47 protein-coding genes, 1 other RNA gene and 1 pseudogene (2 of these 49 running past the window's edge) are annotated in these 57,671 nt (G+C 34.9%); 15 read left to right on the top strand and 34 right to left on the bottom strand.

Annotation, left to right across the window (positions count from 1 at the left end; all coding sequences use genetic code 11):
- The 3 genes from parC to ACFQ32_RS02015 all read left to right on the top strand — a co-directional run.
- Positions 1–2,432: the 3' portion of a DNA topoisomerase IV subunit A gene (gene parC, locus ACFQ32_RS02025; RefSeq protein ID WP_046324817.1), read on the top strand. The gene continues 22 nt to the left of window position 1, outside the view; the window shows 2,432 of its 2,454 coding nt (coding positions 23–2,454); the start codon falls outside the window, past its left edge; its stop codon occupies positions 2,430–2,432.
- A 139-nt stretch (positions 2,433–2,571) separates the two neighbouring features.
- Complete coding sequence (locus ACFQ32_RS02020) at positions 2,572–3,507, top strand: LysR family transcriptional regulator (RefSeq protein ID WP_046324818.1); 936 nt, start codon at positions 2,572–2,574, stop codon at positions 3,505–3,507.
- 128 nt (positions 3,508–3,635) lie between these two features.
- Entirely contained in the window at positions 3,636–4,565 is a 930-nt protein-coding gene (locus ACFQ32_RS02015; RefSeq protein ID WP_046324819.1) for a manganese-dependent inorganic pyrophosphatase, read from the top strand.
- A 41-nt stretch (positions 4,566–4,606) separates the two neighbouring features.
- On the opposite strand, the gene ACFQ32_RS02010 is transcribed toward ACFQ32_RS02015, so the two are convergent.
- Entirely contained in the window at positions 4,607–4,966 is a 360-nt protein-coding gene (locus ACFQ32_RS02010) for a helix-turn-helix domain-containing protein (RefSeq protein WP_034979176.1), read from the bottom strand.
- A 1,523-nt stretch (positions 4,967–6,489) separates the two neighbouring features.
- Between ACFQ32_RS02010 and xerS the strand changes: the two genes are divergently transcribed.
- A complete protein-coding gene (xerS, locus tag ACFQ32_RS02005; protein WP_046324820.1) occupies positions 6,490–7,575 on the top strand; it encodes a tyrosine recombinase XerS in 1,086 nt (361 codons plus the stop codon).
- Between the two features lie 18 nt (positions 7,576–7,593).
- Here xerS and ACFQ32_RS02000 read toward each other — a convergent pair whose 3' ends face one another.
- From ACFQ32_RS02000 to ACFQ32_RS01990, 3 genes are all read right to left on the bottom strand, one after another.
- A complete protein-coding gene (locus ACFQ32_RS02000) occupies positions 7,594–8,229 on the bottom strand; it encodes an NUDIX hydrolase (protein WP_046324821.1) in 636 nt (211 codons plus the stop codon).
- Positions 8,230–8,277: 48 nt separating this feature from the next.
- Positions 8,278–9,156, bottom strand: coding sequence for a DegV family protein (locus tag ACFQ32_RS01995; RefSeq protein WP_046324822.1), 879 nt, complete (start codon positions 9,154–9,156; stop codon positions 8,278–8,280).
- A gap of 88 nt (positions 9,157–9,244) precedes the next feature.
- Entirely contained in the window at positions 9,245–9,646 is a 402-nt protein-coding gene (locus ACFQ32_RS01990) for a MarR family winged helix-turn-helix transcriptional regulator (RefSeq protein ID WP_046324823.1), read from the bottom strand.
- A gap of 338 nt (positions 9,647–9,984) precedes the next feature.
- On the opposite strand from ACFQ32_RS01990, the gene ACFQ32_RS01985 reads away from it, so the two are divergent.
- Entirely contained in the window at positions 9,985–11,673 is a 1,689-nt protein-coding gene (locus ACFQ32_RS01985; protein ID WP_046324824.1) for an Rqc2 family fibronectin-binding protein, read from the top strand.
- A gap of 31 nt (positions 11,674–11,704) precedes the next feature.
- Here ACFQ32_RS01985 and ACFQ32_RS01980 read toward each other — a convergent pair whose 3' ends face one another.
- The 10 genes from ACFQ32_RS01980 to ACFQ32_RS01935 all read right to left on the bottom strand — a co-directional run bounded on the left by ACFQ32_RS01980 (position 11,705) and on the right by ACFQ32_RS01935 (position 23,474).
- The gene (locus ACFQ32_RS01980) at positions 11,705–14,881 is read right to left on the bottom strand and encodes a carbamoyl phosphate synthase large subunit (protein WP_379906815.1); all 3,177 of its coding nucleotides are present in this window, start codon (positions 14,879–14,881) and stop codon (positions 11,705–11,707) included.
- Positions 14,882–14,883: 2 nt separating this feature from the next.
- A complete protein-coding gene (locus ACFQ32_RS01975) occupies positions 14,884–15,939 on the bottom strand; it encodes a carbamoyl phosphate synthase small subunit (protein ID WP_046324826.1) in 1,056 nt (351 codons plus the stop codon).
- Positions 15,940–16,851, bottom strand: a complete 912-nt coding sequence (locus ACFQ32_RS01970) for an RluA family pseudouridine synthase (RefSeq protein ID WP_046324827.1) — start codon at positions 16,849–16,851, stop codon at positions 15,940–15,942. It lies immediately after the preceding gene.
- On the bottom strand, positions 16,841–17,308 hold the full coding sequence (lspA, locus tag ACFQ32_RS01965) for a signal peptidase II (RefSeq protein WP_046324828.1): 468 nt from the start codon (positions 17,306–17,308) through the stop codon (positions 16,841–16,843). The genes ACFQ32_RS01970 and lspA overlap by 11 nt, the downstream gene beginning before the upstream one ends.
- 9 nt (positions 17,309–17,317) lie before the next feature.
- The gene (locus ACFQ32_RS01960) at positions 17,318–18,994 is read right to left on the bottom strand and encodes a formate--tetrahydrofolate ligase (protein ID WP_046324829.1); all 1,677 of its coding nucleotides are present in this window, start codon (positions 18,992–18,994) and stop codon (positions 17,318–17,320) included.
- Between the two features lie 568 nt (positions 18,995–19,562).
- A complete protein-coding gene (locus tag ACFQ32_RS01955; protein ID WP_046324832.1) occupies positions 19,563–20,792 on the bottom strand; it encodes a metallophosphoesterase in 1,230 nt (409 codons plus the stop codon).
- A complete protein-coding gene (locus tag ACFQ32_RS01950) occupies positions 20,779–21,912 on the bottom strand; it encodes a THUMP domain-containing class I SAM-dependent RNA methyltransferase (protein ID WP_046324833.1) in 1,134 nt (377 codons plus the stop codon). The genes ACFQ32_RS01955 and ACFQ32_RS01950 overlap by 14 nt, the downstream gene beginning before the upstream one ends.
- A gap of 66 nt (positions 21,913–21,978) precedes the next feature.
- Positions 21,979–22,348, bottom strand: an RNA gene (gene rnpB, locus ACFQ32_RS01945) — RNase P RNA component class B.
- Positions 22,349–22,374: 26 nt separating this feature from the next.
- Complete coding sequence (locus ACFQ32_RS01940; RefSeq protein WP_046324834.1) at positions 22,375–22,815, bottom strand: DivIVA domain-containing protein; 441 nt, start codon at positions 22,813–22,815, stop codon at positions 22,375–22,377.
- Between the two features lie 92 nt (positions 22,816–22,907).
- Positions 22,908–23,474, bottom strand: a complete 567-nt coding sequence (locus tag ACFQ32_RS01935; RefSeq protein WP_046324835.1) for a DUF1273 domain-containing protein — start codon at positions 23,472–23,474, stop codon at positions 22,908–22,910.
- A gap of 69 nt (positions 23,475–23,543) precedes the next feature.
- Between ACFQ32_RS01935 and recU the strand changes: the two genes are divergently transcribed.
- Together recU and ACFQ32_RS01925 are read left to right on the top strand one after the other, a co-directional pair.
- Entirely contained in the window at positions 23,544–24,176 is a 633-nt protein-coding gene (gene recU / locus ACFQ32_RS01930; protein WP_046324836.1) for a Holliday junction resolvase RecU, read from the top strand.
- Positions 24,166–26,532 (top strand): transglycosylase domain-containing protein, encoded by a 2,367-nt coding sequence (locus ACFQ32_RS01925; protein WP_046324837.1) that lies wholly within the window; start codon positions 24,166–24,168, stop codon positions 26,530–26,532. The genes recU and ACFQ32_RS01925 overlap by 11 nt, the downstream gene beginning before the upstream one ends.
- A 38-nt stretch (positions 26,533–26,570) precedes the next feature.
- Here the strand turns inward: ACFQ32_RS01925 and ACFQ32_RS01920 are convergent, their stop codons facing one another.
- The 8 genes from ACFQ32_RS01920 to ACFQ32_RS01885 all read right to left on the bottom strand — a co-directional run bounded on the left by ACFQ32_RS01920 (position 26,571) and on the right by ACFQ32_RS01885 (position 39,945).
- Positions 26,571–26,771, bottom strand: coding sequence for a DUF3923 family protein (locus ACFQ32_RS01920; RefSeq protein WP_046324838.1), 201 nt, complete (start codon positions 26,769–26,771; stop codon positions 26,571–26,573).
- A gap of 65 nt (positions 26,772–26,836) precedes the next feature.
- A complete protein-coding gene (gene nth / locus ACFQ32_RS01915; protein ID WP_046324839.1) occupies positions 26,837–27,466 on the bottom strand; it encodes an endonuclease III in 630 nt (209 codons plus the stop codon).
- Positions 27,467–28,108, bottom strand: a complete 642-nt coding sequence (locus ACFQ32_RS01910; RefSeq protein ID WP_046324840.1) for a DnaD domain protein — start codon at positions 28,106–28,108, stop codon at positions 27,467–27,469.
- A gap of 73 nt (positions 28,109–28,181) precedes the next feature.
- The gene (asnS, locus tag ACFQ32_RS01905) at positions 28,182–29,480 is read right to left on the bottom strand and encodes an asparagine--tRNA ligase (RefSeq protein WP_046324841.1); all 1,299 of its coding nucleotides are present in this window, start codon (positions 29,478–29,480) and stop codon (positions 28,182–28,184) included.
- Positions 29,481–29,547: 67 nt separating this feature from the next.
- A complete protein-coding gene (locus ACFQ32_RS01900; RefSeq protein ID WP_046324842.1) occupies positions 29,548–30,030 on the bottom strand; it encodes a hypothetical protein in 483 nt (160 codons plus the stop codon).
- Entirely contained in the window at positions 30,017–32,806 is a 2,790-nt protein-coding gene (locus ACFQ32_RS01895) for a helicase C-terminal domain-containing protein (protein ID WP_046324843.1), read from the bottom strand. The genes ACFQ32_RS01900 and ACFQ32_RS01895 overlap by 14 nt, the downstream gene beginning before the upstream one ends.
- Positions 32,807–32,827: 21 nt before the next feature.
- Positions 32,828–36,469: a helicase-exonuclease AddAB subunit AddA gene (gene addA, locus ACFQ32_RS01890; RefSeq protein WP_046324844.1), complete on the bottom strand. Its 3,642-nt coding sequence runs from the start codon at positions 36,467–36,469 to the stop codon at positions 32,828–32,830.
- 2 nt (positions 36,470–36,471) lie between these two features.
- Positions 36,472–39,945: a PD-(D/E)XK nuclease family protein gene (locus ACFQ32_RS01885; RefSeq protein ID WP_046324845.1), complete on the bottom strand. Its 3,474-nt coding sequence runs from the start codon at positions 39,943–39,945 to the stop codon at positions 36,472–36,474.
- 75 nt (positions 39,946–40,020) lie between these two features.
- On the opposite strand from ACFQ32_RS01885, the gene mvk reads away from it, so the two are divergent.
- Genes mvk through fni form a run of 4 tightly spaced genes read left to right on the top strand, consistent with a single transcriptional unit; the run spans position 40,021 to position 44,037 of the window.
- Positions 40,021–40,929, top strand: coding sequence for a mevalonate kinase (gene mvk, locus ACFQ32_RS01880; RefSeq protein WP_046324846.1), 909 nt, complete (start codon positions 40,021–40,023; stop codon positions 40,927–40,929).
- A 3-nt stretch (positions 40,930–40,932) separates the two neighbouring features.
- Positions 40,933–41,892, top strand: a complete 960-nt coding sequence (gene mvaD / locus ACFQ32_RS01875; protein ID WP_046324847.1) for a diphosphomevalonate decarboxylase — start codon at positions 40,933–40,935, stop codon at positions 41,890–41,892.
- Positions 41,893–41,928: 36 nt separating this feature from the next.
- The gene (locus ACFQ32_RS01870; protein WP_046324848.1) at positions 41,929–43,011 is read left to right on the top strand and encodes a phosphomevalonate kinase; all 1,083 of its coding nucleotides are present in this window, start codon (positions 41,929–41,931) and stop codon (positions 43,009–43,011) included.
- A 9-nt stretch (positions 43,012–43,020) separates the two neighbouring features.
- Entirely contained in the window at positions 43,021–44,037 is a 1,017-nt protein-coding gene (fni, locus tag ACFQ32_RS01865; protein WP_046324849.1) for a type 2 isopentenyl-diphosphate Delta-isomerase, read from the top strand.
- 84 nt (positions 44,038–44,121) lie between these two features.
- Here fni and ACFQ32_RS01860 read toward each other — a convergent pair whose 3' ends face one another.
- A complete protein-coding gene (locus ACFQ32_RS01860; protein ID WP_046325205.1) occupies positions 44,122–44,880 on the bottom strand; it encodes an IclR family transcriptional regulator in 759 nt (252 codons plus the stop codon).
- Positions 44,881–45,038: 158 nt separating this feature from the next.
- On the opposite strand from ACFQ32_RS01860, the gene ACFQ32_RS01855 reads away from it, so the two are divergent.
- Positions 45,039–46,103 carry a PTS sugar transporter subunit IIC gene (locus ACFQ32_RS01855; protein ID WP_046324850.1) on the top strand — a complete coding sequence of 355 codons (1,065 nt, stop codon included), beginning with the start codon at positions 45,039–45,041 and terminating at the stop codon, positions 46,101–46,103.
- A gap of 10 nt (positions 46,104–46,113) precedes the next feature.
- Complete coding sequence (locus ACFQ32_RS01850; RefSeq protein WP_046324851.1) at positions 46,114–47,109, top strand: D-2-hydroxyacid dehydrogenase; 996 nt, start codon at positions 46,114–46,116, stop codon at positions 47,107–47,109.
- Between the two features lie 123 nt (positions 47,110–47,232).
- Here the strand turns inward: ACFQ32_RS01850 and ACFQ32_RS01845 are convergent, their stop codons facing one another.
- From ACFQ32_RS01845 to ACFQ32_RS01830, 4 genes are read right to left on the bottom strand one after another with little or no spacing between them, the layout of a single operon-like run.
- On the bottom strand, positions 47,233–48,018 hold the full coding sequence (locus ACFQ32_RS01845; RefSeq protein WP_046324852.1) for a Cof-type HAD-IIB family hydrolase: 786 nt from the start codon (positions 48,016–48,018) through the stop codon (positions 47,233–47,235).
- Positions 48,019–48,033: 15 nt separating this feature from the next.
- The gene (locus ACFQ32_RS01840; protein ID WP_046324853.1) at positions 48,034–49,419 is read right to left on the bottom strand and encodes an RsmB/NOP family class I SAM-dependent RNA methyltransferase; all 1,386 of its coding nucleotides are present in this window, start codon (positions 49,417–49,419) and stop codon (positions 48,034–48,036) included.
- Positions 49,412–50,377 carry a hypothetical protein gene (locus ACFQ32_RS01835; protein WP_046324854.1) on the bottom strand — a complete coding sequence of 322 codons (966 nt, stop codon included), beginning with the start codon at positions 50,375–50,377 and terminating at the stop codon, positions 49,412–49,414. The genes ACFQ32_RS01840 and ACFQ32_RS01835 overlap by 8 nt, the downstream gene beginning before the upstream one ends.
- Positions 50,367–51,122: a hypothetical protein gene (locus tag ACFQ32_RS01830; protein WP_046324855.1), complete on the bottom strand. Its 756-nt coding sequence runs from the start codon at positions 51,120–51,122 to the stop codon at positions 50,367–50,369. The genes ACFQ32_RS01835 and ACFQ32_RS01830 overlap by 11 nt, the downstream gene beginning before the upstream one ends.
- 84 nt (positions 51,123–51,206) lie before the next feature.
- Between ACFQ32_RS01830 and lepB the strand changes: the two genes are divergently transcribed.
- Positions 51,207–51,785, top strand: a complete 579-nt coding sequence (gene lepB / locus ACFQ32_RS01825) for a signal peptidase I (protein ID WP_046324856.1) — start codon at positions 51,207–51,209, stop codon at positions 51,783–51,785.
- 62 nt (positions 51,786–51,847) lie between these two features.
- Positions 51,848–52,039 carry an LBP_cg2779 family protein gene (locus ACFQ32_RS01820; protein WP_046324857.1) on the top strand — a complete coding sequence of 64 codons (192 nt, stop codon included), beginning with the start codon at positions 51,848–51,850 and terminating at the stop codon, positions 52,037–52,039.
- 268 nt (positions 52,040–52,307) lie between these two features.
- Here the strand turns inward: ACFQ32_RS01820 and ACFQ32_RS01815 are convergent, their stop codons facing one another.
- From ACFQ32_RS01815 to ACFQ32_RS01785, 7 genes and pseudogenes are all read right to left on the bottom strand, one after another.
- Positions 52,308–53,144: a hypothetical protein gene (locus ACFQ32_RS01815; protein ID WP_046324858.1), complete on the bottom strand. Its 837-nt coding sequence runs from the start codon at positions 53,142–53,144 to the stop codon at positions 52,308–52,310.
- Complete coding sequence (locus ACFQ32_RS01810) at positions 53,144–53,851, bottom strand: ABC transporter ATP-binding protein (protein WP_046324859.1); 708 nt, start codon at positions 53,849–53,851, stop codon at positions 53,144–53,146. Before ACFQ32_RS01810 ends, ACFQ32_RS01815 begins: the two co-directional genes overlap by 1 nt.
- A complete protein-coding gene (locus ACFQ32_RS01805) occupies positions 53,851–54,216 on the bottom strand; it encodes a GntR family transcriptional regulator (protein ID WP_046324860.1) in 366 nt (121 codons plus the stop codon). Before ACFQ32_RS01805 ends, ACFQ32_RS01810 begins: the two co-directional genes overlap by 1 nt.
- A 140-nt stretch (positions 54,217–54,356) precedes the next feature.
- Entirely contained in the window at positions 54,357–55,196 is an 840-nt protein-coding gene (locus tag ACFQ32_RS01800) for a hypothetical protein (RefSeq protein WP_046324861.1), read from the bottom strand.
- 78 nt (positions 55,197–55,274) lie between these two features.
- A complete protein-coding gene (locus ACFQ32_RS01795) occupies positions 55,275–56,102 on the bottom strand; it encodes a hypothetical protein (RefSeq protein WP_046324862.1) in 828 nt (275 codons plus the stop codon).
- 57 nt (positions 56,103–56,159) lie between these two features.
- A complete protein-coding gene (locus tag ACFQ32_RS01790; protein ID WP_046324863.1) occupies positions 56,160–56,969 on the bottom strand; it encodes a hypothetical protein in 810 nt (269 codons plus the stop codon).
- A pseudogene (locus tag ACFQ32_RS01785) lies at positions 56,969–57,671 on the bottom strand (ABC transporter ATP-binding protein) (it continues 1 nt past the right edge of the window). The gene ACFQ32_RS01790 and the pseudogene ACFQ32_RS01785 overlap by 1 nt, the downstream one beginning before the upstream one ends.

Below are 57,671 nucleotides of genomic sequence, written 5' to 3'. Positions count from 1 at the left end.
GTGAAATGCCGCTTGAGCAGGTCATGGGTGAACGTTTTGGAAGATATTCCAAATACATTATTCAGGAACGGGCCTTACCGGATATTCGTGACGGGTTAAAACCCGTGCAAAGAAGAATCCTTTATGCCATGTTCCAGGATAACAATACTTACGACAAACCATTTAAAAAAGCAGCTAAAGCTGTGGGTAATATTATGGGTAATTTTCACCCTCATGGTGACAGTTCAATTTATGGAGCTTTAGTCCACCTCTCACAAGATTGGAAAATGCGTGAGCCATTAATTGAAATGCATGGTAATAACGGCTCAATGGACGGGGATGGCCCCGCAGCTATGCGTTATACTGAATCTCGTTTGAGTAAAATATCTAACATGTTACTGCAGGATATTGATAAAAATACAGTCAATATGGTCCTGAATTTTGACGATACCGAGTATGAGCCCACCGTTTTACCGGTACGTTTTCCCAATTTACTAGTTAATGGTTCTACCGGTATTTCAGCAGGTTACGCCACGGAAATACCACCACATAATTTAACCGAAGTAATTGATGCCACTATCTATTTGTTAAAAAATCCTAATGCTACTCTTGCCGATCTGATGCAATTTGTCAAAGGTCCTGATTTTCCAACTGGTGCCATCGTTCTGGGTGAAAAGGGCTTGCATGAAGCTTATGAAACAGGACGTGGCCGTATTCAGGTAAGAGCTAAATCTTCTATTCAAGAAATAAGAGGGCACCGTGAGGAAATTGTAATTACGGAAATTCCTTTTGCTGTTAATAAAGCCCTGTTAGTTAAAAAAATGGATGAGATTCGGCTTAACAGAGAAATTGATGGTATAGCTGAGGTTCGGGATGAAACTGACCGTCATGGTTTGTCAATTGTAGTCGAATTGAAAAAGGGCGCCGATGCACAAAATATTTTAAATTATCTCTTTAAAAATACTGAACTGCAGGTTTCCTATAATTTCAATATGGTTGCGATTGATCACATGACGCCAATGCAGGTTGGTTTAAAGCATATCTTGTCTTCATACTTAGAACATGAAAAAGAAGTAGTTACCAAAAGAACTAAGTATGATTTAAATAAAGCTGAAGAACGTCTGGAAATTATCCAGGGCTTGATTCATGCCATGGACATTTTAGATCAAGTTATCAAAGTCATTCGGGCATCAAAGAATAAGACCGAAGCTAAGAAAAATTTGTCTAATGAATTTGAATTTTCAGCTCGACAAGCAGAAGCAATTGTTTCTTTGCAATTATATAGACTTACTAATACCGATGTAGATGCTTTAGTTAAAGAGCAAACGGAATTAAGCGAAAAGATAGCCCGTTTTAAGGAGCTTTTATCTAATAACAAAACTTTGGAAAAGGAAATAGTTAAAGAACTATCACTTGTTAAAAAAGAATTTGGTAATCCAAGAAGGACCGAAATTTCTTCTGCAAATGCTAAGATCCAAATTGATGAAAAAGCTCTAGTAGCCGATGAACAGGTACGTGTGTTGATAAGTCGCGATGGCTACTTGAAAAGATCTTCTATTCGTTCCTGGCAGTCAAGTGATGATGAGGATAACGGCTTGCCAAGCGGGGATGATGTAGTATTTGAAAAAACAGTATCTACTTTAACCAATTTATATCTTTTTACCAGTCGGGGAAATGTCATTTACCGCCCGGTAAATGAACTAGTTGAGGCAAAGTGGAAGGAAACTGGCCAACATTTGTCTCAAGAAATTGGTTTAAATGAGGATGAAAACATTATTCGTGTATTTGACTTTGACAATTTAAAGCAAAATGTCAACTTTTTACTTGCTACCAACGATGGCTATATCAAACAATTACAATTAAGTAATTTGCAACCTACAAGAACTTATCGTTCACGAGCAATCACAGCGCTGAAAATGAAAAAACCAGACAGTAGGGTCGTCCGCGTTGATTTAGTTAAGAGTAACAGTAATGACGAAATAATTTTATTTACTCATAACGCATATGCTATTCGCTATAATTTGGCAGAAATTCCAGAATCTGGCGCCAAATCGTTTGGAGTAAAGTCTGTCAATCTGAAGCCTGCGGACTATGTCATTTCATATATCTTAATAAATCCTGACTATCTTGACCTGGTTCATGTTGGAATAATTACACAAAGGGGGGCATTTAAACAATTTAAAGCTGATTTAGTAAATAAAGTATCACGGGCTAAACGAGGAGTACTTGTATTAAGAGAACTTAAAACTAAACCTCACCGCATTGTTGCGGTTACGTCTTATGGGCAAGACCATACTCTGATTGTAACTACTAAGAGTAAGAGGCACATAAAGATCTTAACTAGTGCTTATCCGTTAGGTGATAGATATTCAAATGGTTCATTTGTGATTGATACTACTAGTGACGGGGAGCCAGTTAATATAAAACTAAGTAGGCCATTAAGCAATAATTAATTTTAGTTTATTTAATGATATCAATAAATTGTGAAAGTGCTTTATTGAATTACAATAATACTTTGACACAAAGGGGTTTTTGATTGATAATAGCATATATATAGAGCCATATTCTTGTTAAGATAGAAGGAATAATTTTATGCCTAAAACAGATACAATACTCTCAACCAAGTCCTTACATTATTTTTTGCAATTAATTGATACTATGAATTATACCCAGGCAGCCCAGATCCTGGGCATTACTCAACCGGCTTTAACTCAACAAATTAAGAAAATCGAGCATGCAATTGGAACACCGTTATTTGGGCAGATGGGCAAAAAGCTTTACCTAACGGAAGCGGGTAAGCAATTGCAAACTGGAGCGATTCAATTGCTTGGAACCATTAATTCTGTGGTTAGTGATATTCAAGAATTTACTCAGGCTGATAAGGGTAATATTGCAATCGGTGTTTTAGAAAGTGTTGATTCTGATCTTCTCAGACGGTTTTTGATTGAGTTTAACCAAAAGTTTCCGAATATAACTATTAGTGTCTCTTATTTTAACCGGAAAGATCTTTGGTATAATCTTGATAATAATTTAATTGATTTAGGGTTGCTTTATGTTCCTGAAACTGCTAAGAAAAGTCAATCCAATATTCAGAATCAGTATGAACAAATGAAAGTCACACAAGAGAGATTGACAATTTTGACACACAATTCTAAATTTAAGGCAAAAAAGGCATACCCAGTTTCCAAATTCTTAGGAAAAAATTGGGTACTTTATCCGGATAGTTTTTACTTAACTCAATTGTTAAAAGATAAATTAGGCTCTAAATTAAATGCTAAAAACGGGTTAAATGTTCCTTTAACCTTTACTTCAACCAAGCAAATGGTTGATACAGCGCAGGAAACTGATTATGAGACAGTTGTAGGTGAATCATATTATCAGCTCCACCAAGACGAAATTGATTTAACACCAGTATTTTTAAAAGGTGTTCCCAAATTTACAACCTCAATTATTTATCGCAAGGGCAAGAAAGAAGTTCCTCGGATTGAAAACTTTTTAGCCGAATTTAAAAAGTTTTTGCAAGCATAATTCTTCATACATGTGCTAAGACATAATAAATTATTTAAACTAAAATTTACATTTTACTGGGAAGAAAAGGTTTTATTAGGTAAACTAGAAGATAAGTAAAAAATTTAAAAGAAACAGGGGAAAGTTAAATGGAAAAAGAATTAGTTTTTGGCCATCAAAATCCAGATACAGATGCCATAGGAACTGCAATTGCTTATTCATATTTGCAAAATAAATTAGGCTATAATACAGAAGCGGTTGCTTTAGGTGAGCCTAACGATGAGACAGCCTTTGCGTTAAAGAAATTTGGTTTTGAAGCACCAAGGGTTATTAAAACAGCTGCTAATGAAGTGCAGAAGGTAATGCTAGTCGATCATAATGAACCGCAGCAAAGCGTTTCCGATATTGATAAAGTAACTGTAACTCATGTGGTTGACCATCATAGAATTATGAATTTTAATACAAGTATGCCTCTGTTTTATCTTGCAGAACCTGTAGGTTGCACCAGTACGATTATGTTTGGACTGTACAAGCATTTTAAGGTGGAAATTCCCCAAAATATTGCTGGAATTATGCTCTCTGCAATAATATCAGACACATTATTGCTAAAATCACCCACTACTACTGAGAGAGATAAAAAGGCCGTTCAAGAACTTGCAGAAATTGCTAATGTGGATTACCAAAAATATGGTTTGGAAGAATTGAAGGCTGGTACTAATATAGCAAGTAAATCGGAAGAAGAATTAATTGATTTAGATGCTAAATCATTTGATTTGAACGGTAAGAACGTTCGGGTTGCTCAAATCAATGTAGTTGACTTACCAGAAGCTTTGGAACGTAAAGAGGCTTTCTTAAAGACAATGAGCGATTCAGCCAAGTCTGAAGGCTACGATTTATTCATGCTGCTTATAACTAATGTACTTGACTCAGATTCAACTGCATTAGTTATAGGTTCAGATGAGGCTTTGGCTTCATTTGAAAAGGCATTTGGTGAGGTTAAGGATTCTGAAATTAGCTTGCCAGGTGTTGTTTCAAGAAAGAAACAGGTTGTGCCACCGTTAACTGAAGCTTTTAAGTAATTTAAAAAACACGAAATAGATTTTCTCTATTTCGTGTTTTTTTAATCTTTGTTAATTTCCTTAGCCAAAATGATGAATGATTTGCATACTCTTTCAGCTTTGTCAGGTGACATTTTTCTAAGTTCATTAAGAACCTTCTTAATAAATACTGGAGTATTATCTTGATGATTTTCAACTTTAACTTCTTTAAAGCGATAGGCATTCATAATAATATCTGGTGTAGTTGTATTTAAGGCTCTGGCAATGGAGTCAAGCTTTTGAATACTAATATTCTGATTTTTGGTACGCTCAAGACGGGAAATAAAATTGACCGATAAATCGCTTAATTCAGCGAGATCCTCCTGGGTTAATTTCTGTTCACGTCGCCTGCGACATATTTCTTTTCCTAAATTTATACTCATGGAATAAATTCAACCCTTTCAAAAAAATAAATCCATATTCTATAATAACAGATTAATTATAGAATTAAACATTAAAATAAAAAAATAATGAATAAAACACTTGCTTTTAGCAAAATTAAACTCAAACTAAATGTTTTAAACTATACCCCACATAGTATTGTAAGCTATTTTTTGAGAAAATAAAATAAAAAAGCACCAATTAATAACCTTAAAGTGAAAAAGGAAAGAGTGGCAAATATTATATCAAAGACTGCTTTCGCTTGCCAGGTCTGCGAGTAGAAAGGCGCTTGTTTAAAAAAGAGAACAACTAATTGGGTTTATATATTTATAAAACCTAGAAAGCGATTTTATTTATATTTTTCCATATTTATGCTAGTTATTTTGAATATAGAAATTAATGACGTATAGTTTAACTATATTTTAGGGTAGTATTTTATATCTGTTCGCATAATTCTTATATTGTAAATTAAAATTAAAACTGAAATTTTTATCTAAATCATAAAAATACACTGTTAGTCTTTATCAGAAAACTTTTAGCAACTTTTGAATATCAAGTAATTTTTGCTTGAGTTCAAGCGGGTGATTTAGGTTTAATATATTTCAGCATATTGCAGTAGTAAAATACAGCTTCGTATAATATATATTATGTAAAGTTATATTAAAAATTCAGGATAGAGGGTTAATCAACAAAATACATTGGTTAAAATATTTATGTTGACACAAGTATTTAGAGTCTTTTAAAATTCAAAAACCGCTTAACTGATCATTTAATAGCAATTAATTATCTCAGTAGTAATTTAAATTTTTCTTACATAGACAGATTTCCATCTTTGAATTCACAAAATTTAATATAGAAACAACTAGTTCTAAATCGTAAAAGTTTATGTATTAAGTGGCAAATCATCATAAGTGTGAATCGTTAATGTAAGTGGTAAGTTTAGTATCTTTTTAATTGGTATAAAGAAAGTGTGCGATTTACTGGAAATAGTAATTTGGTGTTACATTTATTTTATTGCTTTCATTAAAATTATAGTTTTAATGAAAGCAAATAAAGGAAGTATTGCAGTCAAAATTTTCTTTATATCAGACTCTATGGCTCACACAAAGTTAGCAATTAGCGCGTAAGTTTTTAAACGAGATATTTTAAATTGTTGCTTTAAATATGTTAATGTATAGCTTAAAAATAAAGCTGTTTCCCCTCTTTTAAGGTACGCTGCAGCTAGCTCCAACTACATGGTTTTCTCTCTCCTAATGCTCTATAATTTTGATCTGAACACTCTATTTTATTTTTAGCAATTAATTATCAGGCTTAAACTACTAAATAATATTTATCAAATCACCCTCTTAATTTCTAGCAAATTAAATCGCAGTTCAATAATCTGTGCGATAAATGTACTTGAGCGACTATCTGTTTGATTTTTCCCCTTTCTTTAAGGTAACCAAGAATAAAAAAGACAAACATACATTCTGATTTTGCTTTATAATAGAATACATAATTATTTCAGTCAGGAGAATTTTGCTACGTGGAAACAAAAAGATACTTAGATCTAATCGATGATGAATTGAAAAAAATGCCGGATTTTGTCAAAGATTATAACTTTGGTACCAGTCATTCTTTAGCTACATCCTATCAATATTTAACAGAAATCAGACGTTTCTTTGACTGGCTGCGCCAAGAAGGCATTTCACAGGCTAAAAATAATCAAAAAATTGAAACCGAAACTTTGGCCAAACTGCAGCGCAATGACATTATGCTTTATATTAACTATTTGGGTCACGTCAAAAATAAGCAGGGTAATCTTAACTCCCCCACTACTATCAATCGTTCCATAAATGCGTTAAGGTCGTTGTTTAAGTTTTTAACCATAACCGCTGATAATATTAATGGTCAGCCATATTTTGAACGAAATGTAATGCTTAAAATTGATTCCCTCAATAATACAGAAACGCTGAACTACCGTGCACATGTCCTAGAATCACACATGTATACCGGCAAATTAAAATATCAGTTTCTAGACTTTATTGCTACTAAATACGAACTTCAATGCAATAAACATGCTCTACCGGGTTTTAAAGTTAATAAAGAACGTGATATGGCAATTATTGCATTAATTTTGGGAACAGGGATAAGGGTCTCAGAATGTGCAGGAATTGATGTTTCTGACATTAATTTTAGAAAGGCTACGTTGGACGTAACACGTAAAGGTGGTCAAAGAGACAGCGTTCCAATTGCCGAATGGACAATAATTTATATCAAAGAATATAAAAAGATTCGCCAGGAACGCTATTCAGCCTCAAAAAAAGATGCAGCATTTTTTCTTACACGGTGGCACAATAAAACAAGAAGAATTACTGCCAGTGCAATTGAAAAGATGGTTAATAAATATTCAGCTGCCTTTGGACATCCACTAACCCCTCATAAACTGCGCCATACTGTGGCTTCTGAATTATATGATGTGACTAAAGACCAGGTTTTGGTTGCCCAGCAGCTGGGACAAAAAGGAACTTCAGCAACTGATTTATATACTCACGTCGATCAAAAAAAGCAAAGAGCTGCCTTGAATGAGATTACTGAAGCTGATAAAAACAATAGTAAAAAGCAAGCATAATAGTGCTTGCTTTTTTGGTTATTCGAATCTTGTCTGCCAATTTGAACTTTGATTAGCCTCAAAGCACATTTTTATTTCTGCTAAAGAGTTTCGTGGTACTGACAAAGCTGGCAGATTATCAAAGTCAAAGAACGAGCATTTTTCAGTTTCAGTATTATTGACAAACTTTCCTCCTAAATCTCTGCAGAGAAAAATAACATTGCATACATTAATAGCGCGTTCAACTCGTTTATTATCATAAATGTTAGTTGAATGGTTATTTACGGCAATAATTTGCTCAACCGCGATCTTATGACCAGACTCCTCTTCTGCCTCCTTTATACAATTTGCTTTAACCGTCATATTTGGTTCACACCACCCGCCTGGCATTGACCATAAATTGTCGGTAGACTCTTTCACCAGCAAAATTTTTTGGTTATTAAAAATTGCTGCTCTGGTAGATACTTTAGGTGTCTGATAACCGTCATCACTACTAAATAACCCCTTAATCACATCAATCGGCTCACCAGTTTTAGCAGCCATCATCTTTGTGGCAATTTCTCTTATCTGCTGGTATCTTTCTCTATCAAAACGATCGTGGCCGTATTCAATGCCATCTTGAGCAATACTTTGTAGTTCTATTGCCCACCTTGAAAGTTGGTCTAATTTTTTCATAAAAAGCCCCAATTTCTTAGCAAAAGAGCAACCTTTCAAAGGTTGCCCTTACTTTGTTAAATCAATTTTATCAATATCTATCATCCAGCCAATAGCAAAAGATTTTTCTCCCAAATGTGTCGCAATAACGGGACTAAACTTCGTTACAGAAATATTTTGTTTAGGAAACTTTTCCTTTAAAAAGTCCTCTGCTTCTTCAACTTGACTTTTATCATTAGAATCAATGATAAAAAGTTTAATTTTGTCTTTATAAGGCAACTTATCAATCTTTTCCACTGTTAAACTTTTAATTTTGATAAAAGCCCGTTTCATTGATCGAATCTTATCAAATGCCACAATATCGCCATCTTTAAAAGTAAGCAGTGGCTTGATGTTCAGCATGGATCCAATAAAAGCAGTGGCATTGCTCAAACGACCACCACGACTCAGATTTTTTAAATCGTTGACGACAAAAATCTCATCTATGGTTGATTTGATTTTATCTAATTTTGCCAGAATGGTATCAAGGTCAAGACCATTCTTTATCATTCTGGCTGCAGCTAAAACCAAATTTCCCTGCAGACGAACTGTCATCCTTGAATCTATAGCATGTAGATTATATTTGGGATTGTTTTCCGATATATTACAAAGTGTCTGATAAAAACCTGAAATTCCGCTTGAAAGTGTAATTGCGATAATAGCTTCATACCCTTCGTCATGTAAGCGATCAAAAAGACGAATTAAATCACCACTACTTGGTTGAGAAGTCTTAGGAAAATCAGCTCCCTCTCTTTGCATTTTAAAAAGCTGATCAGAAGTAATATCAACATTTTCTAAGTACTCTTTTTGACCTATGATTATGGGAATAGATATAACAATAATATTGTTTTTTTCCGCCTCTTGTTTTGTTATGGCGCTAGTACTATCAGTAACTAAAGCAATCTTCATCTAACTTACCTTTCGCTTTTGTCTGTACAACATACGAGAATTATAGCATAAAAAAATAAGTGTTTCGACCATCAACTAGTAGAACAAATTATTTTTCGCTTCTTTGTAATAACTCACTGAAGATGTGGTTAAAAGTTGCTACTTCTTGCTTGCTAAGACCTTGCAACAAGGATTCTTCTATCTCATTTAATACTTGTTTTAATTGGATAATTTTTTGAAGTCCTGTTTCATTTAACAAAACAATTTTGCTTGAATCTTTCTCAGATCTTTTAACTGTAATAAAACTAACTGTTTTCTTCTGCTGTAATTGTCTACTCAATGTAGATAACGAAATTTTTAAATTGTCAGCTAAATCTCCCATTTTTAAAGCTGTATTGTTATTTTGATCGAAATATAGCAAAATTCTAGTTTGTGATAAATTTAAGCCACATTTTCTATTTATTTCGTTTTTTATATTTCCCGCAATTGTGCTAAAAGATAAAACATCCATTTAACTACCTTTTCTGATAAAAACCAAAATAACTTATAAGCATGTTTTTAAAAAGTCCATATGTTTTCACAAAGAAAATTACTTTGTGAAACAATTGGGTTACCTGTATAGTAATATTATTTACTATTATTTTTTGCTTATAAATATTTATATTGATAACTTTAAATCTATATTACCAGTATATCAGTTTTTTGCAATAGCTTCTTTAATAAGTAAATTTATAATTAATATATGATTAGTAGTACTCTTTTTTAAGATTTAATCATAAAATCTGCCTAAAGCGAATACAAATTGTTTAATAATTGATATAATAGTAAGCGTGTTTTGAGGTGATAATTATGGCTTTTGACGGCTTATTCATACATAGTCTTTTAAATAGTGTTAAGCCAAAAATAATCAATGGTCGGCTTTCAAAAATATACCAACCATTTGAACAAGATTTAGTATTAACTTTTAGAAAAGAGCGCAAAAATATTCAGTTGTTACTATCGGCAAATGCGCAATACCCTCGGTTTTACATAACTAGCCAGACTATTGCCAATCCTGATAAGGCTCCTACTTTTGTCATGGTACTGCGCAAATATTTGGAAGGCTCAGTATTGCAATCAATTGAACAGCTGGGTGTGGACCGTATAGTAAATTTTAATTTTAGTAATCGTAATGAGCTGGGAGATCAAGTTCAGTTAGTTTTATCTTTAGAATTAATGGGACGACATAGTAATGTCATACTTTATGATCAAAAAAGTGGACATATAATCGATTTGCTTAAACGGATTAATCCAGATGAAAACAGAGTGCGGCTGCTTTTACCTAAAGCAAAATATGAATTACCGCCCTTAATATCTGGAATAAACGGCTTTGAAGTAACAGAAAAAGATTTTAGAGAAAAAACTATGCATTCTGATCCAGTAGATTTTGCCAGTCAAATTGGTGGCCTGGATCGTGACGATCGTCAGGAGCTCACTGGTTATTTGGAAGATGATTTTTCTTATTCGTCCTTTAAAACTTTTATGGATCAGTTTAATAAAAAAGGCGCTTTTATATTAAAAACGCCAAAAAATAAACGTAAGATTTTTCCCTATCTACCCTACCATCTTAACCTGACAAAAGAAAGTGCTGATCCGGATATTAATCATGCTTTAGATGAGTTTTACGAGTATCAGTCAAATCAAGATTGGGTGCGGCAAAAGTCAGCTCAAATTGAGCGACTAATCAAAAATGAGTACAAAAAATTAACCAAAAAAATTGTTAAGCTCAAAAAGCAGCTTGAACAGGCAGAAAATTCTGAAGGATACAGGATACAAGGAGAAATACTTAACGCAAATTTATCGCAAGTTAAGCCAGGGATGGCAGAGGTTTCTTTGCCAAATTATTATGATAATAATCGCCCACTAAAAATTAAACTTGATGTTGCCCTTTCTCCGGCCCGTAATGCGCAGAAATATTTCACTAAATATAAAAAATTACGTGATTCTATTAAACACGTTAAAGAGCAAATATCTATTGCTCAGGATAACTTAGATTATTTTGATTCTGTTCAAACCGCAATTGATAATGCTGAGCCGCAAGATATCGATCAAATTACTGAAGAGTTAATGAACCAGGGATATTTGAAGAAGCCCCAAAAACCAAAACGGAAAAAGAAAATTACCGAAAAAAATCTGAATAAATTTCGTATATCTTCGGGTAAAACTGTTTTAGTTGGCAAGAATAATTTGCAAAATGACTGGCTAACTTTAAAAAAGGCCAATAAAACTGATATTTGGTTTCATGTTAAAAATATTCCGGGCTCACACGTGATTTTGCAATCAGCTGAGGCGACAGATGAGGACATTCGAGAAACAGCTGAAATTGCCGCATATTTCTCTAAAGCTAAAAATTCTGCGCACGTACAAGTCGATTATGTTCAAGATAAACGTGTCAAAAAACCAAATGGAGCAAAACCAGGCTTTGTAATTTATACTGGTCAAAATTCAATTGAAGTAACCCCTGAAAAAACCAGGGTATTATCGAAGAGAATAAATTAGAAAACGAGGATGAAGAAATCATCCTCGCTTTTTAAATCGGCTGAGTGGTTAATGATAAAGACTCTAAAACACTTAAAATAAGTTCAGTAGTTTCGATACTTGAAAACACTGGTATGTTCTGATTCAAAGCCTCATCGCGTATTCTAGTTGCATCATCACTAGCGGAATCAGATAAATTTGTAATATTTATTACCATATCAATCTTATGCTGGCGAATCTTGTCTAATAAGCTGCGAGAGCCATAACTAATTTTTGACACTATTCCAGTTGTAATACCGGCTTCTGCCAGTTCATTAGCCGTGCCCTCGGTTGCAATTATTTTAAAGCCTAACCGATAAAATCTTTGAGCCAATTCTGTAACTTTTTTCTTATCTTCGTCGCGCACAGATATAAAAATTATTCCATAATTTGGTATTTTTAAACCACTAGCTTCATACCCTTTGTATAAGGCCTTTGCGAGTTCCGTATCCCTGCCCATAACAGAACCAGAAGACTTCATTTTAGAAACGAACGTATTTTCGCTTTGATAATTAATATAAGAAAAGACTGGCATTTTAACAAATATAAAGCTATTTGAACGCCATAATCCACTTTTGTATCCTAATTCAGGTAAAGACTTTCCGATTAAAACTTCTGTCGCACATTTGGTAATATCCTTACCAAGAGCCTTGGAAAGAAAAGCAATATTATGGCCGGCATAAGGCTTAATTTGTAATAAATATACTTTCTTATCAACAATTAAGAAATGTAAAGTAAAAATACCACGCATATTGATACGCTTAACTAGTGCAGTAGTAAATTCAGTTAATAATTTCTTGGCCGTTTTGGATAAGTTTTGTGGTTTAAAAACAGCTATTGAATCTGACGCATGTGAACCTGTTTGTTCCAAGTGCTCAATGATACCTGGAAGGGTTACATTTTTTCCATCTGAAATGGCAGTTATCTCATATTTATTTCCCTCAATAAAATGAGATAAGCTTACCTTAGAAAGCTGATTTTCTTTTAAATATTTTTTTAAGGCTGGTAAATCATAAACGACAGCCGATTTTTGCTTTACTCCCAAATTATTAAAACCACCAATTAAAATTGGAAATCCGTGTTCTTTAATGAACTTCTGAGCAGCACTTTTATTAACAGTCGTTAAGAGTTTGTTTTGACTTAAATTTTTTACTGGTTTATTTAACGCCTGTTTTATGCGATCTTTAGGATTAACATCCTTGTTACCTAAAATATTCAGACCGTTTTCGATAAGTTTCTTACGCAGAGCATTCATTTCTTTACCAGAAAACTGTATTAAAACATCTTTGATTTTTTCTTTCTTGGCAATTTGAAGAATACTTTCAACTGTAATTGGCTCAAAATAAACTTTAGCTACTCTCTTGTAGCTAATAGCAACTGATTCATCGTTATTTGAAAGTAAAATAATGTCATAATTATTATTATGTAAAGTATCAATTGCATGACTTATCATGTAGTCGAATTCACTCGTAACTGACACTTGTGATGGCAGCATTCCAATTATTAAAACCTTTTTAGAGGCAGGCAAAACTCGGCTTTCGTCTTGAACTCCAAATGAACCATAATATGCTTTAACTAATGGCTTAATGGTTCCCGCAGTGCCATCAATTTGCTGGAAGGCGGGTTTTAAATGTATTTTTACAAGTCTTTTTTCAATTGCATCCACACTGATCATAGATAAGTTAGCAATTAAAAGATTACGAAACCCCCTCTTTTTGGCTTCAATTAATAATTCATCGGTTAAGTGCTCATTTACTAATTTATGACCAATTTCAACTATATGAAACAGCTTTTGGAAATATACTGGATGAATATGAACAATTTCATGTAATTCTTGATAACTAAAACCTTTTGCAATTGCAGCGAGTAGCTTAAGTAAATGTAACTCATCAGGTTGTTTTAGATCAGAAATAATTTCTGATTTATCCTTAGCTTTTTCAGTCTGCAAAACGCTTAGTGACATTTTTATATTTACTGTTGAAGCCAGACCTTTTAAAAAAGCAGATTCAAAATTTGTACCTAAACCAATAGCTTCTCCACTCGCCTGCATTCTGCTGCCTAATTTGTAATGATTGCTACCAGATTGCGTTAATGACCAAAATGGCATCCTAATGGCTACTTTGTCTAAGGTTGGTTCGATTGCAGCATTAAGTCCTGATAACGGATCTTTAATTTCATCTAAACGATAACCGAGTGCAATTTTACAAACAATATAACCCAAACTATACAGTCCTATCCTCTTAGACCAAATAGCACTACGCGTTAGTCTGGACTTTATCGATAAAACTTTGACAGCAAATTTAGTACCTTCGTGTTTAACGGCGAAATGTATATTAAGAATTCCTACTATTTGCAGACTATCTGCTATTTTTTTGGCAATTGTCCGAATCCTTTGTACTTGGTCATTGTTAAGGGTCAAGGCTGGCATTACAGCCGCCGAATCACCGGCATTAATAGCTACAGACTCAATAGTATCTGCTAGATTAGTAAAAAGTGTATTCCCTGAGCCATCACGAATAATATTGGCAATTATTTCGTCCCAAGAAGATAAGTCTTCTGCTAAGTGATAATCGCCAAACGAAAAATTTTCCAGTCGTTTTTCTTTTTGTAAATATTCGTTTAGATCAGTAATATTATTAAAAATAATTTTTTGGTTAAGCGCTGAATCATTTTGTTTGATAAGCATCACAGGAAAGTGAACGGACTCTTCCAATTGTTTTTGCAAATTAATTGCATCGAAATCAGTTAGATTCCAATATTTGCTGGTCTCAATCTGATTTTCTGTCAGAAAAGCGTTCATTTTTTGATGATTGTCAATTGCCAAAGTGCGTTTGTTTAAAGTTAACAAGCGCACTCCCATTTGACTCAGAATACCATCTTGAACAAGTTCCCGGGTAACTTTTAAACCAGTTGTAGAGCCGTAAGCAGAGATAATGGCATTTGGTTCTTCCATGCGAATTATTCTTTTGAGAAATTCCAAGGTCATTGGCTCAAGATATACGGTTAAGCCGGGCTTTTTATCAGTAGAAATAGTTGCAGGGTTAGGATTGACTAAAACAACTTGAATATCTTCTTCAAAAAGTGCATTAATAGCGTCTTCAACTAATAAATCAGTTTCGGATACTTTACCGACTAAAGTTGGACCTGATCCGATGATTAATACTTTATCTAAATCATTATCTAAAGGCATGTTTACACCATCATCTTTACAAAGTTATCAAAAATGGGAAGAGCATCTAGACTTCCTGGTGCTCCTTCGGCATTGAAAGCTGTACCAATTACCTTATTGGTTTTATTGCTGTAACCGGCAAGTAATTCACTGTGAAGATCGTAAAATTCTCTTTCCATTTTGAATTGAACGCTGTTTGGCAGAACCAGTTGATCAATATTCATAGCTACTTGCCAAATCTTGTTTGTATTTTGATCAATTACAGGGTAATTAATACCATTATATGGTTGTGGTAAGTCGACAAGTTCAAAATTCAAAAAATCGCTTAATGTTAAAAACCCTAAGCCAATTCCCCAAATGGGAATTTGACCATAAAATGCTGAGAGAATTGGTTCTAGGTCTGGCATCAATTCATTTGGCCTGCCAGGCCCTCCCGAGATGATAATTCCTTGCGGTCGCAAATTTTCAATATCGGGCACAGCAACATTATATGGTAAAACTGTAGCATTAACCTTTCTTAAAGATAATTCTCTAAGCATGGAATGCTTTAAACCAAGATCAATTATAGCTACAGTTTTCCCTACATTAGGTACTGCATAGGCATTCTTAGTAGAAACAGCTGCAGATTTGTTTTTGGGCAATACCAAGGCTTTAATTTGGTCAAAAGCGTGTTCATCATTTGTGTCCATAATCGACGCTTTGATTGTTTTCTCCTTATTCAAAAGATGAACTAAGGCTCTGGTATCGACATTAAAAATTGCTGGTATATTTTTTTCTTTTAAAAAAGAAGCTAAATCCTGAAAGTTGCCACTTTCGGAAATATTTTGTGCAACATCATTGGCGATTATTCCTTTTACTGTCGGATTAATGCTTTCATAGTCAATAGCATTAATACCGTTGCCACCAATCATTGGGGCAGTAAATACGAGAATTTTACCTGTATTGGTTGGGTCAGTCAGTGCTTCTTGATAACCAAAATTACCCGTTTGAATTGCTAACTCACCGGTAGAAATTATTGAAGCTCCTAATCCTTCTCCTGGAAAAGATTGACCATTTTCCAGAATCAAATATCGTTTCATTTAATCACTTTTTTCTCTCAATTCAGTCAGTCTTTGCAAAAAAATTCGTGGAGGTTTTACTGCAAATTCGAGCCATTTACCAGTTGTTGGCTGTCTGAACCCTAATACTTGAGCATGCAAAAATTGACCATTTCCCTTTAAGGTATGATGCGGTCCGTATAATGGGTCCCCTGCAACAGGATGTCCAATATAAGCAAGGTGTACCCTGATTTGATGAGTTCGACCTGTTTCAAGTTGACATCTGAGTAAACTGTAATTTTGAAATTGTTCAAGAACAGTAAAATGTGTAATGGCTTCTTTGCCGTTTGCTACTACAGCCATTTTTTTACGATTATAATGATCGCGTCCAATTGGAGCTTCTATTGTTCCTTGTTTTTCAGAAAAATTGCCGTGTACTATTGCTAAATACAGTCTTTTATTAGTTTTTGTGGCCAATTGTTCTTCTAAACTTTCACGCGCCAAAGTATTTTTGGCCACCATTAATAAACCAGATGTATCCTTGTCAATGCGATGGACAATGCCCGGACGAAATCCTTCAGGACTTTTAGCCAGATTTTTCGTATGAAATAATAATGCATTAACGAGTGTGTGATCTGGGTGTCCAGCAGCTGGATGGACTACCATACCCTGTGGCTTGTTAACTACTATAACGTCTTGATCTTCATAAACTATGTCTAATGGAATATCTTCTGGGACTAAAGCCAGTGGCTTTAATTTTGGAACAATAACTGTAATTAAGTCATTTTTTTGAACCTTATAGGCCGACTTAACTATTTTTTGGTTAACCAGGATATTTTGATCATGGAGCAATTCCTGAATTCGCGAACGTGATAAAGAGGGAATTGCGTTTGCCAGAACTTTGTCTATTCTGCCCTTTTCATCATGGATAACAAGCTGGTATTTATTTAACATCGTTTTTTTCGCTTTCGTCAAAAAAGAGTAGATAAATAAATACCAATATTATGCCAATTGTAATGGCAGAGTCAGCAATATTAAAAATATTGAAGTGAATAAAGTCAACTTGAATCATATCAATAACATACTTTAAATGAATACGGTCAATTAAATTGCCAATAATTCCGCCTAAAACCAGTGCTACACCAGAATCAAAAAGCTTACTATGAAAATTGTTTCGTAACAGGTAATATAAACAAATTACGATAGCGATAATACTAATCAGGTAAAAAAGTCCCATTTGACCGGGCAAAATATTCCAAGCAGCTCCATCATTTTGTACATAAGTAAATGAAAAAACGTGGGGAATAATCTGCTGCGTTTCTCCCAGCTGGTAATTACCGGCAATAAAAAACTTTAGTCCTTGATCAAGAAGTACAATAAATAATGAAATAATTAAATATAAGAATTGCATCGATATTTTTTAAAATAAGCCACTAATTTTACCATTATTGTCAACGTCAATATCTAATGCTGCTGGGTGTTTAGGTAATCCTGGCATATCTAAAACATGTCCAGTGGTGATAACAATAAATCCAGCTCCATTTTTCAGACTGGCGCCCTTCACATGCAAAGTAAAATCTGTTGGTGCTCCTAATAGTTTTTGATTATCAGTAAATGAGTACTGTGTCTTGGCAATAATGACTGGCAGCCTATCCTTCCCCATTTTCTCAAGTTCATGAATATCATTTTCGGCTTTTTCAGTATATTCTACTTTAGCTGCATGATAAATTTTTTGTGCTATTTTAGCAATTTTAGTTTTTACCTTATCATCTTTTTGATAAGTGGGTACTAGCTTGCCTGCTGCTGAATTTGCTAAATCAAGGACAGCTTTCGCAGCTTCTATTCCGCCCTTTGAGCCCTGTTCATGATAATCAACGACAACAGAATCAATTCCTTCTTCTTTAATCAATTGCTGTAAAAGCGAAAGTTCATTTTCGCTGTCAGTTGCAAAATGATTAATTAAAACAATCACAGGAATACCATAATTACGCATATTGTTCATATGTCTCTTAAGATTTGCAAAACCGCTACGTAAAGCAGACAGATTTTCTTTACTTAAGTTTTCAGTAGTACCTTCTGCTTGATATTTTAAGGCACGTACGGTCGCCACGACCACGCTGGCATCAGGCTTTTTATCCAAATGCTCAGATACAAAGTCCATGAATTTTTGACCACCTAAGTCGCTGCCGAATCCTGCTTCAGTTAAAACATAATCACTTAAATGCAATGCTAAATTAGTTGCCATAACGGTATTGGCACCATGGGCAATATTGGCAAAAGGTCCACCGTGTACAAGAGCGGGTGTATGTTCAATTGTTTGCACTAGATTTGGCTTTAAGGCGTTAGAAAGCAAGGCTGCAATTGCACCCTCAAATCCCAAATCCTTGACATACACAGGCTTATCATTTTTAGTGTAGCCTACGAGCATTAGACCAATTCTCTTTTTTAAATCATTAATGTCGGTAGCCAAACACAAAATGGCCATTAGTTCATTGGCAACTGTGATTGCAAAACTGGATTTGTGCTCAATTCCGTTGAACTTTGAACCTTGTCCTACAGTGATATTTCTTAAACTGCGATCATTTACGTCAATTCCTCGTTTCAAGAGAATCCGGTCAGGATCTAGTCCAAGTTCATTTCCCTGATAAATGTAGTTGTCTACTAAGGCTGCCAAAGTGTCAATAGCAGCTGTCAAGGCATGCATATCTCCCGTAAAATGGAGGTTAATGTCTTCCATTGGAATTACCTGGGCTTGTCCACCACCAGTTGCTCCGCCTTTTAAGCCAAAAACTGGGCCCATTGAAGGTTCGCGCAAGGCAATCATCGTTTTCTGGTGTAATTGATTGTTAATAGCATCTCCCAGACCAATAGTCATTGTTGATTTACCTTCTCCAGCTGGAGTTGGAGAAATTGAAGTAACCAGAATCAGTTTACCAAGGTGCTTGTTCGCCAGTGTCTTTTTAATTGCCTGCCAATTGATCTTGGCCTTATCATTGCCATATGGCTCAATATCTGTACTGCTTAAGCCAACCTTAGCAGCAATTTCGTTAATGGGTAATGCGTGTGCTTCTTGTGCAATTTGAATATCTGATTTCATTGCGCATGCCTCTTTCTGTATATAAATTTAATAACTAAACATCCATCTTATGTAATATCCTTTTCATATTAGAATTTAGGTCCCACCTTTTCTTTAATCAATTGTCATTATATCAAACATTAAGCATTTTTTATGCATAACCTGCTATAAATTACGAATAAAGCTAAATTTTCTTCTATAAATAAAATAGCTACTTTTGCCAAAATTATTCTAGTTTAACTATTTTATTTTTCAAATCTTAACAAATAATAGTGGCCAAATTCGTTCAATTTAATTTCATAAATTTTAAAAAAATGCCATTGCAGTAAAATAGTTGGCTTTGATGACATTTTGGTCTTAGAACGAAATGGGAGTTTGAATATGCTCGTATCCCAATAAGAATTAAAATAAGTATAGAGCAATAAAATAAGGAAAATTAAAGCACAAATAAGTGCTGGCCAATTAAAAACTTTAGTGCTTTCATATAAAAATATCAGACTCAAGAAAAATACAATTAAGATCCAGCAAAAATATATTAATCCACTACGACCTAAAATAATAAAATGCTTTTTTTTCATAAAAATCCCTGTTAATACCAAACTTCTGCATTGAGGTTACTGTGATTAGTAGTATCGAATAAAGTTTTCATATAGTCGCTAAATCGCGGCCTTTGACTAACTAAGATGTTAAATTCTTTAGACGAGTATAAATTTTTTAGTTGCTTTTTTGCGATATGATTATGACCCGTAAAATATTGATAATTCATTTCAATAAAAAGACGGTTTACCCTTTGTAGCAATCTAGATTGATCATCGTTTAAGTGATCTTTTTTATTTGAATTACCAGTTAAATTTCTTATTTGAATGTTCTTTAAGTAGCTGTGAAAGTGAACCAGATTCGGATCTAGCCGTTCTTCTTTAGTTAAAAAAGGTTTCATATCAAATGTATGTCGCTGATATTCAATGTGATCCGGTTTTACTTTGACTATGCCATATCCTTGATCGTATGAACAAAAACTTGAAGTAACAATTTCTGTAGTGGGTGTTTTTGCCTGTGGCTCGACGATATTTTGAGCATGAATGTGGCCGGAAAAAGCTATTTTAACCTTATAATCCTGGCATAAACGGCATAATGTTTGTGCATTGTTTAAAACAAAGCCGCGATTAACCGCTGGATTATGAACATAAAGATTATGGTGCATGAATAAAAGTGGTTTAAGGTGCCTCATCTTGGCACTTTCTAACTGCTTTTCTAACCAGACAATTTGCTCTTCGCTTATTTGCCCTTCAGTAGAGGGAGCCCCACTAGCTTCATGTTCACCATAAATGTTGGAATCAAGTAATAGTAAGAGGTATTCTTTATTTAATTGTACGCTGTATGCCAATGAATTGGGATCAATACTTTGAGCACAATCATATGAGCTTTTAAAAATTCCTTGCCAATCAGTGGGACTTATTTGATGGGCATAAAGCTGATTAGGACCTTGAAAAGCTCTGGCCCACCCATCATATATGTCGTGGTTTCCTGGCAAAACCAGTAATTTAGTTTCACTTAAATTACGAAATATTTCTGCAAATTTTTGTGCCGAAATAAGCTCACCGTTAAAAGTAACGTCACCAGTAACAATAATAGCTGCCGGCTTTTTTTCATTAGCAAAAGCAGCAAAAGCCCTCAAAGCTGTTTCTTGATATACCAGGTCTTTACCCTGACTGGTATCTTGAATACGTTGAAACGCTTGACCATCATCATGCAAGCTATCTGCAATTAAATGCGTATCTGTAATCACCCAAAATTTGGTATTCGCTTTATTTGTAATCATTTTTTCTTGCCCAATATTGGTAGAAATCAACTCTTAAGTTGCCATTAAATAGTTTGCGCTTTTTGGTCGCTTTTTTACCGAAAAAATTTTCAAATGCTGGATCGCCAACCAAATAATACTGGCTGAATGTGTCATATTTTAAAAGTGACTCACCCATTTGTTTATAAATTACCTCAGCTGATTCCCGATCTTTCAGCCTTTTACCATAAGGCGGATTAGCGATTATTACCCCATTTTCTAAGTCTGTGGCAAAATCCTTTACTGCAACCTGCTTAAAGTAAATATCCTGTAAAACACCAGCATTGTTGGCGTTTAATTTGGCAATTTCTAAAATGGATTGGTCGATATCACAGGCCCATATTGGCTGGTCAAGAGGCTTAATTTCACTTTTAGCTTGCGCCACCAATTCATCATGAATAGAGCTGTCAAACCAATCAAAACCATCAAAAGCAAATTGCCGCCAAATCCCAGGGGCAACATTTTTCCCTATTAGAGCTGCTTCAATAGCTAAAGTACCTGAACCTGTCATGGGGTCAATCAAAGGATGGCTGCCATCATATGGAGTTAGTTTTAATAATCCTGCCGCAAAATTTTCTTTCAGCGGTGCTCCACCATGTTCAATCCGATAGCCTCTCTTAAATAAACTGGCACCAGTAGTGTCTAGCGATATGCGGGCAATGTCTTTATTAATATGAATATCAAGAGGATATTCATTACCATTTTCTGGTAAAAAGCCACGACGATGATACTGATCGGACATTTTATTTACAATCGCCTTTTTTACAATTGATTGAATACCAGGTTCAGAGTGCAACTTTGATCTGACTGACCGGCCTTTAACAGGAAACTTAGCGTCAACTGGTAATAGCTCAGCCCAATCAATATCATAAACCTGATTAAAAAGGGTATCAAAATCGGTCGCCTTGAACTCCTTAAGTAAAATTTTAACGCGGTCTGCTGTTCTCAACCATAGATTGGTTTTGACAATATCTTTTTGATCGCCCTCAAAAAATACTCTACCATTCTCCGTATGGGTTTGATATCCCAGCGTTTGTAGTTCTCTTGCAACAACGCTTTCAAAGCCGACACCCATAGTTGTATATAACTGATATTTTCTCATCTTTTATTCTTTCCTTTAAAAAAAAGCGTTGAGCCCTTTGAAAAGCTCAACGCTGCCAATGCAAATTTCTGTAAGCCACGTTCTGTTCAAGTATTTGTGGCATAAATACCTGTAGCAGCCATCTATCTTTGCTAAACTAGTAGCAATCCAATCTTTAGTTCATTTTCTTAGATTGAACGCCCCCACCAAGTTTGGGTTGCACGCTCGCAGGGTTTACCTCGTTCCACCAAAAGTGTTTCCACTTCTGCTTCGTCACTGTGGCACTTTTCAGAATATTTATGCATATCATTAGAATGACTTAGCACTTTCTTCGCCGTAACTTAAAATTCTTTAGCTTATTGGGCTAAATACGAACACTACAAGCATCTCAGCTCGTGCGTGCGTGGACTTTCCTCAGCCTGACCTCTTTCAGATCAAACCGCGACTGCTCAAAAATTGCACCATTAAGAATTATATCAAAGCTTACTCTTTTTGTAACCCATAAACTCGTTGTTCAAGATTATAAACTTTGCGTTCAAGAGTAGAAATTCGTTGAATAATGGCCATATTAGTGGAATTTTCAGTTTGTGTATCTGATTTATTAATTGGATTGAAGCTCTGCGTTGAACGTTCATGATTAGGGGTATATGTCTTGATACTTTCCGCAGATGTTACTGGAGTTATTCTCCTTGTTTTTTGTGAATCAAGAGCTTGCTCTTTATGATGGTCATCCATTAATTCACCTTGCAGCTTGCCAATTTGGCCGTAAAGGTCTTCAATTATTTGCTCAAAGGTGTCATAATCTGCAATTACTTTATCTAAAAAAGCGTCAACTTCATCAGGGTCTAAGCCTTTAACTTTTGTCCTAAATTGTTTTTTTAAAATATCCTGTGTGGATAGTTGAATATCATTTAAATCTGCCATGATAATATACAACTCCTTTTTTTATCACTTTTATTCTAGCAAAAACTAGCCATGCTTAAAACAAAAATGTTAATTTTAAAATAAAGTTATCCTTATTCTTTATAATTATCTTCTTGATTTTCTTGATACTCCTCAGCTTCATCTTGTAGATCATAAAAATCAATTAATTCAAGCGGATATTCTTTTGTTTCTTGATATTTCTTGATTAAATTATAATCAAACTTGGGTTTACCTGGATTTTCAGGGTCATAAAGCATTAAGGCTCTATCTGTATGTAGTAGCATAAAATTCTGGTAATTGCGCAGTTGAACTGGGTTTTGATACGGTTCTTTAGATGTAGAAGCAAAAAAGTCAACTTGACTTTTTAAATTAAGATACTTTTCTTGATTGCTTTCATTCCATCTGCCGGCAAAGTCTTCATAGGGCACAATAATAGATGTTCTTAAAGGATATTTTTCCCGCAAGGAAACGGCCACTTCACTTGCCCATTGCTCTACTCCCAGATTTGCTCCAGTTATTACCCAATCTAGCTGGTTATTCTCCAATAAATTTAACATATGTTTTTTTAAAACTAATTTTATGATTTTGATTTTGGGATCCTTATCTCCGAAGGTATTTAATTCGTAGTTACGGTACCCAGTTACCCATAGTCTTTGCATAATGAAACAAATGGCTCCTTGTTCAAAAACTTTTTCTTTATTGCTATAATGCTAGCAGGAGTGATATTTATGGTCAAATATCCAACCGGCAGTTCTGCCGCTTTTCGCAACTTAAATGATAAGCCCCAAGCTTCACATAAAAGAAGAAAACATAAAAATATTAATTTTTCCGATCGAGGGATGAACCTTGAACAGATGATTAATGAATCTAATAAATATTATCGTACTAAAGAAATAGCCGTGGTACATAAAAAACCTACGCCTGTTCAAATTGTTAAGGTAGACTACCCTAAAAGATCACGTGCAGTAATAAAAGAAGCATACTTTCGCCAGGAATCGACCACAGATTATAATGGTGTATATAAAGGTTACTATTTGGATTTCGAAGCTAAAGAAACCAAAAACAAAACTAATTTTCCCTTAAAAAATTTCCACGAACATCAAATAGTTCATTTAGCAGAATGCTTGAAGCAAAAAGGAATATGCTTTACAATAATAGGATTTACAAGCTTAAACCGCTATTTTGTTACTCCCGCAAGCGCAATTATCAAAGCTTGGTGGACAAAAAACAAAAGTTCATTAACATTAAAAGAAGTCGAGGATTGGTCAATAGAGATTAAGAACGGTTTTCAACCAACACTTCCGTATTTGAAAGCTGTAGATTCTTTTATCTCGGATAGGAAAATACACGATGACAAATAAAAATTTCAACTCAAATAATGGACGTGAATCACGTAAAAACTACCGCCAAAGTTTACCTAAACCATTGTGGCGCCGCATACTTAAGTGGACGTTTTTGGTTATTTTTCTATTTCTGGTAGCCGGCGTTGGTCTATTTGCATTTTACGCTAAGGATGCTCCCAATATTAGTCGCGCTGACCTTGAAAGTGGCGGCTCTTCAGGATTATATAATACAAATGGTAAATTTGTAATGTCTTTAGGTACCGAAAAGCGACAATACGTCAAGGACAGCAAAGATTTGCAACTGTTAAAAGATGCTATCGTGTCGGTTGAAGATAAACGCTTTTATAAGGATAAGTTAGGAATTGATCCGATTCGAATTGTAGGATCAATGTTAACTAATGCCAAGAGTAAAAGTATCTCTGCCGGCGGTTCTACCATCACCCAGCAATTAGTTAAGCTGACAAAATTTTCAACAGCTGCTTCTCAACGGACTTTACGCAGAAAGGCTCAAGAAGCCTGGCTGGCCATGAGGGTGCAGCGAGAATACAGTCATGATGAAATCTTAGAATTCTACATTAATAAAGTTTACATGAATTATGGCAATACTGGAATTGGCACCGCGGCTAATTTTTATTATGGTAAAAAAATTGGAGACTTAGACTTAGCTCAAACAGCGATGCTGGCAGGGATGCCTAACAGGCCGACTGTTTATAATCCTTATACCTACCCGCAATATGCCAAATACCGCCGTGATATCGTTTTAAAGGCGATGTTGAAGAATAAGAAAATCTCGCAAGAACAATATGATGAGGCCAGCAAGGAAAGCATTAAAAAGGGTTTAAAACCACATAATCAGCGCAAACAGTCAAACTTACGTAAAATTAATGATCCATATGTTAAAGAAGCAATTGCCGAAGTTCGGGCAAAGGGTTTTGATCCTTTCCGTGATAATTTAAAAATTACGATTAATATGGATCAGAAAGCTCAAAAGAAACTATATCAATTGGCTAATAATGGGCAGGTTCCCTTTACTAACGATAAAATGCAGATTGGTGCTTCCGTAGTTGATCCTAGCAATGGTCATGTGGTAGCTATATTGGGCGGCAGGCATCTGCCTTCTTCAGTCCAGCTAGGCTTAGATCGGGCTGTGCAAACTACTCGTTCAACTGGATCTTCAATTAAGCCTGTTCTAGATTATGGCCCTGCCATTGAATACCTTAATTGGTCCACTGCTAAAATGTTAGATGACAGCAAATACGTCTATCCGGGAACAAACGTCCAATTATACGACTGGGACAATAAATATGACGGCATGATGACTATGCGGCATGCCTTAGAACAATCACGTAACGTTCCTGCAGTAAAAACATTAAGAGAAGTCGGCATACCTCGTGCGAGAAAGTTTGCTGGCAAAATGGACATTGATATTCCGAAGGATTCCGGCCTGTCTGTAGCTATCGGCGCGAATGCTTCCAGTTTACAAATGGCAGGAGCTTTTAGTGCTTTTGCAACGATGGGTATTTACCATAAACCGCAATTTGTTTCAAAAATTGAAACTCCTGATGGATTAACCAGAAATTATGATTCTGAGGGTATTCGTGTTATGAGTAAAGCCACCGCTTACATAATTACGGATATGTTAAAAGGTGTTATAAAAAATGGCTCTGGCAGAAATGCCCAGATTAATGGTTTGTATCATGCCGGTAAAACCGGATCCGTTAAATATTCTGAACAAGATTTAGCACGTTATCCGGGGTACGCAGCTACGCCAAAGGATTCCTGGTTTGTTGGCTACACACCTCGTTATGCAATTGGTGTTTGGACCGGTTACGATAATCTAAAAGATGGTACTATTTCCGGCATCGGACAGCAGTCAGCGCAGCTTTTTTATAAAAACATGATGACCTATTTAATGAGAAATAAAGAAAATGTTGACTGGCAAAAGCCCGATTCGGTGATTAGGGCTAGAATTGCTAAAAATTCGAATCCTCCAGAGGTTTCTTCTACTGGGGAATGGCAACTGTTTGTTCGTGGACATTCTCCTGTTGGTATAGTTGATGATAGCAGCGACTATGATGAAGACGATGAAAAAACTAATACAAATAATTCATCTTCTACCAGCAATACTCAAGAAAGAAATTCAGTTCATCACGAAAATGGTTCAACGACCCAAAATAATAAAAATGAAAAGAAAGATAAGGATTTAAAAGATAAGCCGCAAACAGGTAATACTGGTAAAGACAATTCATCTGATTCTAGTCAAAATAATGATGCAAATAATTCCAATTCTGAAAATAACCCGCACCATGAACAAAAGCCGAACAAGCCTGGGGGCGAAAGTAATAACTCGGCCAATGACGAGAATCATCATTAATTAAAAGAACCGCTGAAAAAATTTCAGCGGTTTTTTTATTATTTTTTCACAAATAGATAAACTATTAGTTCTATTAGGCCAATAAAAGCAAAAAACACTATTAAAACAGCTAAGGAAATGAGTTTGACATTCATTGTATTAGCTGTACCCGTGCCATCATAGGGACGCAGCCAGAGAAATAATGCCAAACTTGCAAATAAAACCACTAAAATAATGTTGGTTATGCGCCATCTACTCATATTTTTAAACTCCTTTTAAATTAATTTGTTAAAGGAATTATACTAAAATTTTTATTTTTTAAATACTATTTTTCTTTTAAATAAGTATAGGGGTCATTTTTGTCCCGTGCTGTCATTGAGTAGCGACCAAATAAAATCATAGCGTGATGTGTATGAATCCATTCACTTTTAGGTAAAATTTCCTCTAATCTCTTTTCTACTTCCAGTGGCTTAGCATTTTGCGGTACTATATGAAAGCGCTTGGAAATTCGTGACACATGAGTATCGACTGCTATCGCAGGTATGCCAAACCCTTCAGCTAAAACAACGTTAGCCGTTTTCTCTCCGACTCCGGGTAAAGAAAGCAAGCTCTTTTTGTCATGAGGAATTTTACCATCATATTTTGATACTAGAATTTCAGCTGTTGCTTTTAAGTGCTTAGCTTTAGAATGATAAAGACCAATTTGGGAAATATGCTTTTCTATTTCCGGAATCGTTGCTGTTGCCAAATTTTTTGGTTCAGGATAGTCCTCCATAAATTTAGGCATTACTCGATTTACCATTTTATCAGTGGTTTGAGCGCTCATTAAAACCGCGCATAATAAATGAAATTTATTATCCCACACCAATTCACTTTTTGCGTCAGGGTACATTTTGTTGATACATTCTAAAACTTTTCTGGCTTCTTTAGCACTAAGAATTTTTTCCGTTTCCATTTAGCGATTCCTCCTCAAAAACTTTTGGACCTCACTCACTGTTTTTAAATTATGCCTTTGCCAATTTAACAAAATGCGATCGATGTACTTTAAACTATATGCCTGAGATAAAACAGCTTCCCGCAAAGCCAGCCTGATAATAGCAGGATCATAATGGTCAACGTTTAGCCAAGCAGCAATTTCTTCGCGTTCGATTGGGCTTAAGTAGCGGCCAAATTCAATTTCAAATTGGCGAACTAATTGATTTAGAGGACTGTTGTCAATTACAGAGGTTGAATTATCTTTGCCATTTTTATTGAGGGTACTATCAGTTTTTCCTGCCAACAATTTATCCAGTTTGTCGTACAGCTGGTTAAGGTTATATTTATTTCCAATCATGCCCTTTTGATCAGTTACCTGATCAATTACCAAAAAATTTTGTTCAATTAATTTTTGCAATAAGGATCCAATTTCTGCAACGGAAAAATTAGTGTTGGCCGCAATTTCTTCATTAGTTGGAAAAAAGTCTCCTTTTTGAGCAAACATTTCCAGTTGCAAAATGACCATCATTTCAGCGTCATCGATTTTTAGCTGGGGATAATAAGCTAGCAAACCGTTTGATAACAGAGTTACACCTAAAGCACGGTAATCATTATATTGCATGATTTTTCTCCTTTAAAAAAGTTGAACTAAAGTAATTTTAGTTCAACTTTTAATTATCTTATTGATTTTATTATTAAGGCTCAAGTCTATTAATCATTCTTGGGAATGGGATAGCTTCACGAACATGGTCTAAATTACAAATCCAAGCAATTACCCGTTCAAATCCCATGCCAAAGCCAGAATGAGGTACGCTACCATATTTACGCAAATCCAGGTACCAGCTATAATCATTTTCATTTAAGCCAGCTTCATGAATTTGTTTAAGTAAAGTATCGTAATCACTTTCACGTTCAGAACCACCCATAATCTCGCCATAACCTTCAGGTGCTAGAACGTCTGCACATAGATATTCTTTAGGGTTCTCAGGATTCTTCTTCATATAAAAAGGTTTAATAGCGGTTGGATAATTTACAATGAAGAACGGACGATCAAATTGTTCAGAAATAAAAGCTTCATCAGGTGCGCCAAAATCATCCCCCCATTTAAAGTCTCGTCCATCATCCTGCAACATTTTTACTGCATCATCATAAGACAAGCGGGTATAATTGCCCTGAGAAGCTGGCTCAAGCTTCTTAGGATCTCTTCCCAAAATTTCCAGTTCATATTGGCAATTTTGTAAAACTTGTCCAGTAACATATGACAAGAACCGTTCCTGCAAAGCAAGAGATTCAGCTTGATGCATCCAGGCCATTTCCGGCTCCATCATCCAGAACTCGGTTAAATGACGACGAGTTTTTGACTCCTCTGCTCTAAAAGTTGGGCCAAACGTAAAAATTTTTCCGAATGCTTCAGCCCCTACTTCACCATAAAGTTGACCAGATTGTGAAAGGTATGCATCCCCACCGAAATATTCAGTATGGAATAATTCCGTAGTTCCTTCGGGAGCAGAATGCATAAAGATCGGAGCATCAAATTTTATAAAACCTTCATTTTCAAAGAAGTCAACAGTTGCTTTGAAAATGACGTTTCTGATTCGCATGATCGCAAATGGGCGCTTGCTTCTTAACCACAAATGCCTGTGATCAAGAAGAAATTCAATACCGTGTTCTTTATTACCGATAGGATAGCCTTCATTATTAGTAATAAGCTTCAAATCCGAAATCTGAATTTCATAACCAAAGTGAGAACGTTCGTCTTGATGAACAGTCCCCTTGATGTAGAAACTTGCTTCTTGATGCAGTGATTTTGCTGTCTCAAAAACTTCATCTGAAACAGCATTTTTACGAACAACGCCTTGGAAAAATGCTGTACCATCACGTAATTGTAAGAAAACTATCTTGCCACTTGAACGTTTATCCGTCAGCCAAACGTGCATTTGCACTTCCTGGTCGACATGATTGCGACAATCTGCTATAGAAATTAATTCTGTCATAAACTTTTATTCCACTTTCCTTATCATAATCAAATTAATAATACCAAAGTTTGAGCAATTTAGCGACTTAACCTATTAATTTTCCATTTTTAAAATTAAAAAGTTGATAATGATATTCCCCCGCATCATTTTTAGCACTTATTTCCCAAACCGGCTTATTCTGATACCAGCCTAGATTTACCTCAGTAATTTTTGCAGTTGGCCTTTTAGCACTGTATTTGTTGCGGATAACTGCTTCATTAACACCCTTACTTGCTGGATATAGATATGCTTTTTTAGACCCTGGCAAATAAATAAAATAATAGGTCTTATGATTCTTAGTCAGACCTTTTAAAGAATAGCTGTTAATGCCACGATTCAAATGATAGGTCTTTTCGGTGTACTTGATCGGAGTCTTTTGTAGGGCAATTTTGTTAAGCTCGCGGGTTTCTGCTCTTTCAGGATTACCAGCCTTATAAAAAATTATTATAAAAGCAAAGTATAACAATACCAGTATTAAGAATACCCATGCTAAAAATTTAAATGTTTGTTTAGTATCATCTTGTATCATAGTTTTCTAGCTTTTCTTGTAAATCATTCAAAGATATTTTTTTGACTTTAACGGGAACCGCAGCCAGAAAGATAGGACCATAATCCTGAGACCAAATTCTCGAATCTAATATTAAAAATTGCCCTCTATCCTGCTCTCCACGTATTAGCCTGCCCATTCCTTGCTTAAACCGAATAACCGCCCGAGGCATCGTGTCAGAATGAAAAACGTCAATTCCTCTGTCAACGAGCTGTCTTTGGCGCAGCTTAACTTCAGGTAAATCGGGAGCTTCAAATGGCAATTTTGTTGCTATTACCAAATCTACACCACATTCGTGAAAATCAATTCCTTCCCAAAAACTATCTGCACCAAGTATCAGAGCTTTTTTAGCAATGGCGAATCTTTTAATAATACGATTATTTGACCCAGAAACACCCTGAGCCAAAATTTCAAAATCACGTAAGTTGGGCGAATTGATAATAGCACTAAATGTTTTTTTAATTTGTTCTAAATTTGTCATTAGTATTAAAACGTGATTTTTATTTGCCAAGTCATTTTCAATAATTTGTGTTAGCTTTTTTTCGTAGGTAGGATCATTGATATCTGGAAAATCAGTTACAGATAAAACCTCAAGATGTTTTGCTAATTTAAATGTGCTTGTTCCGATGTATTTTTGTGGTGCTAAGTCGGTTAAACCCAAAAGTTTAATTATAAAATCAAAACCATTTTCACTTGTCAAAGTTGCACTTACAAATGAAATGTGATCGAAGCGAGCGTATATTTTCTGCAACTCTGGCGTTGCGTCAAGCATCAGCCAGCTTAAATTGGCACTCAAAGGATCTTGAGGATTAGTTAAAGTCACAATGAAGCCTTCTGATTCAACATAAGCCTTTTTACGAAGCAAATCAGATAACTGATAGCTTTTTGTAATAAAATCATCCAGTTGATCTATTTGGCCTGAAGTTTCGCTTAAAATTGCATCCCGGTCAATATTTGAATTGTCAGTTTCATTGTACATCTTAAATAAAATTTGATTGGTATTTTGCCTGATGTCTTCCAGCTTCCGCTGCAGCTCCTTCAGTTTGACTAAAAACTGACTATTTTTGGGAAATAAATCCCTTCCTCTAAAGCTAAGTAGCAAATTACCATTAGCCAAAGTATTTTGGCTGACAGCCTTTTTCTTTTTAGAACAGAGTAAACGCTGCAAATGATTTATTACCTTAATTAATTCAAGGATTGCCGGATCCAGCTTTTCCAATAAAAAATTAAACTGAACGTCATTACCGTATTGATTAAACACACTGTCATCGGCATAATAAAGCAAATTACGCAGATGGTTGAGAGCTCCCCATAATGATTCGAACTGAAACGAATCGTTTCTAGAACTGATAACATTGTCTACAAAGCGGTGAGCCTCATCAATAACAAGATACGGATTTTGTCCCCAAATAGTATCGTTATAATGATTGGCTAAATAGGCGTGATTGGTCACTAAAATGTCAGCCTGCTCTTGCCTTTGTCTAGCCAAGTTCCAAAAATCAACGCCCGCAAAAATGCTACCAACGCGAGCATCTCCAGGATGGGCAATTTGAGTAAATAAAGGTGCACGATAGTTAGTAAGCTGCAGTTCGTCTAAATCGCCGGTCTTAGTTTCGGTTAACCATACTAAAATACGCATTTGCAAAACTAAAGTCAACTTATTAGGAGTACCTTGATATAAACTCTGATAAAAGCCATCTAGATCAAGGTAATGACTGCTGGCTTTGACTTCTTCGGCTTTTAAGTCCAACTTGGTAACGTTCAATAATTGGGGTATTTCATGATTAATAATCTGTCTTTGCAAAACTTTTGTAGGCGTAGCAATTACTAATTTTCTATTGGTATATAAATGATAGGAATAAGCAAATAAATAAGAAAAAGTCTTACCGGTGCCATTAGGAGCTTCAACTAATAGTGTCCTTTGCTTTGAGGCGCTTAAAAACTGTTCAATACGATTAATTAGGTCTACCTGTGGTTGCCGGTAATTAATTTTATTTTGAAACAGCTTCTTTTTTGCGCTATCACTTTTCGGAAAAGTAGTTGACGACTGACCTGCGGTGATTGCTACTTTTTCCTGCTTACGCAAGATTATTTGTCGTACTTGTTGGTATGCAGAAGATAAAGGACGTTTCTCTTTACGTGCATCATCAGCAATAGTCGTAAAGATCCAAGAGGTGTCACGGATTAAACCGTGCGCCAAAGAGCTTAACGTGTTAAGAGTAGCTTGGGGTAAACTTTCGAGCCGCTCAATAATTTTTATTAGTAAAACTGCAGTGCCATAGGCATCAGAGTCAGCTTTATGGGGGTTTAAATGTTTAATGTGCAATAATGCCGTTAAATCGCTCAATTTATATGATGGTTCCGTAGGAAAAGCAATTTTGGCCAGTTCCACGGTGTCAATTGCACGATTGGTTAAGGGCTCATAACCATGTTGTACTAATTCATAATTTAAAAACGGCAAATCAAAATTGACGTTATGAGCAACGAAAACAGTATCCTTTAAAATTTTTACAATCTTTGGTGCATAAAAAGAAAAATCTTTTGCATGAGCCACATCCTTATTGTGTATATGAGTCAGATTTTGAACCGCTATTGGAATTTCACGGTGGGGGTTAATCATAAACGAATATGTTTTGACAACTTTCATATTTTTAATAATAGCGCAGCCAAACTGGATAATATGATTGTTATCTTCTCGCTGTGTTCCGGTAGTTTCCAGATCAACAACTGCAAATACGGTCTGCTCAAATGATTTCATTCTGCATTAGCCCTCCTTTCTTTACTTAACTTCAACAATTTGGCATGCATCTAATAAGATTAAATATTTAGCTTTAACTTTTTGGTCGGAAAAAGAATTTAAAGCTCTTTCATATAAACGCAATTGCCCCGCATACTTTTGCTTAATTTTGGCGATAGCTAATTCTAAGTGGCTGTGATCGATATGATCAGTTTTATAATCAAACAATATTATGCCATCTTTTTCACTAAAATAACCGTCTATTGTACCATGAATTAAAATTTTTGCATCCGGGTCACTGAAATTAGCAAATAGAACGTCAGCTGGCAACAGACTTGAAAATTCAATTTCGCGCTGCAGATTTGCAGGATTTTCCCAAAATTTTTGGGCAAAATCACTATGAACAAACCAATTTATTTGTTGCAAATTTAAACTGGCAACAATTTTGCTGTTGAGCTTATTTTGTTTTACTAACTGCCGCACTTCTTCTTCAACCTGCTCTGCTTTGCCGGAGCCATGATAATCATAGTATTGCAGAAGAAGGTGCATTGCAGTCCCAATTTCCGCCCCGGTAAATTTTGTCTGATACAAAAAGTCAGGTTTAGTATCAATCGGTTGCAAATAACGGTTGGTAGAAGAAATCAGGTGTGCGTTTTCAAGTTCAGCATCAAGAGGGTCATTAAAAGCTTTTTTAATTTCAGATACAGACTGATAAGCAGTTGTGTGACTGGCGTCTTGAAAAGGATAACTGAAGTTGTATAATTTTTTGGCATATTCTGTTAACGCTGACACATTATCTTTTTCAACTTTTTCTGGAACTGCTTGCTCTTTTAAATTGATATTTTCACCTTGATATTGCAGATAAAGCAGTTTTTGACTTGTTTCTGCAGCTAAGTTTATATCTGTGATTTTTTGACTTAGAAGTTTCTGCCAGTCAATTGCAGGACCAATGAAACTCATTGGATTAGTAGCATTAAGTTTACTGCTAAGAGTTATCTGACCATGTTGATTAACTTGATCTTGCCATTTTTTAATCGTTTTGGGTAAATTCTTTAAATCCGCCACTAAAATTAGCTTTTGCTTTGCACGTGTCATTCCGACATATAGAATACGCGCTTCTTCTTCTAAAAGTTGTCTTTTTTTATTCACATTGTCAATTGCTTTGATTAGTGTATCAGCACGATACTGAGTTTCTTTGATTGTCAGACCTACTGAATTTGAATTGATAATGTAATTATTACTTAAATCCCGCATTTGAAAGCGGTGCTGCAAACCTAAATAGAACACAATGGGAAATTCTAGCCCTTTGGAACCGTGAACTGTCATTAAGCGCACTGAATTTCCTGCTTCTTTAGTTAAAAGTGGTTGAGCCAGGTCTTTCTGGCTACGCCGCATTCTTTCGATGAAATTAATGAATTGGTATAATCCCTTAAAGCCCGCACTTTCATAGGATGCAGCTCTTTCATACAAAGCTTCCAAGTTAACTCTGCGCTGCTTGCCGTTAGGTAGCGACGTCATAATTTCCAGTAAGCTGGTTCTTTCATAAATACTCCAAATCAATTCTGAAATTCTGTGCGTTGCCGCAAATTTGCGCAAATCTTCAAGCTGGTTCAAAAAATCTTTTACTCTCTGACTGAGCTCATCGCCAACAGCCACATAAGAAGTTAAAGCATTGTAAAAACTAGCTTTGGGGGTATGAATTCTAATAAGACTTAAATCAGGCTCTTTAAAATTAAATAAGGGTGATCTTAAGACGGCTACCAGTGGAATATCTTGGTCCGGATTATCAATTATGCGCAGGTAATTCATAATGATAGTTAATTCCAGAGTTTGAAAGTAATTTTTAGCATCCGTAACCATGATTGGGATATTATTCTTTGCGAATTCCTGCATGATCTCAAGGTTGTTGCTACGGCTTCTGGTTAAAATCACAATATCGCTGTATTTGAAAGGTCTTAAATGATTATCATTAGTTGAAGACTTGTCATAAACTAAGAAGTTTTCCTCTGTGAATTTTTTAATGCGGTTAATAACCATGGCGATTTCAGCTGAATCGATATCATCAGCAGTATCATCCTGAGCAGTATTTTCATCATTATCTTTTTCGTGAAAAAGTATTTCTGTTGCAGCTGGTAAGTTTTCAGGATAATAGCTCGCTCCATAGACCAGCTGACTTTCAGTTTGATAGTCAATCCCACCAAAATCTGCGGTAAGAACATTTTTAAAAACTTGATTAACAATAGCAATTACTGGCTTAGTTGAGCGGAAATTATCAGATAATAAAATTCGCTCTTCTTTTTGTTCATTTTCTTTAAGAGCTGCTTCTTGATATTTATGCAAGAACAAACTCGGTTCCGCTTGCCTAAAACCATAAATTGACTGTTTGATGTCACCCACCAAAAAAATATTATTTTGGCCGTCTTTTTTAACCAGCTGCAATATTTTTTCTTGCAGGGGATTGATATCCTGATACTCGTCAACCAATATCTCACTGTATTTATTTTGATAAAAAGACCGCGCCATTTGGGATGCAGAAGTATCCTGACTGAGGATTTGATAAGCTAATTGTTCCATGTCGCTGAAATCAAGAAGATTCTCTGCTCTTTTTAACTGAGTAAAATGATCAATCAATGCCAACTCAGCTTTTACAATTGCTGACATGATCTGCTTACCCTTTTGCATTAAAGCCAATTGTTCTTGCTCGTCCGTGGCATAAAAAGAAGTAAAAGAGGTAAAAATCTGTTCCGCTGCTGCTTCTTTTACGCTATGACATTCATCATAAAAGGCAATGACATCTTCATCCCACTTCGCAGATTTATGCATACTTCCACGAAAAATACAGTCACGTAGTTTTTCTCTTTGGTCATCATAGTCGGCATCATTTTTGAGAGCAGCCAAATAATTGGCAAGACATTTTGCAAATAAGTCAAAATTTTCTTTGACTTTATTTAACTGCTTGGTAGCCATGGTAGTACTTTGACAAAGTTGCGCAATATTGTCAGCTAAACTCTGAAAAAGATCTAATAAATACGGTTTGATTGCCTTTTGCCATAATGAAGATTTAACCACTTCAGGTCCGCATTGATATTTTTGCGGTAATTCTTTAAGCCAGTCACGATAATCAGGCTTAGTCATGGCATAATTATACAAATCTAGTAATAAATTCTGTGGCGTCTGTGCATCCCTGTCACCAGCAAAATTATCATAGAAAGCAACAAAATCAGCGTCTTTATTTTCTAAAAATTCTCCTTCTATATCTTTTAATGCTCGCTCGCGCATTAGCTCAGCTTGAGAATCATCAGTCAAAATACTGAAACTGGGATCAACGTCAATCACGTAATAAAAATGATGTATTACATCCAGGCAAAAAGCATCAACTGTCGAAATATTAGCAGAGTCGACCAAGTTAAGCTGTTGACGCAGGTATGATTTGGAGGAAGCTTTTTGTAGCTCCGATAATAATGCTGTTTTAATTCTTTTCTTCATTTCGGAAGCAGCAGCTTTAGTAAAAGTCACTACCAGTAGCTTGTCAACACTGGTTCCGGCAAGTATTTCGTTTATTAAACGCTGCACTAATACCGTTGTTTTCCCACTTCCAGCGGAAGCTGATACCAAAATATCACGGCCATGATCATTAATTGCTTTTTGCTGAACTGGTGTAAACCGTTTTTCTCCTAGGGACATTCTTATTTGTTCTCCTTTAGCCGTTTTTTGATTTTTTCAAGTAATTCTTCCTTTTTAATATTACCAATTTTATGATATTTATTTTCTTTCAGCATGGCATCAAAAAAGAAAATGTCACGGTAATCTGAATATGTTAAGGCATTGATACCATTGCCGTATTTATAAGGGTTTAATTTTATTTGCCCTGATAAAATTTGACTGGAGGCTTCTTTAATCAGTTCTTCGTCATATTTGAGCAGCAAGTCAAGTTCATCATCTTTAAAAGAACTGCCACTAAATTTTAAAGTGCCATCTTTTTTGGATCTGACCCCGGTATAAAGAGAAGATGAATAGCTTGGCTGTTTTAAATCAGGCTCAGCTTCCAGCATTAATAATTGGTCGTTATTGATCAAACCGGTATATTTAAGCTTAACTTGACCATCTAAATTGGCTTTTTTGACCTGCAAATTATTACTATATAAATCTTTACCATTTAGTCTATCCGTTTGCCTTGTGACAGTTTGGTAAAAAGCACCTAAAAGTGAAAAAGGCGTAGACCCTGCAAAAAACTTTTTATTTTGCAGCAAGACATCCAAATAGGAAACCATTTGTAAAGAGATACCATGATAAAATAATCCTAAATTAAATTTCTTAGCGGAAGACTTATAGTCAATTACTTGAGCTAGTAATTCATTCTGATCAGCAACCCGAGCTAAATCTACTCGATCCATTTTGCCCCTTAAATTGACGTAATGTCTGCCAGAGAGATTAGGAATTTTCAAGTTAAGTCCCTTGACCAGTTCACCATTACCAAAACTAAGTTCTGAATATTTAGCACGTAACGGCGTTTTGGTGACTGCCTTGTGCCAGTTAGTAGCAACTTTAGTAGTGGTTTGGTCAAGACATTTAAATAAAAATTCGTTAAAGGGATCGTTCAAAAGCTGCTTATACCGGGCTTCACTCTGCATTTTAGTGCGCGCCACTTTGAGGAGCTCATTAAGTGTTTGATCATCAATTTCTTCTAAATCGAGTGAGCGTTCATTTAATTCCTTAACTAACCTGTCAAAAGTTTCATGAAAGTAGTTTCCGGCCTGGATGGTATCAAGTTCATTTTCAAATCTTTTATGCAAATGCAAGCCATAAGTTAGAAAATATTCATATGAATTTTCATAGAATGTTTCTAGCTGAGAAACCGAAGAATTAAGGTTATTGCCGTATAATTTTTGCGCCAAGTCAGGCCCAATGTTTTGGGGTTCATTAATAAATTGGCTTGCGGCGATAACTTTAGTCGTCTTTTGTGGTAACAGATCACGAGTTAGCTTTAATAATTCTTTTACGCCAATATTTTTTTCAGCCTTATTAAGGTAACCTAAGTAGCCTAAACTTGCTTGGGCATTAGTAATAAAAGACAGTAGCTGACTCGTTTCTTCTGGCAGATTATGCTGCGAAAATTCTGCTGCACCAGCGTTCTTAAACCTTTCATAATAGATTGAAGGTTGAACTGTGTCTCCTTCATCAGAGGCTAAAGAATAAGTTAAGTAAACTTTATCCTGTGCTAAAGCCAGACAAATACCAAACTGGTAATTTTGATCCCAGTTGCTTAATTCTTGTTTGTCTTCAATATATGAGTCTTCACCAAAATCCTTTTTCAGTTCTGCTAGGTTTTCTGGACTTAAAAACCCGGGAGTGTTTTGTATCTGCGGCAGCCCATTAACCGTTGCGCCCATAATAAAAACTTGTTTATAGCCACTAACTTGAACAATCCCCATTTCAGATAAATTGACTGCATCAAGTGTGGCCGGAATTTGCGAAAAGGTAGCTTCCTTAAAACCATTGATCAGTACATCAAAAAAGCTCTTAAGGTCAAAACTGTCCGGATTAATCAGTAAATAATCATGTAAGAGGTTGATCAATAAGTCCCACACCTGCTCAGACTGACGCGCTTCTTGCAAGGCTCCACTCTCTTGAGCATCAGCACGCCACTTTTCTAAAATATTATTCACACCGTTTCGAGTTAAAAAGTCGAAAAAGGTCGTAATTGCTTTTTGGGTATTTGTCTCATCTTTTAAGCTTTGGAACAACTTGGTAATTTGTTTAACAAAAAAATCCTTTAGTTTATCTATTTTGTTAACTTCTTCTGGTACCTTGTCTAAATCAATTACCTCTGCAGCCATATATTCAGTGAAACTTCTGCGCCAAAGATTATGGTTAATGCCGTGTGCCAGAACAAAATTTTCCAGCTGATCAACATCGTATATATAAGCAGATTCATCTTGATACCACTTCGGGATAATAAGCCTAGTTTTCATGATTGCCAGCATATTTTGCGTTTGAAATGGTCTATTCAGCAACTGCGCAATATTTTCAATCAAAACAACCAGAGGGTGATATTTCATTTCCTGCTGCAAGTCATTAAAAAACGGAATTTGATTCTGCCTTAAAATTGGGGTTAAATAGGTTTCGTATTCATGTAAATTAGGTGCCAAAACCAAAAAGTCCTGGTAACGATAATGCCTTAAAGCAACCTGCTGATAAATGGTATGAGCAACGTAATAAGCTTCAGCGTATCTATTGTCAGCACGCACAAGCTGCACCTGATCTAGTTCACCAATATCACTAACCGACCCGGTCCAAAATTCATTGAGTAACTCTCTTTTGGTAGGTTTGGGATTAATAATTGTCGTTGATATTTGATGAGGCAAATTACGGGTTTGAATATACTGCAGTAGTTTATTGATGGTAGTTTGAATAACGTAATCATAATCACCCGGTTCAGGTTTAGGGTTAATTTCACCCTCTTTGGTTTTGAAGGCCAAGGTGACGCTATGAGCTTTGGCCATCAATAATTTAACGGTTAAGCATTCTTGCAGTGAAAAATGGGAAAAATCACTGAAGTAAAAGTCGGTTGTGCTTAGTCCCTTGCAGGCAGCCAGATATTCATTTAATTGCAATTGAATTTCATTTGAAGTAGAAAATTTACCTTTAATAGCCTCAATGAAAGCAGAATATAAAATATTCAAATCTGCAACTTTGTTTTTGGTTTCAAGATCAAGAGTATCCAGATCAATCTCGTTAAGGTCCAAGTTACCTTCGCGTATTTGCAAAATTGTGTCATACAGTTGTTTGAGCAAGCCGGGATTTAAATTGGTAGTTTGAAAGAGATGCAGCTGCTCTTTTTTTTGTTCAATGATTTTTGCTAAAAGCATAGCCGCTGCAGCATCATCCAGCTCTGTTGGTAAGCCCTGTTCGGCATCTTTTAAGAAGAACCAGGCCAACCTGGAAAAAGATAAAACTTGTAAATTTTTCACTGATTGCTCTGTCTGGTTTTTACTAACAGCTAGCCTGTTAATTGCCCTGACTTCTGTGGTAAACTTAATGTGATTAGGAACGATGACAAAAGTTTTATGATTAGGAAAACGCTGATAATTTTCTATTGCTTCCTGTAAAACTTTTTCCTGCATGGGATCGGTTTGCCGACCTAGTAAAATTTTAATCATCTGTTCTGCGCTCCTTTGCCATTATTTTAGCATAGGAACTAAAAATTTTTAAAAACAATAAGGATCTTAAATAAAATGAAATCAAGTTTTTTAGGACACGGAAAAGTTATTTTAATTGGTGAACATTCAGTAGTTTATGGCTATGATGCTTTGGCATTGCCAATCACTTCTTTGCATATTAAAACAACTGTAGAACCATCTGAAAAAATGTGGATGGATACGGCTCATTATCAGGGGCCTTTTTTTATGGCTCCGGATGAATATGATGGCTTAAAATATGTAGTTAAAACAATGTTGAAAAAAGCCGCAAGTCAAGCAGCTCTTAAAATAACCTATACGGGAGAGATTCCAATTGAACGCGGTTTAGGTTCTAGTGCAACCGTGGCACTGGCGACTACGCGCGCAATGAATGATTATTTCCACTTAAATTTAACTGAAACTGAAATTATTAATATAACTAACCACGCAGAAATGATCAACCATGGTAAAGCATCGGGTCTTGATGCTGCCACTGTTAATTCTGATTGCCTCATCTTTTTTAATCAAAAAGATGGTCCCAAGCCGCTAAGGTCGAAATTACAAGCTACCTTACTTATCATGGATACAGGTGATTTGGGTAGTACGAAAAAAGCTGTCACTCAAGTTCATAAGCTTCTAAATGAATCCCCGACAGCGCAAAACAACCTTGAGCAATTAGGTAGATTAGCTGATGAAACTAAAACTGCCTGGTTAAATAAAGATGCAGCGACAGTAGGCTCATATTTTAATCGGGCTCAAGAAATATTGCATTCATTTAACCTTTCAACTGGTAAGATTGATCAATTACAAAAAATAGCTCTCGCAAATGAGGCCTTGGGTTTTAAATTGTCTGGTAGTGGACTGGGCGGCATCGTGATTGCTTTGTGTCGCAATGAGGATGATGCTCTGAAAATAGCCCATAAATGTCAAAATATTGTGGCACATAGTTGGATTGAGGAAATTTAATTTATGGAAAAAACAGTTCGTGCTCATACCAATATTGCCCTAATCAAATATTGGGGAAAAGCAAACCAAAGTCTGCGTTTACCACTAATGTCCAGTTTGTCTATGACACTTGATCAATTTTATACTGATACTAAAGTTTCTGCAGGTCCTAAAAACCAGTTTTGGTTAAATGGCGTTGAACAAAGCGGACACAGTTATCAAAGGGTTTTTTCTTTTTTAAAACTGTTACAAGAAAAATTTGACGTTAAGGGTAATTTAAAGGTTGAGTCAGTTAATCACGTTCCTACAGCTGCAGGCCTGGCCTCTTCCAGTTCTGCTTTTGCGGCCTTAGCCGGAGCCTTTTGCGTGCACTATGGTATTAATCTGTCAGCAGTTGAACTTTCCCGTCTGGCTCGTTGGGGTTCAGGTTCAGCCAGCAGGTCAATATATGGCGGCTTTGCGATTTGGCAAAAAGGTACTGATAATGAATCATCCTATGCATATGCTTTAGATGAAAAACCCCAAATGGATCTACAACTATTAGTGGTTGAACTGGATAAAAACCCTAAAGAATTATCCTCTACTCAGGGCATGAAACAAGCACAAACCTCTCCTTTTTTCAGGCCGTGGCTTGAGCGTAATCAAGCTGAGTTGGCCCAGATGGTTGCTGCTATCAAAGCAAATGATTTTTCAAAACTGGGTAGTTTAGCAGAATTAAATGCGTGTGAAATGCATGCTGTTAATTTAACTGCCCAACCGGGTTTTACATATTTTGAGCCTGCAACTATTAAAGCAATCAAATTAGTAGCTGATTTGCGCAGGCTTGGTATAGAATGTTACTTCACAATAGATGCCGGACCTAATATAAAAATCTTAAGTCAATTAAAAAATGTAAAAGATATTACTAAGAGGTTTGTATCCGAATTCCATAATGTTAACATAATAAATGCAAGTTTTGGTCCAGGTATTTCATGTCTGAACTAGTTAATGTAAATTAATTGATTAGGAGATTTAATTCTTTTGATAACAGAACAAGCACCCGGAAAATTATACATAGCTGGCGAGTACGCAGTATTAGAACAAGATTGTCCTGCAATTTTAGTCGCAGTCAATCAATTTATTCGTGTTTCAATCATTAAGTCGAAATCAAAAACTGGTTTAATCCACTCTAAACAATATTCTCAAAGCTCCATTCATTGGGTTAGAAATGGCGCAAAAATGGTTATTGACAATCGTGATAATCCATTCGAATATATTTTGGCTGCAATTTCATACACGGAACGTTTCTGCTTGGAACAAAAAGTCAAGATGAAAGTCTATGACTTATATGTCAATTCAGATCTTGATTCTTCGGATGGGAAAAAATATGGTTTGGGCTCCAGTGCTGCAGTTACAGTAGCCACAGTCAAAGCAATCTTGCGTTTTTATAATGTTGCTTTTAGTAATGAATTAGTTTATAAATTATCAGCCATTTCTCATTACTCAGTTCAAGGAAACGGTTCGGCTGGTGACATTGCAGCCAGTGTTTATGGTGGCTGGATTGCCTATCAGACTTTTGATAAACAATGGCTTGCTAATGAACTGGCTCATAAAACATTATCGGAAGTGGTCAATGAAGCTTGGCCTGGTTTGAAGATACAACTTTTAACCCCTCCCGCCGGCTTAAAACTAATGATTGGCTGGAGTCAAAAGCCTGCCTCCACCTCGCGGCTTGTTGATGAAACTAATGCCAATAAGGCCGCCTTAAACGGACAATATCAAGAATTTCTCAGGCTTTCGCGTAAATGCGTACTAAAGATGATTGCCGGATTTGAACAACAAGATATTCAGTTAATAAAAAAGCAAATTCGAGTAAACCGTAAATTGTTGCAGCATTTTGCACAAATAAATCAAATTGCAATTGAAATTCCGCGACTTTCCCAACTGATCAATATCGCCGAATCATTTGGAGGAGCTGCTAAAACTTCCGGTGCCGGTAATGGCGACTGCGGTATTGTAATCGCTGATGCAAATACAGATACTGCCTATCTTGAAGATAAATGGCGCCAAAACGGTATAATGCCGCTAGACTTTCGCGTTCACCAAATTCGGATTGCAGACTAGAGGAAGAACATGTCACTTAGATCTAATCGTAAAGAAGAACATTTGGTTTTAGCAGAAAGATTTTATCAAGATAATAAACAAAATAGTTTTGATCAGATGCATTTGGTGCGGCCGGCTTTACCAGAAACTGAAGTAAGTGTCAAAGCCATACAAACGACAATGTTTGGCAAAAAAGTGGCAGCCCCCTTTTTTATTAATGCAATGACCGGTGGTTCACATAAATCCTATTTGATTAATAAGAAATTAGGACAAGTTGCCGTTAAAACCAATATTGCTCTGGCACTTGGCTCAGCCAGCATTTTGACGAAAGAGCCTTCTCTTAGTGACAGCTTTTTGATTGCACGCCAGCAAGACCCCACTGGCGTTTTAATTGCAAATGTAAATGCTAAAACTGCGGCCGAACAAGCACAAAAAATAGTCACAGAATTAAAGGCTGACGCTTTACAAGTTCACTTGAACGCAGTGCAAGAAATAGCCATGCCTGAAGGAGACCGTGATTTCTATTGGCTAAATAATTTAAAAGAATTACGTCAAAAAGTAACAGTACCAATTATTATTAAAGAAGTCGGCTTTGGTTTAGATGAAAGAACAATTCATTTGTTGAAAAATGAAGGCTTCCAATTTTTTGATGTTGCTGGCAGTGGGGGCACAAATTTTGCCCAGATAGAAAATGCTCGTAATACCAATGATGTTTCTTATCTGAAAGATATCGGCTTACCCACTGTCATTTCAAGCTTAATGGCTGCTAAACAGCAGGTTGATTTTATTGTTTCAGGTGGCGTGCGTAATCCTTTGGACGTTTTTAAGGGATTATGTTTAGGTGGAAAAGCTGTTGGTATATCAAATGTTTTTCTACAGGCTTTAATCAAACACGATGTTAATTATTTGCAAAATCTTATTTTAGAATGGCAAGAAGAACTTGCTAATCTGCTAGCTATTTATGGTCAAAAAGATTTAACAAAGTTAACTGAGATTAAAAAATATTATGATTTGCCGTTAAAAATAGCCATTGATCAGCTATTATAGGTACTTATAAAAAACCACAAATAACTATAGCCTTACACAAGTCAGTTATTTGTGGTTTTAGTTTTCAAAAATCATTTAATAAAGTTACAAATTTAAATGTTGAACATCTTTTTGAATAAGACTTGCTTCTTTTCTTAATGTAGCAATTATTAGATCCGTTCCTTTGTGATTTAGTCTACTAGTTGGTCCAGTAACACTTATACAACATAAAACCTTTTTGTTTTCTTTAAAAATTGGGATTGCATAACAAGACATTCCATATTCATACTCTTCGTTGTCGATTGATATCCCACTTTTTGAAAAATCATTTTTATATTTAATAAAGTCTTTATAGTTTGTAATTGTATTAACTGTTCTTTGTTCAACGCTTTTAAAATAATTAAGTAATTCTACTTTACTGAATTCTGTCATAAATATTTTTCCCATTGCTGAACAGTATAATTCACCTATTGGAGGAAGCATTACTTGTAATTGGTATGGTTCACCATGTATTCTTAGAGGTATATATAGTTTACCATCATATTTCATTCCCAAATTCGTGCATTCGCCTGTAATATTACGAATGTTCGTAAGATGAGGTTTAACTACATCCACTAGTTCGTCATCCAAAAATTCAACCTGATTATATTTTATTAAATGGTATCCTAAAACATAATCACTAGTTTCAGTTCTTCTGACAATGTCAATTTTTTCAAGAGTTTTTAGTATTCTAAAAGCTGTTGTCTTTGGTAATTCCAACTTAGCAACTATATTGTTAAGACCAATTTTTTTATCTTGATTTATTAAATCTAAAATTCTAAAAGCATCAAATATATTTTTTATTGTTGGATCTTTTTTAGTCAAAATTGTCATATTCCTCAACTCATTGTTTATATAAATTTTACCACACTAGTTGCTTTTTTATTTAAGATGAGTTATATTTCAATTGTGGAACGCGTTCCATTATTTTTTGGAATTATTTGTGAAAAATGTAACAAATTTTGTAATAAAAGTGTGGTTAAATGGATAAAAATAATAAAACAGATCACTCGCTTATGAACTTTATCATTAATGTCGTTAATGGAGCAACAGTCGGAATACTGGTTGCTGTTATTCCTAACGCCATTTTTAGTCAAATATTTTTAAGTTTAAGCGGATTTTGGAGTGGTTTTAAGCAACTATATCTTATCGTCCAAATTATTCAGTTCTTAATGCCAGTTCTGGTCGGGATCGGCGTAGGATTTAAATTTAAGTTAACTGCTATTCAGTTATTATCAGTTGGTGTTGCCTCATATGTTGGTAGTGGTGCATTAGTTCAAACTAGCGATATTTGGAAAGTTACTGGTATTGGTGATACAATCAATGCAATGCTGACTGCAGGAATAGCAGTATTTTTAGTATTCTTAATCCAAAATAAAGTTCAAGCACTCGCCACAATTGCATACCCAGTTATTGTTGGAATGGGCGCAGGAGCAGTTGGATTAGTGACACTTCCGTTAATTTCAAAAATTACCAGTTTTGTCGGTAAGATCGTTTATGATGCAACTAAATTAAATCCTCTTCTAATGAGTATATTAATTGCAATTTTATTTGCACTAATGATCTTAACTCCTATTTCAGTTGTGGCCGTTGCATTTGCAATTAATTTAACTGGCCTTGGTTCAGGTGCAGCTAATCTAGGATTGGTTGGTGTAGTAGTTTTCGCAACTATTGGGTCTTACAGGGCTAAAAATGATACTGGTACTACCTTAGCGCTCATGTTAGGTGGAATTAAAACTTTGATGCCAGCTTTTTTCAGAAAATTGCAGATGGCGCTTCCTATAATTTTTGTGAGTGGAATAATGGGTGCAATGGCCCAATTATTTAATATCCAAGGTACCCCTGGATCAGCTGGTCTTGGCTTTGCAGGATTAGTAGGGCCAATAGTTGCTTTTGGTTATTTAAAAAACAGTTTTATTGTAAACTTAATTATCCTTATATTAGTTTACGCGATAATACCGATTATTCTTTCATTGTTAGCACATTGGTTGAGTGTATCAGTATTTAAAATTTTAAAATATTCCGATTATAAAATAAATTTAAATTAAGGAGATTTTTATGACTCGTATTTATTGTTTTGGCGTTACTCAGGAACGTGCACCATTTGTACAAAAATGGTCAAAAAAAAATAATGTTGAAGTTACTATGACAAGTGAAAGCCTAACTATTAATAACGTTAAAAAGGTTAAGGGATATGATGGCGTATCAATAGCAGAAATTGCAAAGTTTAATTCTGATATTTATCCTAAACTAAAAGAATATGGCATTAAACAATTATCCCAAAGAACAGCTGGCTTTGATTACTTTGACTTAGAAAAAGCTAAAGAAAATGGAATAATAATTACTAATGTTCCAAGTTATTCACCAGAATCGATTGCCGAATTTACAATAATGTCTGCTTTACAACTAGTTCGTAAGCAAAAGTTATTAGCAGATCACGTCGCAAAACATGATTTTCGCTGGGTTCCAGAAGTTCGTGGGCGTGTTTTAGGTAATATGACTGTGGCAGTAATTGGAGTTGGAAGAATTGGATTACAAGCTGCCAAACTTTTTAAAAATTTTGGTTGTACTGTTGTAGGCTATGATCCCTATCCAAAAGATAATGTTTCTGATGTCATTAACTATAAAGAAAACGTTCAATCAGCAATTAAAGACGCTGATATAGTTACTCTACATATGCCAGCGACTGATGAGAACTATCATTTGTTTAATAAAGATATGTTTAATAAAATGAAAAAAGACTCGTATTTAATCAATGCAGGTCGAGGAAGTTTAATTAATATCGAAGATCTGATTAATGCGCTGGATGAAAATAAATTGGCAGCTGCAGCACTAGATGTTTATGAAAAAGAAGCAACTTATGTACCTGGCACTTATCCTAATAAAGAAATTAAAGATAATGATTTTAACAAATTATTACATCACTCAAAAATAACATATACACCTCATTGCGCATACTACACAGATGAATCTGTCAAAAATATGATTTACAGTGGACTAGATTCGACTTTAGAAGTAATTAAAACAGGTAGCTCTAAAAACCGAGTTAATTAATAATCAAATATTTGAATATTAAAAACAATATTCTTTAGCACTGCAAATATTGTTTTAAGTTGAAGTTTTACTAAAGTATAAAAATAAGCATAATTGTGAATTAATGCTTATTTTTTTGTTTTTTTAATTTAATAGACGCCATATCTCTTTCTGAACGGCGCTGTCATTGCTTGAGCCGATAATGTGAGTAGCAGCCTTCTTAGCCACGGGAAGTGCTGTTCCTGTGGCATAACTGGTACCAGCATATTTTAGCATCCCCACGTCATTGCCGCTATCACCAAAAGTTACCATTTCTTTAGGATTAATTTTGAATTTACTACTTAAAAACTGTAAGCCCTTTGCCTTATTCATACCTTTTGTTGACATATCTATCGATGAAGAAGAGCCAGAAACAAAGTCAATTTCAGGATAATTACGTCTTAATTTTTCTAAAAGATGCGGCATTTTATTTTCAGGAACATCAAACGTAACCTTGAAGATTTGATCATCAAGGTGATTAAAACTCTCAACAACTGTCAGTTTTTCATAGTACTTTTTTAGTTCTTTAGCGTACTCAGGTCCATCTTTTTTTAAAATATAAGCGCTGGCAAGTCCCGAAACCGTGACTTTTTCATTACTTTCCTGAATTATCTTCATGATTGTCCGCCAGTCCTTTTCAGAAAGACAATCAACGTGAATTACCTGCTTGCCTTGTGCTACTAGTGCCCCATTCTCCGCTATGTAGAATAGTTGATTGGCCACTTGCGGAAATCGCGAATATAAATTTTCAAACTGATTTCCGCTGGCAACAACAAACTTAATTCCTTTTTTTTGCATAATTTGAAATTCTTGCAAAAACAATTCCTGATCATATGTTTTCTGATCTGTTAACCAAGTTCCGTCCATATCTGTAGCGATTAGTTTAATCATTCTTTTTTCTTTCTATTAAACTCGTAGTCCCTTAGGATAATAATTCTTAATAATATGATTACTGATTTTACCAAAACCTAAAATAAAATTTTGGCAACTGACTAAAACAAAGCCTGTTTCGTTAGCTTGCGTTCTTAATGTTTCTCCGTGTAAATACTTTAAATAGCTTTCCCTGCTTAGTTCAACTACTCTGTTTTGTTTCTGTTCTGCTAACACCATGGCCAATTGATGTCCGGGTTCAAAACGGTTTTTCTTTAACACACCCAGTTCAACGCCATTTGCTAGTATCTGCAAATGAAGATTCGCACTATCTGATAATGCCGGTATAAAAACGTGATTATTACGTACTCGACTATTTAACCGCCAATTTTTTATTGCTGCTGGTAAATTAAATTTATCTAGTACTTCCGCTATTAATTGAATTTCAGATTTAGTTAGAGCTTCTTTTTGAGGCCTTCTTTTTTTCTTCTTTTTTTGATTTGGCGAGAATTTGGCTTGAACCACCACGTTTGGTGATAATTTTAATTTTGCAGCAAATTGCCCTTCACCTAAGTCAGCTGTAGGCCAAAATCGTACTGTCTTAATGAGATCAGGGTTATTGTCAGCCCATTCAGGGTGTCCATGAGCGATAGCGTGCGTTTTCACGGCTAGTGACATAATAGTCAAATTAAATTTTTGACTTAGCCACGAAACTATTTGTTCATTTTCCTCTGGAGAATATGTACAGGTAGAATAGACTATTTCTCCTTCTGGCTTTAACATTTGGACAGCGGCATTCAAAATTTCCTTTTGCCGTTTTTGGCAAAGCAGTACATAATTTTGTGACCAATACTTAATAGCCTGAGGGTTCTTACGAAACATACCTTCGCCACTACAAGGCGCATCAACTAAAATTTTATCAAAATAATGAGGAAAACACTGTGCTAATTTTTCTGGCTTTTCGCTGACAATTAAAGAATTTGTTGTGCCCCAACGTTCAAGATTTTCGCGCAATACTTTTGCTCTGGTGTGTGAAATTTCATTTGCAACCAAAAGTCCTTCACCCTTTAGCTGTTCGCTGATTGCAGTACTCTTGCCACCTGGTGCGGCACATAAATCAAGCACTTTTTGTCCCGGACGCGCTTCAACAAATAATGCTGGAAACATTGCCGTGGGTTCCTGTGAATAAACAGCTCCACTTACCCAGGCTGGATCTTGACCACTGATTTTACCATAATAGGCTTGGGGTATACCTGAAACTTCTTTTTTTGGATCACAAGAAAGACAGTGGTTTTCTTTTAATGAATTAACGCGAAATGCACTTTTAGGACTATCATTAATTGAATTGAAAAACTGCTGTGCTCTACTTTTTCCTAATAACCTAGTATATTTTTCCTTAAAATCCTCAGGCAGTTTAGGCATTATTTTGATCCTTTCGTGATAAATGCAAGATGCATATGCTGTATATAATAGAAATGATGATCCAGCAGCCTGTAAGGAGCCAGATTAAGTGCTGCGGCTTTGATAAAAATGTTCGCCATATCAAGAAGAAATATGCACTTATAGTTAACAATACTTCAATCAATAAAATTCTGATACCGTGATTTATTAACCAATTACGCAATAAATTGCCCTTTAAGTGAGTTGACTTAACCGTTTTCCAATCTATAAAAGCTAAAACTAAATTGCTAAATGAAGCAATTAACAAGAAGATTATGATAAATGTAATTTCCCTAATGATTGAAAACTGATGTATTTGGTGGTTTTTCACAAAAAGCGGTATTTTAGCCTTAACCCCATAATGTTTGGCAATTTGGCGAATTACTTTATTTGAACTATCTATTATAATTTGATAATCACGTAATTTGAATTTTCCAGTTGGCTGTTTGGGACTAGTACTAAGATAGTAACTATCCTGCTTCATTTGGCGATAATGTTTTAAAGTACCAACAACCGTGTAATATTTCTTATTCAAATAAACATATTCGTTTCCTTGCACCTTATATGTAGGGACTTTAGCATTTAATCCCAGTACAGCAAAAGAAACCCGGCCTTTAAAGTCATCTTTGGTAAAATATCTGCCAGATTCAGTCGGTAGGTTTAATACATCATGATTTGACCACACCAGAGTTTGATTTTTCTTAGATTTGCAAGTCATATGAACTTGAATTTTGTTACGGGGATATTTTTTTTGCAAATAAAGCAAAAAAGATCTAACATTTTGCTTATTTTTTATTTCAATGTAGCGGGTATTATTACTTAGACCATATGCCTCAAGTAGTTGATCCGCTTCTCGTGACTGAACGTTTGACAGCATACTGCCAATTCCTAGAAACGATAAAAATATAATAATAACTAAAATTATTTTTTTAAATTTCATGTGCTATCTCAAAAATTTGTTCATCAATAAAATCAAAACTTGTAAATGTCTGGTTGATTAGCCTTAGTTCCTTTGAATGAAGAAATGGCTCCTTTTGCCAAAAACTTGCAGAGTTGGTCACACCATTTCTTTCACCTACAAACAATAAATGTGTGGCAGAATTTAATTTTTGCCAAGCTTTAACGACTTTTTCATCACTGTTGCCAAAATTAGGTGCCCAGGAGCAAATTATTAAATCGACATCATTAAATTGATTGACAGCTGTTACAGCATCATAATTACTAACAGGCACAAATGCTTTAACGCCAGTGTTTGAAGTCTTTGACCAATTAAAATTATCCGTGACCGTCATTTTAACGCCTACTTGTGACAAAGCTTTACTCCAATAGCCGTTACCTGCCATTATTTCTAAACCAGTGTTAACTTTTAGCTGATCTTTAATTACTCGGGCTGTTTCTAGATTTGGAATTGACCATAGGCCAAACTTAATTGCTAAAAATTGCCGGGTATTATTTAGCAGCTGATTAATCGTTTTAAAATCTTCTATTTGATCCCTAGAATTAAATTTGTGGCAAATTTCCTCAGCAATATCGGGTAAAAACCCCAGCTTTTCTGGTGCTCTTTTTAAAACCTGCTTTTGCCTTATGGTAGCAACAATATTATTAATTTCCTCTACTTGTTGATGCACAGACTCAATAATAAGTCTGGCATCCAATTGGTTAATTTTACTTAAAAAATCTGTCATTATCAAATACCTATAATGATTTTAACATTCAAACGACCAGATTTCAGTTATAATAAAGAGTAACATGAAAAAGGAGAATATTTTATGGCAAAAAAAGTTACAAAAAACCATGACGAAGAGGAAGAAAGCTTAGGCAAATTTATTCTTGATGTTGTCATAATGATGGCAGTAATTTTGGGAGTTTTCTTTGTTTTATTCCATTTCGTACTTTCTAATGATAGAGTTTCAGGGCCATCGATGCAACCGACGTTTGAAGATAATGATCGTTTAATCGCTGTCCGCCATTTCACTCCCAAGCGCAATGACGTGGTAGTGCTGCTTGCTCCAAAAGCTGCAAATGATACCCCTGGTGCTTATTACATCAAACGCATCATTGGTTTACCAGGTGATAAGCTGGTTTCTAAGAATGATAAGATGTATGTCAATGGTAAGCTCCTACCTGAGCCATATCTAGAAAATCACTTTAAAAAAGCTAATAATGCTCAAGGACAGACGTATACTACCAATTTTACTTATAAAGTCCCTAAGGGTTATTATTGGGTAATGGGTGATCACCGCGATATATCTAAGGATTCGCATATATTCGGGCCTGTTAAAAGACAGAATCTGATTGGTAAAGTCAAATTCAGGTATTGGCCATTTAATAAAATTCAAGGTTTTTAACTTTAATTTTCTTTGAATTTTAGTATTTTTCCGTTAAAATAAATTGTAAAGGAGAATTTAATATGAATCAGCAGTTAGAGGAATTATCCGATGCAATTATTGACTTTCAAGTCAAACATCATGTTACTGATACGGATTTAGCTTTTGCTAGTCATTTGTCAGTTGAAAAGATTCATGCGATGAAAACTGGTGAAGGTGAATTTACTCCTGAAGAAATCAATCAGCTGTATGATTACCTTGCTGCGAATCATTAAAAAGTTTGTTATAAATATAGCCTGCAATTCGTTTTAGTTAACTGCAGGCTTTTATTTTTAGTAAATTTAGAAGAATGCTCATTATAGGACTAGTTGTAGTAATTATTCTACTTTTGACAACTTTAATAACTAAAAGCATTGCTGCTTTGACTTTCATCGCCTTTTGTCTTTTATCTGGTTTAACATTTTTATTATTTGTCTCATGGCTCTTTTTTGGCTGTTAAAAAGACGCTAAAAAATTTTTTAGCGTCTTTTAGTATGCCTATTTTTATTTACCTTCCCTTGCCTCAAAAAACTTACTGAAAAGAATGGTGTCAAAAAACCAAAACAATATGTTAATTATAAGCATTAATAATAATGCTATAGCTAAATCATCATTTGTACCTGTGGTTTCTCCTATCATAAACCTAAACGGAAACGAAATTATTTGTAGGCCAATACTGGCTTTGATTGCAAGCCAGGCAACTAAAATAATGACTAAAACGGCAATTATTCGAAAATAAGCTTTGCTGAGCGCTTGCGGTAGATAGTCTAAAAGTGCACGACTGGAGTAATTTAAAAAGCTGATTATGAAGTAACCAAAAAATGCGCAAAGAATAACCATCATAAGTGCACCAAAGAAATTAAACATAATCTCTAAGTCAACTTGTTGCAAATGTCTTCCAATATCAGCAAACATTTCGATTAGGGAGTTATGAAACTGACTATCAAAAGTAAAAGTAACAACACTTAAAATTAGCGTACAGATAATTTCCAATATTACAAAGAAAAGTAAGGCAGCAAATGAACTTAAAATGTTATCAAAGTAGAACTTTTTATCATCAATTGGTATTAAGCGCCAAGTCTGGTTACCACTCACCCTTTCATTTTGAAAACAGGTAGTTAAATAAAAGATTGCGGTGAACAGCCATGCTTGTACAATAAAAATAGCTAGCCATAATGTAAAAAAGTTAGAAAAAATGTGTCTGTTGATATAAACGTGGCCGTTATTAAAATTGAAAAAAGTCATCGCAAATGAGGCAACAGTCTGGATAACTAACAGAAGAGAGATCCATTTAGTTTTCAACCTAAAGAGTACGGTAAAATAACGATTAAAAATTGCCATTATTCCTCCTCCTCTCTTTGGTAAAAGCTTTCATAAAAATCTTCTACTGTTTGGTTATCCGCTCTAATTTCTTCAGTTGATTTTTGCATGCAAATTGTCTTATTTTTGATAATGACAACTTCATCGAGAACCGCCGCAATTTCATTGACAAAATGGTCAGAAATTAAAATAGTAGACTTTTCCTGCTTCCATAAGATGATCGATTTGATAATTTTTTTACGAGCCATAGCATCAATTCCGGAAAAGGGCTCATCCAGAAGATACAAGTCCGTTTTCCTGGAAAAAGTTAGAGCAATTATCAGCTTTTCTTTCATTCCTTTAGACATTTCAGATAAACGCAGGTCAGAAGCTAAATTCATGAATGTTTTTAACTGCTTAAATTGTTTTAGACTAAAATCATGGTATAAAATTTGGTAAAACTTGACGATTTCATTAATTTTAACGGAGTTAGAAAATCCAGTTAAACCGTCAGTAAAAGAAAGATGTTCCTTTCTTTCAGCCTCCTTAGCAAAGCCTGCAACTTTTACCGTGCCATGGTAATTTTTGGCAACTCCGCTGATAATTCTCATTAAAGTGGTTTTACCCGCACCGTTTTCGCCCAAAAGAGCGACAATCTTTCCCGGTTTGAGTGTTAAATTTAAATCAGTAATAATTTTTTTCTGGTTCTTTTTGTAAACCAAATCGGTTATTTCTAAAGGGTTTGCCATTATTCACGCTCCTCTTTAAGATATTCAGATAAAGATATGAGAATTTGTTCGTCAGATACTCCTAAAGAATTCATACTATGTACAAACTTATCTAGTTCCGCATTAATTAGTTCCCTTTTTGTTTTATCAAGTAAAGTAGTATCTTCAGTGACAAAATTACCTTCTCCCCTCTTGGTGTACAAAATACCTTCAAAATTCATCTGTTGCAAGGCACGTTGCACCGTGTTGACATTAACAGTGAGTTGCACTGCCAGTTCACGTACAGAAGGGATTTTTTTACCTGGCTTTAATTTACCGGTAATTATTTGTCGATATAGGTATTGCTTAATTTGTAAGTAAATGGGAATGTTATCTTTAAATTCCACAAGTCCACCATCCTTTGGCCGTAATACACCTATAATACACTATCATAAACTAGATTGATTTTTTCCGCAAACCTTTTAACATTTGTAGTTAAACTACTTTTTGTAAATAGTTGGTAAGTTTCTACTTTTAATTAGTAACCCTACTTATGTTCAGTTGCTTCATAAAAATGATTAATTAGGAAAATATTGCTGCCTAATAAAATAAGATCGCTAATTGCGTTTGCCAAAATTGCAAAAGGTAAACTACTAGAAAGATTAAGTCCATAATTAGTCGGATGAATCACTGATAAAAGAACTTGGTAAACAAAGATATTTTGGATTTTAAAGAAGAACCAGATTAAGCCGAAGATTATGACTATGTGTAATACTTTCACAACTGCGCCATTAATGTTTGCAGGGACAAAATCTAGTATTGCTCGGCTGGCAAAATTAAAGAAACTGATAACAAAATATAAAAAGAAACAACTTAAAATAGCTAAAAAGATCGTACCAAGTATTATCCAGAATACATTAATGTCAAGATTGCGTTGAATGCTTTTTAATAAATCGCGGAAAAAGTATACAACAGGTTTGTCGGTCAGATACGATGAAAACAGTAATATCATTACTGTGACGAATTCAAGTACAATAAAGTAAATAAAAGATACGAACGTGCTTAATACATTAACAAGATAAAATTGACCATCGCTTATTGCAGCTAAGCGCCAAGTTTGACTGCGATTAAATTTCTCGCTTTGTAACGGCGTAATAAAATAAACAAAAAAGATAACAAAAAAGGCCAAGAAGACAAAATATAATGCCCATTCAGGTAAAATTCCGACATTGTTTTGGGGATTTTTTCGGATATGCCAATTGATTACTTCATAATATGTAAAAAAGGCACATGCCAGAGCTGCAATTATCTGGAAAAAAAGTAATATGTGTAATTTTTTGATTTTAATTTTAAATAGTCTATTAAATAATCTGCTAAATTCTGCCATTTGGAACTCCTTATTTTTTATTTTTGCTCGATGACAAATTGTCACTCAAATAAAATTGTTATTATGCCACTACTTTATTTACTCTGCTTCAAAGAAATACTTAAATAAACAGATATTAATAACGTACATTATTAAATTAACAACTACAACAATTAAATTAAGATAGGGTAAAGTGTTGTTGTAAGCCGGATTTAAGTTTAAAAAATGCAAAAGGCTGCCTAAAAATTGGTCGACAAAAATTATTTCTACTTTGGTAAAAAGCCAGGCTATTACGATAACAATAAAAATATGTAATAGTTTGACAATTAATCCGTTTGAAGCTACAGGAAGATAATCCATGATCGCTTTACTGGAAAAATTTAAAAAGCTGATCAATAACGAAATGAAAAGGCAACATAAAAGTAAGAGTAACATGATATCAAAAATTAAACGAATTGTAATCAGATCAAAATTTGGTCTAAATTGCTTAAACATTCTTTCGCATGATTTACGAAAAGCCTTGTCCATAAAAAATGAAACAATTAGTAAGATCCCTGCAACAATAATGTCAAGAAAAATGAAATAGAAAAAAGTAATAAACGAGCTTAAACTATTAGCAATATAAAATTTTTCATCAGTGATTGCAGTTAAACGCCAAGTTTGACTCCGATTAATTCGCTCATTTTTGACAGCCATATAAATAAAAAAGAAAATGATAAAAAAGACATTCAATAGACAAAAACCCATTAGCCAATCAGGTAAAAGTTCAGTGTAAAGATTTAAAAATTCACCAAACTCACCTGTACCAATCAGCAGCCCAAAAACAGAAAATGCTAAGGCACCAACTAATTGTATAATTAAAAATGAATAAACTTTCTTGGCTTTTTCTACAAAGAATCTGCCAAATAAATTTTTAAAAGAGGTCATGCTTTTCCTTTCTGCTATGAAAATATTGAAACGAAAATATTGAAACAGTATTAGGTTTTACTTCTCTCCTGCTTCAAAAAAGTGATTGATTAAGAAAACGTTAATGCCAAGTATTATTAAATCAATGATAAACATCATTAATACCACGGATTCCAATCCCGCAAGACCTGTAGATCTTAGTAAAAGTATATTGATAATATAGTTTGCAAAGACACTATAGAGCCTAACTAGTAATCCTACCAAGACGATAATTATAAATATGCGCACAAAAGAAATTAGAATATGACTTGATGCATGTGGTAAAAAGTCTAAAATTGCTTGACTGGAAAAGTTAAGAAAACTAACCAAAAAGTAAAGAAAAAGACAAGTAAGAATTAGCAGTAACATAATGCCAATAAAATCAAAAATTGCAGTACTGTTTAAATCAACGTCAATCTGTAAATTTTTGCCAAATTTAGAATTAGTAAATATTGATAAAAATAAAAAACAAATTGCAATTAACACATCTAAGAGCACAAAATAAACCAATGAAACAAATGAACTTAAGATATTGGCAACATAAAACTTGCCATCACTGATTGGTGCTAAACGCCAGGTTTGATTTCTATTTAACCGTTCATTTTCAACTACAGTTAAAATGAACAAAATCGGTCCGAACAAGAAAGTTAATGATGCAAACAGTGCCATCCATCCTGGTAAAAACTCGAGATTATTGTTCGAATTAAAGTGAAATCTGCCAGAATAAAAACTAAAATAAGTAAAGAATGCTGAAGCTAGAGAACTAATGAATTGCAGAATAACTAAAAGATAAACATTTTTGGCTTTTTTCTGCAGTAACTTTTCAAACAAATGATTGAAAACGTTCATTATTCCTCCTCCGCATCGTATAAACCTTCATAATAATCTTCAACACTTTTATGATGCTCGCGGATCTCCTCAGTAGATTTGTGCGTGTAAATGGTTTTGTCTTTAATAATGACGATTTCATCAAGCATACTGGCTATTTCGTTGACAAAATGATCTGAAACAAGAATCGTTGAATTTTCCGGTTTCCATAAAATGATCGAATTAATTATTTTTTGCGCGCCATGGCATCTATCCCCGAAAAGGGCTCATCTAATAAATAAAGGTCAACTTTGCGCGAAAATGCCAGGGCAATGATTAACTTTTCTTTCATTCCTTTGGACATTTCAGATAAGCGCATCTCTGAATCTAATTTCATAAACTGACGTAACTGTTCAAATTGATTTTGATCAAAATCTTGATAGATGACCTCATAAATTTTAACAATTTCTTTGATTTTCGTTGAATTAGCAAAACCTGTTAATCCATCAGTAAATGACAGATGTGCTTTTCTTTCTGCAACATTATTCTCGCCTGAAATATTAACTGTCCCGTGATAGTTTTTGGCCATGCCACTGATGATGCGCATTAAAGTTGTCTTCCCAGCACCATTCTCACCTAGAAGGGCTACAATTTTTCCCGGTTGTAAATTTAAATTGATGTTATCCAAAATTGTTTTTAAATTTTTCTTGTAAGTTAAATCTCTTATTTCCAATAGATTTTCCA

It is taken from the genome of Lactobacillus melliventris, from assembly GCF_042679465.1.
GTDB lineage: Bacteria > Bacillota > Bacilli > Lactobacillales > Lactobacillaceae > Lactobacillus > Lactobacillus melliventris.
Note: the sequence above shows the minus strand (reverse complement) of the source record. Positions and strands in the feature narration are given on the sequence as shown.

Excerpts from the sequence above, each read along its gene's own strand:
- nth (WP_046324839.1), bottom strand. The coding sequence starts at position 27,466 with ATGGAAACGGAAAAAATTCTTAGTGCTAAAGAAGCCAGAAAAGTTTTA.
- ACFQ32_RS01935 (WP_046324835.1), bottom strand. The coding sequence starts at position 23,474 with ATGCAAAGACTATGGGTAACTGGGTACCGTAACTACGAATTAAATACC.
- mvaD (WP_046324847.1), top strand. The coding sequence starts at position 40,933 with ATGGAAAAAACAGTTCGTGCTCATACCAATATTGCCCTAATCAAATAT.
- fni (WP_046324849.1), top strand. The coding sequence starts at position 43,021 with ATGTCACTTAGATCTAATCGTAAAGAAGAACATTTGGTTTTAGCAGAA.
- ACFQ32_RS02020 (WP_046324818.1), top strand. The coding sequence starts at position 2,572 with ATGCCTAAAACAGATACAATACTCTCAACCAAGTCCTTACATTATTTT.
- ACFQ32_RS01925 (WP_046324837.1), top strand. The coding sequence starts at position 24,166 with ATGACAAATAAAAATTTCAACTCAAATAATGGACGTGAATCACGTAAA.
- ACFQ32_RS01900 (WP_046324842.1), bottom strand. The coding sequence starts at position 30,030 with ATGATACAAGATGATACTAAACAAACATTTAAATTTTTAGCATGGGTA.
- lepB (WP_046324856.1), top strand. The coding sequence starts at position 51,207 with ATGGCAAAAAAAGTTACAAAAAACCATGACGAAGAGGAAGAAAGCTTA.
- ACFQ32_RS01840 (WP_046324853.1), bottom strand. The coding sequence starts at position 49,419 with ATGCCTAAACTGCCTGAGGATTTTAAGGAAAAATATACTAGGTTATTA.
- ACFQ32_RS01835 (WP_046324854.1), bottom strand. The coding sequence starts at position 50,377 with ATGAAATTTAAAAAAATAATTTTAGTTATTATTATATTTTTATCGTTT.
- ACFQ32_RS01950 (WP_046324833.1), bottom strand. The coding sequence starts at position 21,912 with ATGAGAAAATATCAGTTATATACAACTATGGGTGTCGGCTTTGAAAGC.
- ACFQ32_RS02010 (WP_034979176.1), bottom strand. The coding sequence starts at position 4,966 with ATGAGTATAAATTTAGGAAAAGAAATATGTCGCAGGCGACGTGAACAG.
- ACFQ32_RS01800 (WP_046324861.1), bottom strand. The coding sequence starts at position 55,196 with ATGGCAGAATTTAGCAGATTATTTAATAGACTATTTAAAATTAAAATC.
- asnS (WP_046324841.1), bottom strand. The coding sequence starts at position 29,480 with ATGACAGAATTAATTTCTATAGCAGATTGTCGCAATCATGTCGACCAG.
- ACFQ32_RS01920 (WP_046324838.1), bottom strand. The coding sequence starts at position 26,771 with ATGAGTAGATGGCGCATAACCAACATTATTTTAGTGGTTTTATTTGCA.
- addA (WP_046324844.1), bottom strand. The coding sequence starts at position 36,469 with ATGTCCCTAGGAGAAAAACGGTTTACACCAGTTCAGCAAAAAGCAATT.
- ACFQ32_RS01980 (WP_379906815.1), bottom strand. The coding sequence starts at position 14,881 with ATGCCTTTAGATAATGATTTAGATAAAGTATTAATCATCGGATCAGGT.
- mvk (WP_046324846.1), top strand. The coding sequence starts at position 40,021 with ATGAAATCAAGTTTTTTAGGACACGGAAAAGTTATTTTAATTGGTGAA.
- ACFQ32_RS01830 (WP_046324855.1), bottom strand. The coding sequence starts at position 51,122 with ATGACAGATTTTTTAAGTAAAATTAACCAATTGGATGCCAGACTTATT.
- ACFQ32_RS01850 (WP_046324851.1), top strand. The coding sequence starts at position 46,114 with ATGACTCGTATTTATTGTTTTGGCGTTACTCAGGAACGTGCACCATTT.
- ACFQ32_RS01995 (WP_046324822.1), bottom strand. The coding sequence starts at position 9,156 with ATGAAGATTGCTTTAGTTACTGATAGTACTAGCGCCATAACAAAACAA.
- ACFQ32_RS01940 (WP_046324834.1), bottom strand. The coding sequence starts at position 22,815 with ATGGCAGATTTAAATGATATTCAACTATCCACACAGGATATTTTAAAA.
- ACFQ32_RS01975 (WP_046324826.1), bottom strand. The coding sequence starts at position 15,939 with ATGAAACGATATTTGATTCTGGAAAATGGTCAATCTTTTCCAGGAGAA.
- ACFQ32_RS01895 (WP_046324843.1), bottom strand. The coding sequence starts at position 32,806 with ATGAAATCATTTGAGCAGACCGTATTTGCAGTTGTTGATCTGGAAACT.
- ACFQ32_RS01820 (WP_046324857.1), top strand. The coding sequence starts at position 51,848 with ATGAATCAGCAGTTAGAGGAATTATCCGATGCAATTATTGACTTTCAA.
- ACFQ32_RS01885 (WP_046324845.1), bottom strand. The coding sequence starts at position 39,945 with ATGATTAAAATTTTACTAGGTCGGCAAACCGATCCCATGCAGGAAAAA.
- ACFQ32_RS01910 (WP_046324840.1), bottom strand. The coding sequence starts at position 28,108 with ATGCAATATAATGATTACCGTGCTTTAGGTGTAACTCTGTTATCAAAC.
- ACFQ32_RS01960 (WP_046324829.1), bottom strand. The coding sequence starts at position 18,994 with ATGAAATCAGATATTCAAATTGCACAAGAAGCACACGCATTACCCATT.
- ACFQ32_RS01990 (WP_046324823.1), bottom strand. The coding sequence starts at position 9,646 with ATGGATGTTTTATCTTTTAGCACAATTGCGGGAAATATAAAAAACGAA.
- ACFQ32_RS01985 (WP_046324824.1), top strand. The coding sequence starts at position 9,985 with ATGGCTTTTGACGGCTTATTCATACATAGTCTTTTAAATAGTGTTAAG.
- ACFQ32_RS01845 (WP_046324852.1), bottom strand. The coding sequence starts at position 48,018 with ATGATTAAACTAATCGCTACAGATATGGACGGAACTTGGTTAACAGAT.
- ACFQ32_RS01855 (WP_046324850.1), top strand. The coding sequence starts at position 45,039 with ATGGATAAAAATAATAAAACAGATCACTCGCTTATGAACTTTATCATT.
- ACFQ32_RS01955 (WP_046324832.1), bottom strand. The coding sequence starts at position 20,792 with ATGATTACAAATAAAGCGAATACCAAATTTTGGGTGATTACAGATACG.
- ACFQ32_RS01970 (WP_046324827.1), bottom strand. The coding sequence starts at position 16,851 with ATGTTAAATAAATACCAGCTTGTTATCCATGATGAAAAGGGCAGAATA.
- recU (WP_046324836.1), top strand. The coding sequence starts at position 23,544 with ATGGTCAAATATCCAACCGGCAGTTCTGCCGCTTTTCGCAACTTAAAT.
- ACFQ32_RS01790 (WP_046324863.1), bottom strand. The coding sequence starts at position 56,969 with ATGAACGTTTTCAATCATTTGTTTGAAAAGTTACTGCAGAAAAAAGCC.
- lspA (WP_046324828.1), bottom strand. The coding sequence starts at position 17,308 with ATGCAATTCTTATATTTAATTATTTCATTATTTATTGTACTTCTTGAT.
- ACFQ32_RS01795 (WP_046324862.1), bottom strand. The coding sequence starts at position 56,102 with ATGACCTCTTTTAAAAATTTATTTGGCAGATTCTTTGTAGAAAAAGCC.
- ACFQ32_RS01810 (WP_046324859.1), bottom strand. The coding sequence starts at position 53,851 with ATGGCAAACCCTTTAGAAATAACCGATTTGGTTTACAAAAAGAACCAG.
- ACFQ32_RS01815 (WP_046324858.1), bottom strand. The coding sequence starts at position 53,144 with ATGGCAATTTTTAATCGTTATTTTACCGTACTCTTTAGGTTGAAAACT.
- ACFQ32_RS02000 (WP_046324821.1), bottom strand. The coding sequence starts at position 8,229 with ATGAAAAAATTAGACCAACTTTCAAGGTGGGCAATAGAACTACAAAGT.
- ACFQ32_RS02015 (WP_046324819.1), top strand. The coding sequence starts at position 3,636 with ATGGAAAAAGAATTAGTTTTTGGCCATCAAAATCCAGATACAGATGCC.